General features: G+C 33.4%; 51 protein-coding genes and 2 pseudogenes (2 of these 53 cut by a window edge). 28 read left to right on the top strand and 25 right to left on the bottom strand.

The window, feature by feature from the left end:
* Positions 1–266, top strand: partial view of a hypothetical protein gene (locus ACFO3N_RS11695; RefSeq protein ID WP_379797907.1) — the 3' portion only. The gene continues 223 nt to the left of window position 1, outside the view; 266 of the gene's 489 nt are visible here — the last part of the coding sequence; its start codon lies off the left edge, out of view; its stop codon occupies positions 264–266.
* Positions 267–372: 106 nt separating this feature from the next.
* Here the strand turns inward: ACFO3N_RS11695 and ACFO3N_RS11690 are convergent, their stop codons facing one another.
* Complete coding sequence (locus ACFO3N_RS11690; RefSeq protein WP_379797905.1) at positions 373–1491, bottom strand: GTP cyclohydrolase; 1119 nt, start codon at positions 1489–1491, stop codon at positions 373–375.
* 44 nt (positions 1492–1535) lie between these two features.
* Complete coding sequence (locus ACFO3N_RS11685) at positions 1536–2504, bottom strand: transporter (protein WP_250835412.1); 969 nt, start codon at positions 2502–2504, stop codon at positions 1536–1538.
* 123 nt (positions 2505–2627) lie between these two features.
* Here ACFO3N_RS11685 and ACFO3N_RS11680 point away from each other — a divergent pair, with 123 nt between their 5' ends.
* From ACFO3N_RS11680 to ACFO3N_RS11650, 7 genes are all read left to right on the top strand, one after another.
* On the top strand, positions 2628–2921 hold the full coding sequence (locus tag ACFO3N_RS11680; protein WP_177210233.1) for a DUF4834 family protein: 294 nt from the start codon (positions 2628–2630) through the stop codon (positions 2919–2921).
* 49 nt (positions 2922–2970) lie between these two features.
* Positions 2971–5415, top strand: coding sequence for a YfhO family protein (locus ACFO3N_RS11675; protein WP_379797902.1), 2445 nt, complete (start codon positions 2971–2973; stop codon positions 5413–5415).
* Between the two features lie 264 nt (positions 5416–5679).
* On the top strand, positions 5680–5868 hold the full coding sequence (locus ACFO3N_RS11670; protein WP_379797900.1) for a hypothetical protein: 189 nt from the start codon (positions 5680–5682) through the stop codon (positions 5866–5868).
* 20 nt (positions 5869–5888) lie between these two features.
* Positions 5889–7175, top strand: coding sequence for a glycosyltransferase family 4 protein (locus ACFO3N_RS11665; RefSeq protein WP_379797898.1), 1287 nt, complete (start codon positions 5889–5891; stop codon positions 7173–7175).
* A gap of 35 nt (positions 7176–7210) precedes the next feature.
* Complete coding sequence (locus ACFO3N_RS11660) at positions 7211–8680, top strand: oligosaccharide flippase family protein (protein WP_379797896.1); 1470 nt, start codon at positions 7211–7213, stop codon at positions 8678–8680.
* A gap of 97 nt (positions 8681–8777) precedes the next feature.
* Positions 8778–10430, top strand: coding sequence for a mechanosensitive ion channel family protein (locus ACFO3N_RS11655; protein WP_379797894.1), 1653 nt, complete (start codon positions 8778–8780; stop codon positions 10428–10430).
* 228 nt (positions 10431–10658) lie between these two features.
* Positions 10659–10958, top strand: a complete 300-nt coding sequence (locus tag ACFO3N_RS11650; RefSeq protein WP_172426902.1) for a hypothetical protein — start codon at positions 10659–10661, stop codon at positions 10956–10958.
* 88 nt (positions 10959–11046) lie between these two features.
* Here the strand turns inward: ACFO3N_RS11650 and uvrA are convergent, their stop codons facing one another.
* Positions 11047–13842 (bottom strand): excinuclease ABC subunit UvrA, encoded by a 2796-nt coding sequence (uvrA, locus tag ACFO3N_RS11645; RefSeq protein WP_379797892.1) that lies wholly within the window; start codon positions 13840–13842, stop codon positions 11047–11049.
* A gap of 518 nt (positions 13843–14360) precedes the next feature.
* Between uvrA and ACFO3N_RS11640 the strand changes: the two genes are divergently transcribed.
* From ACFO3N_RS11640 to ACFO3N_RS11630, 3 genes are all read left to right on the top strand, one after another.
* A complete protein-coding gene (locus ACFO3N_RS11640; RefSeq protein ID WP_250835419.1) occupies positions 14361–14945 on the top strand; it encodes an RNA polymerase sigma factor in 585 nt (194 codons plus the stop codon).
* A gap of 50 nt (positions 14946–14995) precedes the next feature.
* Positions 14996–15139, top strand: a complete 144-nt coding sequence (locus ACFO3N_RS11635; RefSeq protein WP_248726141.1) for a hypothetical protein — start codon at positions 14996–14998, stop codon at positions 15137–15139.
* 548 nt (positions 15140–15687) lie between these two features.
* Positions 15688–16752 (top strand): tetratricopeptide repeat protein, encoded by a 1065-nt coding sequence (locus tag ACFO3N_RS11630; RefSeq protein WP_379797889.1) that lies wholly within the window; start codon positions 15688–15690, stop codon positions 16750–16752.
* A gap of 64 nt (positions 16753–16816) precedes the next feature.
* Here the strand turns inward: ACFO3N_RS11630 and nth are convergent, their stop codons facing one another.
* On the bottom strand, positions 16817–17479 hold the full coding sequence (gene nth / locus ACFO3N_RS11625; RefSeq protein WP_379797887.1) for an endonuclease III: 663 nt from the start codon (positions 17477–17479) through the stop codon (positions 16817–16819).
* 276 nt (positions 17480–17755) lie between these two features.
* On the opposite strand from nth, the gene bcp reads away from it, so the two are divergent.
* Positions 17756–18208: a thioredoxin-dependent thiol peroxidase gene (gene bcp, locus ACFO3N_RS11620; RefSeq protein WP_379797885.1), complete on the top strand. Its 453-nt coding sequence runs from the start codon at positions 17756–17758 to the stop codon at positions 18206–18208.
* A gap of 299 nt (positions 18209–18507) precedes the next feature.
* Here the strand turns inward: bcp and ACFO3N_RS11615 are convergent, their stop codons facing one another.
* Positions 18508–19968, bottom strand: a complete 1461-nt coding sequence (locus ACFO3N_RS11615; RefSeq protein ID WP_248726145.1) for a TonB-dependent receptor — start codon at positions 19966–19968, stop codon at positions 18508–18510.
* A 90-nt stretch (positions 19969–20058) separates the two neighbouring features.
* Here ACFO3N_RS11615 and ACFO3N_RS11610 point away from each other — a divergent pair, with 90 nt between their 5' ends.
* Genes ACFO3N_RS11610 through ACFO3N_RS11600 form a run of 3 tightly spaced genes read left to right on the top strand, consistent with a single transcriptional unit; the run spans position 20059 to position 21813 of the window.
* A complete protein-coding gene (locus tag ACFO3N_RS11610) occupies positions 20059–20823 on the top strand; it encodes an MBL fold metallo-hydrolase (RefSeq protein ID WP_095929975.1) in 765 nt (254 codons plus the stop codon).
* Between the two features lie 12 nt (positions 20824–20835).
* The gene (locus tag ACFO3N_RS11605; RefSeq protein WP_379797882.1) at positions 20836–21339 is read left to right on the top strand and encodes a hypothetical protein; all 504 of its coding nucleotides are present in this window, start codon (positions 20836–20838) and stop codon (positions 21337–21339) included.
* A 45-nt stretch (positions 21340–21384) separates the two neighbouring features.
* Positions 21385–21813 carry a hypothetical protein gene (locus ACFO3N_RS11600; protein ID WP_379797880.1) on the top strand — a complete coding sequence of 143 codons (429 nt, stop codon included), beginning with the start codon at positions 21385–21387 and terminating at the stop codon, positions 21811–21813.
* Between the two features lie 130 nt (positions 21814–21943).
* On the opposite strand, the gene ACFO3N_RS11595 is transcribed toward ACFO3N_RS11600, so the two are convergent.
* The 7 genes from ACFO3N_RS11595 to ACFO3N_RS11565 form a co-directional block, all read right to left on the bottom strand.
* Positions 21944–22513: a cysteine hydrolase family protein gene (locus tag ACFO3N_RS11595; RefSeq protein ID WP_379797878.1), complete on the bottom strand. Its 570-nt coding sequence runs from the start codon at positions 22511–22513 to the stop codon at positions 21944–21946.
* 29 nt (positions 22514–22542) lie between these two features.
* Positions 22543–22857 carry a helix-turn-helix transcriptional regulator gene (locus ACFO3N_RS11590; RefSeq protein WP_379797876.1) on the bottom strand — a complete coding sequence of 105 codons (315 nt, stop codon included), beginning with the start codon at positions 22855–22857 and terminating at the stop codon, positions 22543–22545.
* Between the two features lie 16 nt (positions 22858–22873).
* Positions 22874–23212: a type II toxin-antitoxin system RelE/ParE family toxin gene (locus tag ACFO3N_RS11585; protein ID WP_379797874.1), complete on the bottom strand. Its 339-nt coding sequence runs from the start codon at positions 23210–23212 to the stop codon at positions 22874–22876.
* A gap of 166 nt (positions 23213–23378) precedes the next feature.
* On the bottom strand, positions 23379–24023 hold the full coding sequence (locus ACFO3N_RS11580; RefSeq protein ID WP_379797872.1) for an alpha/beta hydrolase: 645 nt from the start codon (positions 24021–24023) through the stop codon (positions 23379–23381).
* Positions 24024–24164: 141 nt separating this feature from the next.
* Entirely contained in the window at positions 24165–24491 is a 327-nt protein-coding gene (locus ACFO3N_RS11575; protein WP_250835428.1) for a hypothetical protein, read from the bottom strand.
* Positions 24492–24496: 5 nt separating this feature from the next.
* On the bottom strand, positions 24497–25747 hold the full coding sequence (locus ACFO3N_RS11570; RefSeq protein ID WP_379797870.1) for a dihydroorotase: 1251 nt from the start codon (positions 25745–25747) through the stop codon (positions 24497–24499).
* 159 nt (positions 25748–25906) lie between these two features.
* Positions 25907–27835: a BatA domain-containing protein gene (locus tag ACFO3N_RS11565; protein WP_379797868.1), complete on the bottom strand. Its 1929-nt coding sequence runs from the start codon at positions 27833–27835 to the stop codon at positions 25907–25909.
* 230 nt (positions 27836–28065) lie between these two features.
* Here ACFO3N_RS11565 and ACFO3N_RS11560 point away from each other — a divergent pair, with 230 nt between their 5' ends.
* The gene (locus ACFO3N_RS11560) at positions 28066–29178 is read left to right on the top strand and encodes a lactonase family protein (protein ID WP_379797866.1); all 1113 of its coding nucleotides are present in this window, start codon (positions 28066–28068) and stop codon (positions 29176–29178) included.
* A 124-nt stretch (positions 29179–29302) separates the two neighbouring features.
* On the opposite strand, the gene ACFO3N_RS11555 is transcribed toward ACFO3N_RS11560, so the two are convergent.
* The 4 genes and pseudogenes from ACFO3N_RS11555 to ACFO3N_RS11540 all read right to left on the bottom strand — a co-directional run.
* Positions 29303–30649 (bottom strand): DEAD/DEAH box helicase, encoded by a 1347-nt coding sequence (locus tag ACFO3N_RS11555; RefSeq protein ID WP_379797864.1) that lies wholly within the window; start codon positions 30647–30649, stop codon positions 29303–29305.
* Between the two features lie 180 nt (positions 30650–30829).
* Positions 30830–31594, bottom strand: a complete 765-nt coding sequence (locus tag ACFO3N_RS11550) for a TIGR02757 family protein (RefSeq protein WP_379797862.1) — start codon at positions 31592–31594, stop codon at positions 30830–30832.
* Between the two features lie 120 nt (positions 31595–31714).
* Positions 31715–32164, bottom strand: a pseudogene (locus ACFO3N_RS11545) (ABC transporter ATP-binding protein); the annotation flags it as partial.
* Between the two features lie 216 nt (positions 32165–32380).
* Positions 32381–32593 (bottom strand): annotated as a pseudogene (locus ACFO3N_RS11540) (ATP-binding cassette domain-containing protein); the annotation flags it as partial.
* A gap of 244 nt (positions 32594–32837) precedes the next feature.
* Between ACFO3N_RS11540 and ACFO3N_RS11535 the strand changes: the two are divergent.
* A complete protein-coding gene (locus tag ACFO3N_RS11535) occupies positions 32838–33122 on the top strand; it encodes a hypothetical protein (protein ID WP_095931743.1) in 285 nt (94 codons plus the stop codon).
* A gap of 46 nt (positions 33123–33168) precedes the next feature.
* Here the strand turns inward: ACFO3N_RS11535 and ACFO3N_RS11530 are convergent, their stop codons facing one another.
* From ACFO3N_RS11530 to ACFO3N_RS11495, 8 genes are all read right to left on the bottom strand, one after another.
* Positions 33169–35949 (bottom strand): T9SS type A sorting domain-containing protein, encoded by a 2781-nt coding sequence (locus ACFO3N_RS11530; RefSeq protein WP_379797860.1) that lies wholly within the window; start codon positions 35947–35949, stop codon positions 33169–33171.
* Between the two features lie 353 nt (positions 35950–36302).
* Positions 36303–36605, bottom strand: a complete 303-nt coding sequence (locus ACFO3N_RS11525; protein ID WP_095931741.1) for a DUF6787 family protein — start codon at positions 36603–36605, stop codon at positions 36303–36305.
* 31 nt (positions 36606–36636) lie between these two features.
* Positions 36637–37077, bottom strand: a complete 441-nt coding sequence (locus tag ACFO3N_RS11520; RefSeq protein WP_379797858.1) for a DUF6146 family protein — start codon at positions 37075–37077, stop codon at positions 36637–36639.
* 163 nt (positions 37078–37240) lie between these two features.
* The gene (locus ACFO3N_RS11515) at positions 37241–37804 is read right to left on the bottom strand and encodes a hypothetical protein (RefSeq protein WP_379797856.1); all 564 of its coding nucleotides are present in this window, start codon (positions 37802–37804) and stop codon (positions 37241–37243) included.
* Positions 37805–37943: 139 nt separating this feature from the next.
* Complete coding sequence (locus ACFO3N_RS11510; RefSeq protein ID WP_379797854.1) at positions 37944–38324, bottom strand: hypothetical protein; 381 nt, start codon at positions 38322–38324, stop codon at positions 37944–37946.
* A gap of 95 nt (positions 38325–38419) precedes the next feature.
* On the bottom strand, positions 38420–39370 hold the full coding sequence (locus tag ACFO3N_RS11505) for a D-2-hydroxyacid dehydrogenase (RefSeq protein WP_379797852.1): 951 nt from the start codon (positions 39368–39370) through the stop codon (positions 38420–38422).
* A 108-nt stretch (positions 39371–39478) separates the two neighbouring features.
* Positions 39479–40549, bottom strand: coding sequence for a 3-phosphoserine/phosphohydroxythreonine transaminase (gene serC, locus ACFO3N_RS11500; RefSeq protein ID WP_095931736.1), 1071 nt, complete (start codon positions 40547–40549; stop codon positions 39479–39481).
* A gap of 93 nt (positions 40550–40642) precedes the next feature.
* The gene (locus ACFO3N_RS11495; protein ID WP_379797849.1) at positions 40643–41707 is read right to left on the bottom strand and encodes an acyl-CoA reductase; all 1065 of its coding nucleotides are present in this window, start codon (positions 41705–41707) and stop codon (positions 40643–40645) included.
* A gap of 149 nt (positions 41708–41856) precedes the next feature.
* On the opposite strand from ACFO3N_RS11495, the gene ACFO3N_RS11490 reads away from it, so the two are divergent.
* Both ACFO3N_RS11490 and ACFO3N_RS11485 read left to right on the top strand, forming a co-directional pair.
* The gene (locus tag ACFO3N_RS11490; protein WP_111366760.1) at positions 41857–42207 is read left to right on the top strand and encodes a 4Fe-4S dicluster domain-containing protein; all 351 of its coding nucleotides are present in this window, start codon (positions 41857–41859) and stop codon (positions 42205–42207) included.
* 176 nt (positions 42208–42383) lie between these two features.
* Positions 42384–43538 carry a peptidase associated/transthyretin-like domain-containing protein gene (locus tag ACFO3N_RS11485; RefSeq protein WP_379797847.1) on the top strand — a complete coding sequence of 385 codons (1155 nt, stop codon included), beginning with the start codon at positions 42384–42386 and terminating at the stop codon, positions 43536–43538.
* A gap of 200 nt (positions 43539–43738) precedes the next feature.
* Here ACFO3N_RS11485 and ACFO3N_RS11480 read toward each other — a convergent pair whose 3' ends face one another.
* A complete protein-coding gene (locus ACFO3N_RS11480) occupies positions 43739–46372 on the bottom strand; it encodes a TonB-dependent receptor (RefSeq protein WP_379797845.1) in 2634 nt (877 codons plus the stop codon).
* A 291-nt stretch (positions 46373–46663) separates the two neighbouring features.
* Here ACFO3N_RS11480 and ychF point away from each other — a divergent pair, with 291 nt between their 5' ends.
* From ychF to ACFO3N_RS11435, 9 genes are all read left to right on the top strand, one after another.
* On the top strand, positions 46664–47758 hold the full coding sequence (ychF, locus tag ACFO3N_RS11475; RefSeq protein ID WP_012024533.1) for a redox-regulated ATPase YchF: 1095 nt from the start codon (positions 46664–46666) through the stop codon (positions 47756–47758).
* A gap of 338 nt (positions 47759–48096) precedes the next feature.
* Positions 48097–48774 carry a TIGR02117 family protein gene (locus ACFO3N_RS11470; protein WP_379797842.1) on the top strand — a complete coding sequence of 226 codons (678 nt, stop codon included), beginning with the start codon at positions 48097–48099 and terminating at the stop codon, positions 48772–48774.
* A gap of 91 nt (positions 48775–48865) precedes the next feature.
* Positions 48866–49807, top strand: coding sequence for a YihY/virulence factor BrkB family protein (locus ACFO3N_RS11465; protein ID WP_379797840.1), 942 nt, complete (start codon positions 48866–48868; stop codon positions 49805–49807).
* A gap of 14 nt (positions 49808–49821) precedes the next feature.
* The gene (locus ACFO3N_RS11460; protein ID WP_379797838.1) at positions 49822–50346 is read left to right on the top strand and encodes an NADPH-dependent FMN reductase; all 525 of its coding nucleotides are present in this window, start codon (positions 49822–49824) and stop codon (positions 50344–50346) included.
* Positions 50347–51321, top strand: a complete 975-nt coding sequence (locus ACFO3N_RS11455) for a transglutaminase domain-containing protein (RefSeq protein WP_379797836.1) — start codon at positions 50347–50349, stop codon at positions 51319–51321.
* Between the two features lie 76 nt (positions 51322–51397).
* Positions 51398–52573: a nicotinate phosphoribosyltransferase gene (gene pncB / locus ACFO3N_RS11450; protein WP_379797834.1), complete on the top strand. Its 1176-nt coding sequence runs from the start codon at positions 51398–51400 to the stop codon at positions 52571–52573.
* Positions 52574–52735: 162 nt separating this feature from the next.
* A complete protein-coding gene (locus ACFO3N_RS11445) occupies positions 52736–54604 on the top strand; it encodes a DNA topoisomerase IV subunit B (protein WP_095931725.1) in 1869 nt (622 codons plus the stop codon).
* Between the two features lie 21 nt (positions 54605–54625).
* Positions 54626–55729 (top strand): PDDEXK nuclease domain-containing protein, encoded by a 1104-nt coding sequence (locus ACFO3N_RS11440; RefSeq protein ID WP_379797832.1) that lies wholly within the window; start codon positions 54626–54628, stop codon positions 55727–55729.
* Between the two features lie 23 nt (positions 55730–55752).
* Positions 55753–57671, top strand: partial view of a DNA gyrase/topoisomerase IV subunit A gene (locus ACFO3N_RS11435; protein WP_379797830.1) — the 5' portion only. Its footprint extends 799 nt past the window's final position; only the first 1919 of its 2718 coding nucleotides appear in the window; the start codon lies at positions 55753–55755; its stop codon lies beyond the right edge, outside the window.

Below are 57671 nucleotides of genomic sequence, written 5' to 3'. Positions count from 1 at the left end.
TAAGCTATAATTTGGTTGGAAAAGATAAAAATGAGGGAACCTTAATCGGGAACATGAAAGGCGATACTTTAATTGCTGATTATACCTTTAATTCGGAAGGAGTTTCTTCTGTAAGAGAAGTTGCTTTTCTACAAAAAGACGGAACTTTTATTGAAGGATATGGCGACGTGGTAACCGCTAATGATAAGGTTTCTTTTAAAGATAAATCAAAACTGAAATTTGATCCAAAAAATACTTTGGTAAAAGTGGATTGCAAAGTAGAGTAATGATGTGTTTTATAAAGTGAAAAATCCATTCGTTTGGGGGCGAATGGATTTTTTTTATAGTTAATTTTCTAAAACTGAAAACTGTGACCGTGACTGAAAACTAAAATTAAAGATTCTTCAAATAAGTCTTTCTCTGACAGTGAATAATAGGGTTAAAGTTTTTCCAAAGCAAATGGATGGCATTGTTTTCTAATAACTCTGGAGTTCTAATGCAAGTTTGGATTCCTTTAGCAGAAAACGTTTTATAGTATTCATCAAAAATAATAGCTGTAACCCCTTTATTTTGGTACTCAGGATGAACTCCGATAAGGTAGAAAACCACATCTTTACTGTGTTTTCTCGCCTTTAATAATTGCAGAAAACCAAAAGGAAATAACTTCCCTCTTATCTTTTGCAAAGCTTCAACAAAACTTGGCATTACAATACTGAAAGCAACCAAATTATCGTCTTTATCCACTACAAATTTGATGTATTCTGGATTAATAAAGCTGATGTATTTCTTTTTAAAATACTCTTTTTGAACATCAGAAATGGCTACAAACGAGGCAAGTTTTTCATAAGATTCGTTAAACAAATCGAACATTTTGTCCACGTGAGGCATAATGTCTTTTGTTTTGGTAAAATTAAGCGCTTTTAATCCGTAACGTTTCTTGATTAACTCTTGCGCCTTTTGAAAGAATTCTGGTTTAACATTAGAAAAAGGAAATATACTCTCAATATATTGCTTTTCAACTTGAAAGCCTAATTCCTCAAAATGTCTCACATAATATTCGTGATTATACCATGTAATCATGGTTCCCACTTGATCAAAACCTTCGGTAAGAACACCAACTTTGTCTAGATTCGAGAATCCCATTGGGCCTTCAGCATGCTCTAAGTTGTGTTTTCTTCCTAATTCATAAACTTTTTCTAGAAGTGCTTTTGTAACTTCAATATCATCAATTACATCAAACCATCCAAAACGAACTTTTCTTTTGTGCTGATTATTTACTTCAGACCAATTGATAATGGCAGTAATACGCCCAACAATTTTATTGTCTCTGTATGCTAGATAAAAATAAGCTTCGGCGTTATCAAACGCAGGGTTTTTGGTTTTATCAAAAGATTCCAATTCATCTGAAATAATAGGTGGCACCCAATACGGATTGTCCTTATATAATGAGAAAGGAAATTTGATGTATTTGGTTAATTCTTTCTTGCTTTTGGCTTCTTTAATTGTAATCATTAGGTGGTATTAATAGTCCTTAAAAAGGATCTAGTTATGTATGTTTATTCGTATTTTGCTTTACGCTTTCTTTCTTTTTCCTGATAATCAACTTTTTTCTCGTTGTCAGGATTCTTTTTAGCTCTATCTGCTGCTTTATTTTCAATTTGTTTTTCTTTGTACCATCCGTCATAACGCCATGATACACCAACGCCTCCATATACAATAGATGGTGTGTTTTTGAAATTAGTACTTATAGAAGCATCAACCTGCATATTCGAAGACAGCAAAAAAGCAGCTCCAGCACGCAGGATTGAATCGCTATAAAAATCACTTTTATGTCCTTGGTTTTCAATAAAACCAGACCATCTATCATTAAATCCGTGCGTCAAAGTTAAGATATATCCGTAACTTGGATAGTCTGTACTGATATAATCTGCAAAAATATTAGTTACAAACACCCAAGATCCGCCTCCTAACAAGTTTTGCGTGATCAACGAAACTTTAGGTGAAATTTCGCCATCTGGAGAAAAATAGTAAGGATTATTCGCTCCAACAAAATTAGCTCCCGCAAAAACCGAAACTGCTGGAATTAATTCTCGCCATTGAAAATTACGATTGGCTCTATAGCTGTAAATGTTTACTTCTCTCTTATAATTTTTGTATGGATCATAAATAAGATATTTAGCTCCTAAAACCGTTTGTCTGAAATTATTCTTTTTGTAACTAGTATACGGAGTGTCAAAGTTTTCTGTTTGATATTGTAAATCTACAACAAACTCTAGCTGTTCTAAAAAAGCTCCATATCTTAGGGTTAAATCTGTACCAAAGCCGCTAGCGTCATAATCTAATAAATCGTGTTTTTCTTTAATGCCATAAACACCAAGTTCGGCCTGAATTACAGATTTTCCGACAGCATATGCTGACATGGTTTCTCCTGGGCGGTTGGAATTAATAACATCAGTGTATTGTGCAAAAAACAGTTGTGGAATAAAAAAAAGTACCGGGGCAAGTAAGTTTTTAATTTTGGACATATAATTTTTTTTGGATTAAAAAATAATAACGCATTTCAAATGTACATATTTTATTATTTATTTAAGATTCATATTTTATTTTTAAGGAAAGGATTTATTAATTTTGGAAAAAAATATATAGTTATGCAAGAAGCATCATTTTCAGGTTTGTTTAAGACCATCATGTGGGTTATAGCTTTTTATTACATTTTTAAATTTTTAGCTAGAATCTTTTTGCCAGTATTGGTTAAAAAGGCAGTAGAAAATGCTAGTGAAAATTTTCAAAGACAGCAACAGCAGTATAATCAAAGCAATACGTATCAGAACAAACAATATACAAATAATAATGATGAAATAATCATTAATACCGCTAATGCTAAAAACCCGCGCGAAACCAAAAAAGTGGGAGAGTATGTCGATTACGAAGAAATAGATTAGATTTGTGTCCTGAAAATTTAGGATTCATTTTAACCCAAACTAGCCAAAATTGAAAATAGTAAATAAGTTCTATCCGCATGCCCTTGTTATCTTGGGCTTTATTTTTGTTTCGTTAATTTATTTTTATCCAGTTCTGCAAGGAAAGCAAATCTTCCAGTCTGATATTGCTCAATACACCGGAATGGCAAAAGAGCAAAACGATTTTAGAGCAACGGAAAATGCTGAACCTTATTGGACAAACTCTGCTTTTGGAGGTATGCCAACCTATCAGCTCGGAGCAAATTATCCGAACGATTTTATAGGCAAAGTCGATGACGTACTACGTTTTCTTCCGCGTCCTGCAGATTACTTATTTTTATATTTCCTTGGTTTTTATGGCTTATTATTGGTTTTAAAAACAGATCCTTTGAAAGCCTTTATAGGTTCAATTGCCTTTGGTTTCTCTACTTATATGATCATTATTTTAGGGGTTGGGCATAATGCTAAAGCGCATGCTATTGCCTATATGCCTTTGGTGATTGCTGGGTTTATACTCGTCTTTCAGAAGAAGTATATTAAGGGAGGTCTGCTCACCATGTTTGCCGTAGCACTAGAAATTAGTGCCAATCACTTCCAAATGACCTATTATTTATTGATTTTCTTATTGATACTTTCAGGTTATTATGCTTACAATTTTATTAGAGAAAAAGATTTTAAAGGACTTTTAATTTCTTGTGGAGTTTTACTAGTTGCAGGGATTTTTGCCTTAGGTGCCAATGCAGGTAATTTAATGGCAACCAACGAATATGCTAAATACAGTATCAGAGATAAAAGCGAGTTGACTTTTAATCCAGATGGATCTAAAAATGAAACGACTGCTTCTATGACTACAGATTATATTACAGAATATAGTTATGGTATTGCAGAAAGTTTAAATTTAATTGCACCAAGAATTTTTGGAGGTTCAAGTCACGAAAACGTGGGTACAGACAGCCGTATGTATGCATTTATGCTTGAGCAGGGAGTTCCTGCATCTCAAGCTCAGGATTTTGTTTCTGGAATGCCAACGTATTGGGGAGATCAGCCAATCGTTTCTGCACCAGCTTATATTGGAGCTGTAGTTTTCTTTTTAGCAGTTTTAGCTTTATTTATAGACGAAAGAAAAATTAAATATGTTTTTCTTACCGGAGCACTTTTTACTTTGGTGCTTTCTTGGGGGAAAAACTTCTCTTTATTGACAGACTTTTTTATAGAATATGTTCCTCTTTACGATAAATTTAGAGCTGTATCTTCAATTCAGGTTATTTTAGAATTATGTTTCCCTGTTTTAGCCGTTATGGGATTACAGTCATTCTTTAAAGCTAAAGACGAACCAAAATTACAACAGAAAGCATTAGTGCAAACAGGCGTTTTTGGTTTAGGAATACTTGTTATTTTGCTAATAGCTAAAAGTTTCTTCCATTTTACAGGAACTAGTGATCAATATTTCTTAGAGAGCTACGGGCCAGATTTCGTTGATGCTTTAAAAGAAGACAGAATGACGATGTATTATGCAGATTTATTACGATCTGGATTCTTAATTATAGTGACATTTGTTGTTCTTTGGATGTTTGTAAAAAACAAATTCTCTCAAACAACTACTTTAATTGTAGTTGGAATCGTAATGATTTTTGATCTGTTTTTTGTGGATAAAAAGTACGTTTCTGCCAAAGATTTTGTAAGTCCAGTTCAGATTGCAGCGCCTTTCCAAGAAACGCAGGCAGATTCTCAGATATTAAAAGATACTTCAGTTTATCGCGTATTTGATCTTCAGGGACAATTACAAGGAAGATCTTCTTATTTCCATAAAACAATTGGAGGTTATAGTGCTGTAAGACCTAGAAGAATGCAGCAATTGTACGATTATCAAATCGCTAAAAATAATTTAGAGATACTTAATATGTTGAATGTTAAGTATGTGATTCAAGTGGATAAAGACGGAAATCAAATTCCTGCCGTTAATCCAGATGCTAACGGTAATGCTTGGTTTGTTGGTGCGGTAAAGCTGGTAAATAAACCAGACGATGTAATGAAAGCGCTAAACACTTTAGACACTAAAAAAGTGGCAGTTTTCAATGTTCACGAACATGAAGGTAAATTTCCGAACGCTCGTTTAAAGAAACCTTGGGATACAACTGGAACTATTAAAGTAGTAGAGTACAAACCAAATTATATTAAATACAAAACCAATAATGAGAAAGATGGTTTAGCCGTTTTTTCGGAAATGTATTATAAAAATGGTTGGAATGCTTACATAGATGGTAAATTGACTGATCATTTTCCAGTTGATTATGTTTTGAGAGCAATGGAAGTTCCAGGAGGAACTAAAACAATCGAATTTAAATTTGAACCTGAGATTATTAAAACTGGAGGAACAATTACTTTAATAAGTTCAATTGGAATGTTATTGCTTTTAGCTGGAGGGATTTATTTTGAGAATCGAAAAAAAAGTTCAAAAAGCGAACTGAAAGATTAAATTTTTAGATGAAAATCCCAAAAATTATTAAAATAGTTTTTTTGGCTATTTTTGATTTATTCGTTTTCATTTTTTGTGGCATTTTCATGATGGGGTATGATGATTCTTATTCAGAAACTCAAGGAGAATATTTTAGTTTTTCAAGTATGAAAATGGAATGCAAAATTGTTTGGGGATTCTATAATTTTTGGATTGTTTTAAATTGTATACTTTTATCTTATATTATATTTAAACTTTATAAAAGATTTATTTTAAAATAATTTTATGGAGAAGAATAAAAACATTCTTTGTGAAGTAAATCTAAAAGATACAGAACAAGAAAGAATAAATGAAGTGAAGTCGTTATCTTATCTAGAAAGATTAGAAAGATTGATGATACTTATTGAAGTCTCATATACATTAAAGAAAGTAAATAGAATCCCACTTAGAAAAGCTTTTAGTTCATTTTCTTAAATATTAATCATATTATTTCCTTGGAACAAAAAAAACTTTTAATAATTACCTATTATTTTCCACCTGCGGGAGGGCCTGGAGTACAGCGTTGGCTGAAATTTGTAAAATATCTGCCTGAATTTGATGTACAACCAATAGTTTATGTTCCAGAAAACCCAACTTATCCAATTGTTGATGAAGGTTTGGTAAATGAGATATCAGATAAAGTAATTGTTTTAAAGAATAAAATATGGGAGCCTTATCAATTGGCTTCTATTTTTTCTAAAAATAAAACCAAGAAAATCAGTTCAGGAATTTTTCCTCACAAGAAAAAACAAACTTTTCTGGATAAAACATTTCTTTGGGTTAGAGGAAATCTTTTTATTCCAGATGCACGTGTGTTTTGGGTAAAACCATCCGTTTCTTATTTGGAAAAATACATTCAGGAAAATAATATTGATACGATTGTAACTTCTGGACCGCCACACAGTTTGCATTTAATTGGTTTAGAATTACAGCAGAAATTAAAAGTAAAATGGTTTGCCGATTTCCGTGATCCTTGGACAACAATTGGGTATCATAAAGCGCTTCGTTTATCTTCTTATGCCGAAAAAAAACATAAGAACTTAGAACACAAAGTGCTTAATGCTGCAGACGAAATCATTGTAACAAGTAAAACCACAAAAACTGAATTTGAGGCTATCACCAATAAACCAATTACGGTAATTACAAATGGTTACGATGTTGAAACGGTCGAAAAGCAAACTCTAGATACTAAATTCACTTTAGCGCATATTGGTTCATTCTTGTCAGATAGAAATCCGCCATTTTTATGGGAGGTTTTAGTTGAGTTGTTGCAAGAAGTTCCAGAATTTAAGACGCATTTAGAAATAAAATTAATTGGAGCAGTAAGTCAAGAAGTTCTAGATGCTATTCAAGAACATCAATTAAATGATTATTTGAATTTGGTGGGGTACGTTTCTCACAAAGAAGCCGTTTCGCATCAACGAAAATCTCAAGTTTTACTTTTAATAGAAATTAATTCTGAAGATACTAAAAGCATTATTCCAGGAAAATTGTTCGAATATATGGTCTCAAACCGTCCGATAATCGCTATCGGACCTCAAGGTTCAGACTTTGCCGATATCGTTACGCAGACCAATACTGGAGTATTTTTTGATTATTCTGAAAAAGCGAAGTTAAAAAGTGTAATTTTGGACTTTTTTAATCAGTTTTTGGAGGGGAAATTACAAGCGCATGGAATTGGTTTACAGCAATATTCGAGAAAAAACCTGACCAAACAATTAGCACAGCTGATTAGAGGATAATCATTTAAAAATAAAATACAATCTAAACTCAAGAAATGGGTATTGTCTTAAATCAGTCTTTTAAAAACACTATAATTACATACATTGGTTTTGGTATCGGAGCCATTAATACATTATACCTTTATCCTGTTTTTCTTGGAGCAACTTATTACGCATTAACCAATTATGTTACTTCTGCAGCAAACGTAATTATGCCTTTGTTTGCGATCGGAATGCAGAATACGCTTGTAAAGTTTTATTCGCAGTATGAAACAGAAGAAGAAAGAGAACAGTTTTTGTCTTTTACAGCACTGTTTCCCATTTTAATGTGTATTCCGTTAGGACTTATCGGAATCTTCTTCTATGACGATATAACCGATTTTGTTTCTAAAGAGAACCCAGTTGTTCGTGAGTTCATGCTCCTTATTCCGTTTATTGGAATCTGCATGGCCTATTTTGAGATATTTTACGCTTGGGCAAGAGTGCATATGCATTCTGTTTTTGGAAATTTTATAAAGGAGGTTGGCTTAAGATTGCTTTCTACATTTGCTTTGATCGGATTGTATTTCAATTGGATCAGTTTGGTTGAGTTTGTTTATGTAACTGCGGGTATTTATTTTCTAGCTTTTATTGTCACAATGTTTTATGCATTTTACATTAAAAAACCGAATTTCCAGATTACAATACCAGAAAATGTAAAAAGTGTAATGGAGTATACTTTTTATATTATCTTGTCAGGAAGCGTTGCCAATTTGCTTCTAGATGGAGATAAGCTGATGCTGAATCAATACATGAAGATTGAAAATATTGCTTATTATTCAGTTGCTACTTATATCGCTTTGGTTATTTCAGTGCCGAGCCGTGCCATGCATCAGATTGTGTATCCAATTACGGCAAAGTTAATGCATGAAAACAAACACGACGAATTGAATCAGCTATACAAAAAAACGTCAATTAACTTACAGATTGTCGGTGGATTTGTAATGCTGTGTATTTTTGTGAACATTCATCAATTGTATGAATTGGTTCCAAAAGAATACAGCGGAGGTATTTCAGTTGTATTTATGATTGGTCTTTCTAAGTATTTTGACTTGATTTTAGGAAATAATAATGCTATTATTTTCAATACCAAATATTACCGTATGGTATTATATTTAGGATTAATGCTTGTTGTTCTGACCGTAATTCTAAATATGATATTTATTCCTATTTTCGGGATTTTTGGTTCTGCCTTTGCAACACTTTTGTCTATTACTTTATATAGTTTGGCAAAACTGCTTTTTGTGGTGAAAAAACTTCATTTATACCCTTTTACAAAACAGACTATTCATTCGATGCTCTTAACCTTTGCATTGTTTTTATTGTTTTATTTTTGGGAATTCCCGTTTTTTCAATTAATTAGTATTGCTTTAAAATCGATATTAGTGACTATTTTATATCTGTACTTGAATTATAAGTTTAAGATTTCACCAGATATCAATAATGTTATAGATTCCATTTTTAAAAAATTAGGTTTTAAAATTTGATCTGATTTTTCTGTAAAAAAGAAAGCAATTTAAAAAATCGTAGCTTTTTTGTTTTTATATTTGTTAGGAAGGATAACTAATTTATTTCTAATAGAATATGAAAATAAAAGTACTTAGGTTATTAGCTTTCTTTTTTGTTTTGTTTTCTATTTCAGTAATGGCCCAGACCAAAAATCTGAAAAATTCTGAAAAAGAAGCAGTAACAGTAAAATTAAAAGGTTATCCTGTAAAGCCTTTTAACGATACACTTTTTCTAGTATATCATAATGTCGGTTCTTTTTCTGCAAAAGAAAGAGCGCAATATATTACCAATAAGATTAAAAGGCTTTATAATGAGTCTTTCTTCGAAAAAGATTCTATAAAAATCATTCCTTCCGATGTTTCTATGGATATTGTATATCAAAGCGATTTGGTGATAATGTCTGTTTTGGAAGCCGATGCAAAAGCCGAAAATAGCACAGTAAGCGCAATTGCCAATCGCAATTTGGATAAAATTAAAAGTGCAATAATCTATCAGAATGAAAATTATTCGCAGCTTCCTAAACGAATTGGTTATACAGTATTATTAACTCTTATAATTGGATTAGTCTTATTTTTGATATCGAAAGTTTTCAATTTCATAAAAAGATATATTGTAAAAAATAGAGCTAGGTATTTTAAAGGAGTCAGTTACAATTCAATTAATATATTATCTCCAGACAAACAGCTGTTTTTGTTCCTTCGATTTTTTGGGATTATAAAAATAATTACGCTTATTTTAATCGTGTATCTTTCGCTTCCTGTTTTGTTCAGCATATTTCCTGCTACAAAAGACTATACAACAACATTGCTCAAATGGATTTTAACGCCAGCTAAATTGGCTTTTATGGGGTTTATCAGCTTTTTGCCAAGCTTGTTTACCATAATTGTAATCATCATTATTTTTAAATATTCACTTAAAGTTATTAAGTTTTTCTTTTATGAAATAAAATCAGAAAACATTAAAATTGATGGCTTTTATAGTGATTGGGCATTACCGACATTCAATGTGATCAGACTTTTAATGTACGCTTTTATGCTGGTGATTATTTTTCCGTATTTGCCAGGTTCAGATTCACCTATTTTTAAGGGGGTTTCTGTATTTGTCGGAGTATTATTCTCGCTCGGTTCTTCTAATGCTATCGCCAATATGGTTGCAGGTTTGGTTATTACCTATATGCGTCCGTTTAAAATAGGGGACTTTATAAAAATTGGCGATGTAAGCGGAGAAGTAATTGAAAAAACTGCCTTGGTCACCAGAATCAGAACACCAAAATTTGAAGATATAACAATTCCAAATGCTACCGTTTTATCGAGCACTTCTACCAATTTTTCAGCAAATACAAATCAGTCCACAAACGGATTATTAATACATACCACAGTGACAATTGGATATGATGTTCCTTGGAAAGACATTTATGCCGCCTTGATTGATGCCGCTTTAAAAACGGAAATGACAGAAAAAGAACCTAAACCATTTGTGCTTCAAACCAGTTTAGATGATTTTTATGTTTCGTATCAAATAAATGTTTATACCAAAGAACCAACCAAACAACCTAGGATTTATTCTTCACTTCATCAAAATATTCAAGATTCTTTTAATGCTGCAGGTATAGAGATTATGTCGCCTCATTACAGTGCTTTACGAGATGGAAACACAACAACAATTCCGCCTAATTATTTAAAAGAAGATTATGAATCTCCTGTTTTTAATATTAAAAGCAAAGGTTAAATAATTGATAACGAGTAATTAAATTTAAAACTTTAACACATGAATACTTTGTAATTAATCGAATAAAAATTAACTTTATCATGAATGTTTGTCAGTACTTTGCTCAAAACTCAGTTTTTTTTCTAATAAAACGACTAAATCTAGGTGTTTAGTTATTGTTAGGAATTAAATAGTTTTGAAGGAAATTACGAATAAAGTGTAACCAGAATTAATTGTAGATTAGAAATTATGAAGTACAATCATCTCAGCCATGAACAAAGCATGCAAGTATTTTCTAATATGATATCAACCAAAGTTCATAATGGATTTACTTTAGAAGAAAGAAATGATGAATTGCTTTTCGCGGTTTTATCTAAAGGTGGTAAAGTGGTTAATCACAGTTTGAATTTTTTGATTTTTTGTTTAACTCTAGGTTTATGGTCATTTGCATGGCTGTATTTAACCTTTGAAGCTTCAAAACAAAAAAAGATTTTAGTAGCTATTGACGAAGATGGTCTTCCTTTTGAGGAAAGATGTTTGGTAGCATAAGAACGCTAAAAAACGAGAAATAAATAAAGCCATAAATGCAAATTAATCAATTGCACTTATGGCTTTGTTATTTAAAAACGAGTAAGATTTATAGTTTGTCTTTTAAGTAAACTCCCGTTACCGATTCTTTTACTTTTACAATATCTTCTGGGGTTCCAGATGCCAATAAATGACCTCCGTTTTCTCCACCTTCAGGACCTAAATCAAGTATCCAATCGGCACATTTTATGAGATCCAGATTATGTTCGATTACGATTATCGAATGTCCTTTATCTATTAAGGCATCAAACGAAGCTAAAAGCTTTTTAATATCATGAAAATGAAGTCCAGTTGTTGGTTCATCAAATACAAACAAGGCCTTATCTTTTGTTGCTCCTTTCACTAAAAAGGAAGCCAATTTAATACGCTGTGCTTCTCCACCAGAAAGTGTAGAAGAAGATTGCCCTAACTGAACATATCCTAAACCTACATCTTGAAGAGGCTGTAATTTTTGAGTGATTTTAGTCTGTTTGTTTTTTTCGAAAAAGGCAATCGCATCATCAATTGTCATGGTAAGAATATCATTGATGTTTAGATTGTCAAAAGTAACCTCTAGAATTTCCTTTTTAAATCGTTTTCCGCCACAAGTTTCACAAGGTAGCGAAACATCGGCCATAAAGACCATTTCGACATTTATAGAACCTTCACCTTTACAAGTTTCACATCGTCCCCCGTCAACATTAAAAGAGAAATGTTTGGCTTGATAACCTCTTATTTTTGATAATTTTTCTTTAGCATACAAATCACGGATATCATCATATGCTTTGATATAGGTAACCGGATTTGATCTTGAACTTCTTCCAATCGGGTTTTGATCTACATACTCAATATGTTTAATTTGCGAAAAAGATCCAGCAATTTCAGTAAATTGTCCTGCTTTTTCAGAGGCGCTTTCTAGTTTTTTCTGAACAGCTGGAAATAAAATTTTCTTAATCAAAGTACTTTTTCCACTTCCAGAAACTCCTGTAACAACAGTTAAAACGTCTAAAGGAAAAGTAACATTAATATTTTTTAAGTTATTTTCACGTGCGCCAATGATGTCAATATGATTTTTGAATTTTCTTCTCTTCTTTGGAACAGAAATTTCTAAATCGCCATTTAAATATTTTGCTGTCAAAGAATCAGATTTCAAAATTTCATCATAAGTTCCTTGCGCAACCAATTTACCTCCAAAAGTTCCAGCTTCGGGACCAATATCAATAATCATATCGGCAGCTTTCATAATATCTTCGTCATGCTCAACCACAATTACGGTGTTGCCAAGATCACGAAGAGAAAGCAATACTTTAATCAGTCTTTCAGAATCTTTAGGATGCAGACCTATACTTGGCTCATCCAAAATATACATCGATCCAACCAAACTACTTCCAAGCGAAGTCGCTAGATTAATACGCTGTGATTCTCCTCCAGAAAGCGTAGCAGAATTTCTGTTTAAAGTAAGATAATCCAATCCAACTTCGGTTAAGAAAGATAAACGATTATTAATTTCGACCATCAAACGTTTAGCAATCTGCTGTTCGTACTGATTTAATTCAATGTTTTTGAAGAAAGTAACCAAATGTTTAATTGGTAAATCTACCAAGTCAGAAACCGTTTTCCCGTTTATTTTTACGTAAGAAGCTTCTTCGCGCAGACGTTTGCCTTTACAAACATGACATTTTGTTTTTCCGCGGTAACGAGACAGCATTACACGATTTTGAATCTTATAATTTTTTTCTTCCAATTCCCTGAAGAAATCATTAAGTCCTTGAAAATACTGATTTCCAGTCCAAATTAAATCTTTCTGTTCGTCTGTTAATTGAAAATAGGGTTTGTGAATTGGGAAATCAAATTTATAAGCGTGTTTCACCAATTCATCTTTGTACCAGCTCATGCTTTCGCCGCGCCATGGATAAATAGCGCTTTCATAAATGGATAATGAGGTGTTCGGAACAACCAGATCAGCATCAATGCCAATTATATTTCCATAACCTTCACAAACAGGGCAAGCTCCATACGGATTATTGAAACTGAATAAATGCACATTTGGCTCCAGAAAAGTCATTCCGTCAAGCTCAAAATTATTAGAATAAGAAAATCTCTTTTCGGCATTTAATTCCTGCAAGTAACAAATTCCTTTTCCTTCAAAAAAAGCAGTTTGTACAGCATCAGCCAAACGGTTATAAAATTCTTCTTCCTCTTTTACAACAATACGGTCAATGATCAATAAAATATCTTTATTGTCGAGTTGATGTAAATCTGAAGCAGAAAACTCGTCCAAACGAATCATTTCGTTATCAACCAAGATACGCGCAAAACCTTGCTGTAAAAGCACTTTTAATTTATCTTCTAATTGTCTGCCTTCTTCAAGATGAATAGGAGCAAGAAGAAGCCATCTGCTATCGAGTGGAAGACTTTTAACGTCGGAAATAACATCTGTAACCGTGTTTTTTTTGACTTCCTGCCCAGAAATAGGAGAGTAGGTGCGTCCGATTCTCGCAAACAAAAGTTTGATGTAGTCGTAAATTTCAGTAGAAGTCCCGACAGTCGAACGAGCGTTGGTTGTATTTACTTTTTGCTCAATAGCAATTGCAGGCGCAATGCCTTTAATATATTCTACCTTTGGTTTGTCTAAACGGCCTAAAAACTGACGTGCATAAGAGGATAAACTTTCTACGTAACGTCTTTGCCCTTCGGCATATAAAGTATCAAAAGCTAAACTCGATTTTCCTGATCCTGAAAGACCTGTAATGACAACCAGTTTATTTCTCGGAATAACGACATCTACATTTTTTAAATTATGTACCTGCGCTCCTTTAATTATAATATTTGATTTTGGATCTATTTTAGAAAGGTCAATTTGCATAAAAAAGTCAATTTTTACAAAAGTAATCAATTTTGAATTGGATTTTGTTAAGGATTTAGTTCCAAATCTTAACTATTTTAATCTTTTAATATTCTTTTTTGAACCTATTTTTAACTTAAAAAAGGTATTTTTTTCATGAAAATAATTGTTCTGCAAAAAAAAATATTAAGCGATTGTCTGTTTATTTCGGGAAAAAATTGTAATTTGAATTTTGATTTGAATAAATAAGTAAATATTATCTCGTTAATATTGAGATGTTTAGGTGTGTTTTTTAACGCTTTTAAGCCTCTTTTGTTTTATGAATTTTTAGCTGTTTGTACGTAAATTTTATGTTTATTGTACATTAATAAAAGTTTTACTAATAATTATTAATGATTTTATTTGCTTTTTAAAACTAAAATTTGTTAAATTTGGTCACAATATTAACATAACCTATAAAAAAGAAACGCCTATATAAGAAAACTACTTTTTAGAAAATACTCCAAATTTTAAAATTAAAACTAAAAAAAGTAGTTATTATGGCTGATCTGCATACTCCAGACGCTCTATTAGTAAAAAATTATGTTGATGGTAGTGAAGCTGCACTTGCAACATTAATAAAAAGGCACGAGTCTAAGATATATGGATTTATATATTCTAAGATAGCTGATAGAGATATTTCAAATGATATTTTTCAAGATACATTTATTAAAGTAATTAAAACTTTAAAAAGTAATTCGTACAACGAAGAGGGTAAATTTTTGCCTTGGGTTATGCGTATTTCTCATAATTTAATTGTAGATCATTTTCGTAAAACAAAGAAAATGCCGATGTACAGAGAGACAGAAGAGTTTTCTATTTTCTCTATTATGTCAGACGATACCTTGACAATTGAAGGCAAAATGATTGTAGATCAAGTAGAACTTGATTTAAAAAAGCTAATAGAAGAGCTTCCAGAAGACCAAAAGGAAGTGCTTGTAATGCGTATGTATCAAGATATGAGCTTCAAAGAAATCTCTGAAGTAACAGGCGTTAGCATCAATACAGCATTAGGAAGAATGCGTTATGCGCTAATGAATTTGAGAAAAATAATAGATAAACATCAAATTATTTTAACCAACTAATACTATTTTGATAATAAGCCCGTTATATTAGTATAAAATAGTCTGATAGTATGGGGAAAATTTACTCAAAAAAAGCATTAGCTTCTAAAAATCTTAAACCTAAAAAAGAAGTTGTTTCTTTTTTATTGAATTATTCAAGAGCCTTGACTGTAGTTAAGATTGAGGATAAAAATTTTGAGATTATAGCTAACTAAACAGCCCACTGCTCCTGTCGGATGTTTATCAAAAGTAAACCAAATGGTCGTTTTGGCTTAAGAGCTCACTGTTTGTATATTTAATATACAGGTAGTGAGTTTTTTTTATTTCTACTTTTTCCTAATTTAAAAACATAAGGTTTTTACATCATTTTTCTCTTCTTTTTGTTAAAATTTAAAAATTTGATGAGAATTTATATGATTATTTGGTTTTTAATTCTATTTTAGTTAAAAAACTGATTTTTTATCCAGATAAAATGCTTTTGTGAAGTGTTATTCGTATTGAAAAGTTGTTTAAGATAAGAATTAGAAAATAAACATTAAAAATTAAATATTTAACCCCCAAAACAGATCGTTTATGAAGAAAAACTACCCTGCTTTATTTTGTTAAGTTTGATGCTCATTTGATTTTTGAGAAAATATTTGGACCAGAAAATGTTTACTCACAAATGGTAATAAAGATAATTTTAAACCAGTTTAATTATCTCTTTACTATGCCTCAAAAGAACTAAGAAAAATCATTTAATCACCAAAACTTAACCGTAAAAATGAAAGAGAACATTAAAGTGTTGTCGTGCTTATTATTGATGAGCATTGGCGCATTTGCCCAAAAAGACAAAATTAAGGAAGCGCAGTCTTTATTTGATAAAGGAAATAGTCAAGATGCTTTGGCTGTTTTAACTAAAACAGAATACCTTATTCTTAATGCTTCTGATGAAGACAAATCCGATTACTATTTCTTAAAAGGTAATGTCTTGAAAGATTTGGCTGTAAAAAACATAGACGCAGCAAACAATTTTACATTGGCATCGCAATCGTATCAAGATGTTTTTTTATATGAGAACGAATCAGGAAAATTTAAGTGGACAATTAAAGCTAGTATGGCTTTAAAAGACATGAAAGCTAGTCTTGTAAATGGTGCAATGGCAGATTTTAAAGCCGAAAAATACAAAGAAAGCGCCGAAAAAAGCTACAAGGTATATTTGTTTGATAAAAAAGACACCATAAATTTATACAATGCGGCATCTTCGTCTCTAAATGCCAAAGATTTCAATGCAGCTGTAACTTACTACGAACTTCTCAAAAAAATTAATTATTCGGGAAAAGGAGTTTTGTACTATGCGACAAATAAGAAAACAAAAGAAGAAGACCTTTTTATTTCGCCAAAAGCTAGAGAATCGGCAATACAGCAAGGTCTTTACGAAAAACCAAGAACCGAGTCTGTTCCTTCTAAAAGAACAGAAGTAAATAATAATCTTGCTTATGCGTATCTTGAAAAAAAGGACTATGCAAGAGCAGAATCTATTTATAATTATGTTCTGGAATTAGACCCGAATTATGTTGATGCCTATATTAATTTGGCTTATTTGAAATTGCAAATGAAAAAAGATTTGGCTGATGAAATAGCATCATTAGGAACTACTCCAGCCGAAATGAAGAAATATGATAAGTTGAACGCTCAGAAAGATGATATTATTCGAAGTGCAATTCCGTATTTGAAAAAAGTATTGGTTCTGGAGCCGAAAAATCCAGATGCTACCAAAACATTATTGGGCGTTTACAGATCGCTTGATATGAATGCAGAATATAATGCTTTAAAAGCAGGGATGTAGTTTTCTTAAAAAGATACAAAGTTGCAAAGTAACAAAGGTGCAGAGGTTTTTAATCTTTGTGCCTTTATTTTTTTGTCGCTGTTTTTTCCATCTCTTCAATTAGAGATTTTTTACCTACAGTTTTCGTTATAATATCTTTTTCAAGATTCCAACCTCTAGCGGGTGAATATTCTCGGCCATACCATATAATTTGCAAGTGTAAATCGTTCCATAAATCTCTAGGAAATAATCTTTTGGCATCTTTTTCGGTCTGCGCTACATTTTTGCCGTTAGATAAATTCCATCTGTGCATCAAGCGATGAATATGCGTATCTACAGGAAATGCAGGCACGCCAAAAGCTTGTGACATTACCACACTTGCCGTTTTGTGTCCAACAGCAGGTAAAGCTTCAAGTGCCTCAAAACTCTGCGGAACTTCTCCGTTATATTTTTCAATTAAAATCTCAGATAAACCATAAATTCCTTTAGATTTCATAGGAGATAAACCACACGGACGAATAATTTCTTTGATTTCTTCTACCGACATTTTAACCATATCATACGGGTTATCGGCTTTTGCAAATAATAAAGGTGTAATTTGGTTTACACGAACATCGGTACATTGTGCAGACAATAAAACAGCGATCAAAAGCGTATAAGGATCTTTATGATCAAGCGGAACAGGTATAGTAGGGTAGAGTTCTTTTAATTTATCAATAACAAATTGTACGCGAGCTTCTTTATTCATTTCCGTATTTTTAATGTTGTAAAAATAGTATAATTTTAATGATGTGCCTAATCCAGCTTTCCGTTTCAACTCCTCATTATGCTAGTCACATTTTTAAGTATTTAAAAGAGCTTCCTTCGGTCGCTTTTTAAATACAAAAAATGCAGACTATCATAATTCCGGGGTTTTCACTTCAATCTGGGGCATAAAAAAGTTATGAATTATAAGTTATGAGTTAAGAGTTGTGAGTTATATTTGTGAATAATCTAAAATCAACAATCTAAAATAAAAAAAGGTATGACAACATTAAAAGCAGGAGATAAAGCGCCAAATTTTTCAGGAATAGATCAAGACGGAAAAACACATAAGCTGGCAGATTATGCTGGAAAAAAATTAGTTGTTTTCTTTTATCCAAAAGCAAGTACCCCAGGTTGTACGGCTGAAGCTTGCGATTTAAGAGATAATTTTCACCGTTTTCAAGCAAATAATTATGAGCTTCTTGGAGTTAGTGGCGACAGTCAGAAAGCGCAGATAAAATTCAAAGAAAAATACGAATTGCCATTTCCTTTACTTGCAGACGAAGACAAATCGGTTATTAATGCATTTGGAGTTTGGGGGCCAAAGAAATTCATGGGAAAAGAATACGACGGAATTCATAGAACAACTTTCGTAATCGATGAAAAAGGAATTATAGAACAAGTAATCGAAAAAGTAAAAACAAAAGAACACGCTTCGCAGATTTTGAAATAGAGCGTTTGTTTTAAGTTTAAGGTTTCAGGTTTCAAGTTTCAAGTTGTCACCCTGAGCGAAGTCGAGGGGCACTCCAATTTGAATGCGGGGCTTCGACTTCGCTCAGCCTGACAAACAGAATAGTAAAAAATGATAATTAGTGCAAAGTTCGTAAAGCTTAAGTTATATAAACCTTTGCGAGCTTTGCGAAAAAACTTTGTGAACTTTGCGGTAAAAAAATACCCGCTCCAACAATAACCTGAAACTTGAAACAAACAAAACTTGAAACATAAAAAAAGTCCCAATAAAGGGACTTTTTATTATGTATTTTGTTCTAATTCTTTCTGCGGATGATATCCAAAAAGATGATGTTCTTTTATAATTTCAGGAATTCCAGGAGGAAGCATTGGTTCCCATCCAGGTTTGCCTTGATTGATCATTTTTAGGATTTCTCTAGAGAAAACATCCAAGATATTCGGATCGTAATCTTCAATATCAACCACTTTTCCGTTGAATTTAAAGAATTTATATAATTCTTTCATTCTAGGATGAACTTTCAAGTTGTTCGAATTCATTAATGAGCCATCTTCATCTAACATAGGATATAAGAACACTTTCATATCACGATAGAATAATTTACCGAAAGCTTCTAGTATTCCACCACTTAAATGGCGGTAATACTTCTCGTCAAAAATATCAACTAAGTTGTTTACGCCCATTGCTAATCCCATACGGGCTTTGGTGTAATTGGCGAAGTATTCTACTACTTTATAATACTCTTGAAAATTCGAAATCATAACCGTTTGGCCAAGAGAACAAAGTAATTCTGCTCTGTCCATAAAGTCACGCTCGTCAATCTCACCGTCAGAACGTAAATTGGAAAGAGTGATTTCAAAAACAACCAGAGTGTTATTTTTTTCAACTTTATTTTCTTTAAGAAACATTTCTAATGATTTCTCATACATGTCCATATTTACTTTAGTAACAGGACGGAAACTTCCTCTTAAAGCTAAAAGATTCTTTTTGTATAAGATAGCTGCTGGCAGAATGTTTTTTCCTTCAGGATTAAACATTACGGCATCTGTCATTCCGTTTTTAACCAATTGCAAACTTATTAAACGATTGTCTACATCGGCAAAACGAGGTCCAGAAAAGTTAATGGTGTCGATCTCTAATTGATCTTTGTCTAAGTGATCGTATAAATAACGAAGTAATCGTTTTGGATCGTTGTATTTGTAAAAAGCACCGTAAATTAAGTTAACTCCTAAAATTCCCAGTGTTTCTTGTTGTAATCTAGCGTCAGTTTCTTTGAAACGAATATGTAGGATAATTTCGTTATACGCTTCGTCTGGTTCAATTTGGTATCTAATTCCGACCCAGCCGTGGCCTTTAAATTGTTTGGCAAAATCTATTGTGGCAACCGTGTTTGCGTAGCTAAAAAAAAGTTTTGTAGGGTGTTTTTCACGACTTAAACGCTCTTCGATGATTTGTCCTTCATGTGTAAGCATTTTTTTCAGTCGCTCTTCAGTAACATATCTTCCGTCGCTTTCAGTCCCATAAATGGCATCACTAAAATCTTTATCATAGGCAGACATCGCTTTTGCAATAGTTCCCGACGAACCTCCTGATCTGAAAAAGTGTCTAACTGTCTCTTGTCCAGCACCAATCTCAGCAAATGTTCCGTAAATATTTTCGTTTAAATTAATGCGTAACGCTTTGTCTTTTATAGAAGGAATCTGTTCGATGACCTTGTCACCCTTGAGTTTTATTTCTGTACCCATTTTGTTTTAAATAGATTTGTTACAAAGTTAGTAAATTAGGCTTCTAATGAAAGAGAAATAATCCTATTTTTGTAAAAAAATTAAGTTCAATTGAAGGTTTATTTTTTAGGTACAGGCACTTCTCAAGGTATTCCAATTATCGGAATCGATCATCCCGTTTGCAAAAGCACTGATGCTAAGGATAAAAGGCTTCGTGTATCCATTTGGATAACATGGGGCGAGCATTCTTATGTAATAGATTGCGGCCCCGATTTCAGACAGCAAATGCTTTCTTGCGGATGCCAAAAATTGGATGCAATTCTCTTTACTCACGAACATGCAGATCATACTGCAGGTTTAGATGATATCCGCCCGTTTAATTTTAGACAGGGAGAAATTCCAATTTACGGACATGAACGCGTTTTAGATAATCTAAGACGTCGTTTTGATTATGTTTTTGAAACCGTAAACAAATATCCAGGGGCACCAAGTGTAAAAACAATCGAAGTGCAAAACAATGCACCTTTTGCAGTTGGCGATAAAGTGGCAATTCCGATAAATGCTATGCACGGTGATTTGCAGGTTTTTGGATATAGAATAGATGATTTTGCTTATCTGACAGATGTAAAAACCATCGAACAAGCTGAAATTGAAAAACTAAAAGGACTGAAAGTTTTGGTTGTAAATGCTTTGCGCGTAGAACCTCACAATACTCATTTCAATCTGCAAGAAGCACTTGATTTTATTAATCTTGTTAAGCCCGAAAAAGCGTATTTAACGCATATTAGCCACGTTTTAGGATTTCATGAAGAAGTGCAGCAAAGCCTTCCTGAAAATGTTTTCTTGGCTTACGATAATTTAGAAATTACAATTTAATTATACCACACAATGAAAAAATCCTTAATGCTTTATCTTTTTATTCTTGCTATTTTAATGAATGTCTTTACTTATTCGTTCTACAGCGGTGAAGTAAAATTTGCGCAGAATAGATATGATAAAACAACTAAGAAACTAAGAGATAGTATTAGTCTAGTAAAAACTCAATTGGCAGAAGCTGATTATTTTTCTTTAGAGCATAACGAAAATGCACAAAACTACTTTGATAATAGTGCTTCTGGCGGAAAAGTGATTTTGTATGAGAAACTAATTCCAGTAGTAACTGAAAAGCTGCTAGATTTCAATGCAAATCCAAAAGGGAATCCTTATACAGGGCAAGATCAAATAGGTCCAAACAAATTTATCATCAATAAAGTAAAAATTTTAAACCACAGATGGATCATTGCAGATTACAGCAATGGAGAATTATGGGGAGAAGTCTTGTTAAAATACTTTGTTGATAACGACGATAATATTACCTTTGAAGTAAATCAAACTTGGTTATATCAAAAATAGGATTTTATAATCCTATTTTTTTTGACCTTTAAATTAATTAGGATTATGAAAAAGATGTTTTTGTTTTTGATTGTTGCAAGCGCGTTTTCTTGCGCTAAAAAGGTTTCTCAGGAAAATGTAAATACAACTCCAAAAGAACCGAAAAAAGAAGCTGTTGTAGGCGCAGATGTTGATTCTCATGGCTGTAAAGCTTCGGCTGGTTATACTTGGTCAACGCTTAAAAAAGAGTGTATCAGGGTTTTTGAAAATAGTACAAAATTGAACCATGCTGAAGATGGAAAAACATATTCTACAGTTTCCTATGTAATTTTTGACGGAAATAAAGCAGAGCTTTTCTTAGATACTCAGAAAGAATCTATCATTCTAGAAAGAAAATCAGAAGGTGATTCTTGGGTTAACGGCGATTGGCAGTTAATTCCTTGGAAAGGGTATGTTCTGAAAAAAGCAGGGAAGATTCTTTATACAGGAGAGTAGTGTTCGGTATTTAGTATTTAGTGTTCAGTCGCAGTATTCAGTTTAGAACTTTGTCAAAGCTTCAAACTTTGACAAAGTTTTTGTTATAATTCAAGACTGAAAACTGCGACTGAACACTAAATACTAAATACTAAACAATCTCTTTAATAAACTCAGAGCTTACAACCTGAGCAAATTCTTCGTTTAAACTTGCTAAAGCAGTCTGGTGTATTAATTCGGCAGAAAATTCTTCTCCGTTTAGACCTTTTTTATTGAAAGTTGCGGTTGCATCAGAAACTAAATATACTGTATAGCCAAAATTACCAGCCATTCTAGTTGTTGTAGAAACACAGTGATCTGTAGTTAAACCTACAATCACTAGATTCTTGATTTTAGCATTGTCAATTAGTTCTTTTAAGTTCGTTCCTATAAAAGCACTATTGACATTCTTTTTAATAATGGCTTCTCCTTCAAGAGGTTTCACCACATCTTGAAATTGATTTCCAGGATTTGTTTCGTTTAAAATCGAATTTGGATTTGAAGAACAATGCTGAACATGAAAAATAGGCAGGCTTTTAGCTCTCCAAATTTCCAAAAGTTCACTCGCTTTTTCTTCTGCGTCAACATTATTTCGGTCTCCGCCCCAATAGGCAACATCGTTAAAACCTTTTTGAATATCAATTAAAATCAATGCGGGTTTATTAAGTTTTGTAGTATTCATTTATATAGTATTGTAATGATGAAAAAAGTTTATTTATCTAAACTGATTGTTAAGTCTTTTAATTCTATTTGAAATTTGACTGTAGCTTTTAGTGCTGTAAAAACTTTGATTACAGTTTCTAGTGTTACATTTCCCGCATTTTTTTCAAGTTTGGATATTTGTGCTTTTTGAACACCAATAAGTTTGCCTAACTCTTCTTGAGTTAAATTGCGTTCTTTACGAGTTTGCTTAATCGCATTTCCAATCAAATCCATTTGTAAATCATGTTCAAATCGATCTCTTGCAGGAGTTCCAGTTTTGCCAATGATTTCATCGGTTACTTGATTTAAAGTATATGTTTTCATGTTTTTAAAATTGAATTTAATCTTTATCTTTAAAATATTCTAACCTCAATTTTTGCGCTCTTGATATTTCTTTATCAGGTACTTTACCTTGTTTCTTTATAAATCCATGTGTAGAAATTACAAGAGTGTTTTGTGCATTGGTTTTATCCCAAAAAGCTAATAGCCGATAGTGATTTCCTTGATATAAAGTCCGAAATTCCCAAATTTCATCATTTAACTTTTTAAAAAGCTCAGGATCATTTTTTGTTTGCGATTTTCGAATATTATAAATTATTTTTTCTGAATGTTTGGGTTTTAAATTTTTTAGAAAATCAAAAACTTCTTCTAGAAAGATTACATCAAAATTTTTTTCCATTTTCTTGCTATACAAAAATACCCAAAAGTTTCCTTTTGGAGAAACTTTTGGGTATTTAATTACTTTACTCTCTTTTACTAAACCAAGTTAGGTTTAGTAAGGCTAAAGTACAATATATAATTTGAAAGGACGTGAAGGAATGTATGTTTTTTCTCTCTTTTTTGAATTATAACGCTAGCCAATTCTTAAAATCAAAGAAATTCTGAGGTGCTACTCCATGTCCAACTGGATATTCTTTGTAAACAACTGGAATCTCTAATTTCTCTAAAATTGCTGGAGTTTTTCTTGCCCATTCAATAGGAATAACTTGATCGACAGTTCCGTGTGAAGCGAAGAATTTTAAGTTTTTGAAATCATTGTTTTCAAACCCTTCTTTGATGATTTCTTCATTAAAATAACCACTCATTGCCACAACTCTTTGAATTTTTTCTGGATAAGAAAGTGCTGTAGCATAACTTAAAATAGATCCTTGACTGAATCCGATTAAAGTTACATTATTAGCATCAATTGGGTAATTGGCAACCAACTCGTCAATGAAATTAGCAATTATATCACGAGAAGTTTTTGCTTGTTCGTTATCAGAAAATTTATTTTGATCGGCATCGAAATTAATCGCGTACCAAGCATAAGCGCCATATTGTAAATCGTAAGGTGCTCTAGCAGAAATAATGTAATAGTTGTCTGGAAGTTCAGAAGCAAAAGAAAATAAATCGGCTTCATTGCTGCCGTATCCGTGTAATAAAAGCAATAACGGATTTTTATCTAAAATTACTTTTGGTTCTCTTATTTTATATTCTAAAGATAGATTCATTTTTTTAGTGTTCAGTGTTTAGGTTTTTAGTGTTCAGCTTGATCTTTGTCAAAGTTTCAAACTTTGACAAAGTTTTTTAAGGTTCCAAATTTCAGATTCCAGTTTTGGAATTTGGATTTTTAAAACTTGGGATTTTAAAAATTAACCAATTTTTTTAAACCATTTCTGAAATAATTCCCCAACTAGCGGAATAGGTCTCGTTTGTCCTTGAATAGCATTAAAAATACCAAAAGTCCATAGAATTGAAATACAGATCCACATTGGGAAAGTGATAAAAAAACTATCAAAATTGCTGATGATTGCTCCTAAAGAAATAAAAGTTAAAGACAAACCTAAAGCTTGACGAATGTGAAAAGAAGCAAAACTATTTTTGTTTTCAGAATTCATGCTCATGGCGATCAAAACACCAATGATTAGAATGTAACTCGTTATAGCAATTGGTTTTCCTTCTTCGACTGAATTATTCATTTGTATTATTTTGTAACTAGTTGATTTTGATTTAAAATTCCGTACACAGAACCTTTAAGTTCAGTTCCTAAAAAAGCAGAATTTTTAGATTTTGAAAGAATGTTTTCTTTCGTAAAAGTTGATTTTCCTTCTGTTGCAAACAAAGTAATATTAGCTTTTGCACCTTCTTCGATTGTATTGTTTTCCAAACCAAAAATGCTTCTTGCTGCAGTTAATTTTGCTACAATTGTTTCTACCGGTAAAACCGTCAATAAAGCTCCAAAAGCGCTTTCTAAACCTATAGTTCCGTTTTTGGCTGTATCAAATTCCATTTTTTTGAATTCAATATCAATCGGATTATGGTCTGAAGTAATCAAGTCGATAGTTCCGTCAGCAACTCCGTTAAGCAAAGCTTGTCTGTCAACTTCTGTTCTTAGTGGTGGTGTTACTTTAAATCGAGTATCGAATCCGTCCAGTTTTTCATCCGTTAAAACCAAATGATGTACAGATGCGCTGCAAGTTACTTGTAGGCCTTTTGCCTTAGCTTCTCTAATTAATTCAACCGATTTTGCTGTAGAAATAGTTGGAATGTGAAGTTTTCCGCCCGTATATTCCAACAAAAATAAATTTCTTGAAATTTGAAGTTCTTCTGCCAGATTCGGAATTCCTTTTAAACCTAATCTTGTCGAAACAATTCCTTCGTTTGCTACACCATTTCCTTTAATGTTTGGATCTTGCGAATAAGCGATTACCAACCCGTCGAAATCTTGAACATATTGTAAAGCTATTTTCAGGATATTAGCATTGTCAATACTTTTGTTGTAATCTCCAAAAGCAATTGCTCCAGAATTTTTCATATCAAAAAGTTCTGCCATATCTTTTCCTTCGCTGGCTTTAGTTAAAGCACCGATTGGGAAAATTTCTGTAGCAAAACCATTTGCTTTATTTTTTACAAAATTTACCTGAGATTGATTGTCAATAATTGGTAAAGAGTTGGGCTGTAATGCAATTGCTGTGAATCCGCTTTTGGCAGCAACATTCAATCCGTTTGCTATCGTTTCTCTGTCTTCGTAGCCTGGCTCGCCCAGCGAGACACTGCTGTCAAACCAACCTTGAGAAACATGAAGATCATCAAATCGTACTACTTCTGCATCGTCATTTGGAAGAGAAACGCCTATTTTTTCTATTACACCATCTGCAATTAAAAGATCAACGGTCTGATTGTGAAACGGACTTTTTGAGTCGATAATTTTGGCGCTTTTGATGATTAGTTTCATATTTTGAATATTTATTTTTATTAAAACATTAAATGTTTTTTTATTTACTACCATTAAGAAATTAAGTTAATAAAGAGAAGAACTTAATTTTCTAAACATTAAAAAAGTAAGTTCATAAAGTAAAAACTTAATAATCTTAATGTCTTAATGGTAAAAAAATCATTTCACAAATTTTATAATTGCCATTTCTAATGCTAAAAATAACAGTGCAAAGATAACAAACCATTTCCAAATTTGGCTGTCTGTTCGTTCTGTTTGTAGTGTATTAAAAATGGTCGAAATGGTATCGGCAGTTTTGAAATCAGAAACTACATTCGTGTTTACTTGACTCAAATCGCTTTCTGTTCTTTTGTAGTTAAAACTGATATTTTCTACCCATTCTTTTTTATCAAAAATGCTATAATTTCCAGCGGTTTCAGGAAAATCATTGAATGTTAATTTGACTTTATTGTTTAAAATCTGCTGAATTGGGATAAAAGAATCATCTGTTCCTTTAACTTCCAAAATTGCATCTTTAGTTAATAAAACATCTACAAAGTAAGGCTGATTGTTTCCAATTGTCAAAGCATTTACGCCCGTTTTCTGATTGTTCTGAGCGATTTTATAAAATAACGGAACAATTAAAGGCGATTGCTGAAAATTGGAATTGGCACTATTTATTGGCGCGGTAAAAACCGTTATTCCAGAAACCTGATTTTGAACAGCAGTTACAAAAGCAGTTTGGTCTTCAAATGAAAGTACAGCTGGATACGAACTCGAAACGGCAAACGAACTATTTACTTTTGGATATTGAAAATTGGTTATTTTGTTTTCGAAAACGCCCGAAAATAAAGGATGGTCGAAATTAATTTTAGTGATTAATTTGCTGTTAGTTTCTAAATTTCCGAATTGAATTTTTCCAAAATTCCCCAATAATGCATTTAAGCTCGAAAGAGAAGTTTTCTCGGATGGAATTACAACCAAATTTCCGCCTTTAGAAACAAAAGCTTTTAAAGTCGTCTGCAATGCCTGCGGAATATCAATTAATTCGTTTAGAATAATCGTATTTTGTTTTTCTAAACTATTATAATCTAAAGAGCCAATTGGATAATTGTTGTAATTGAATTCTGCCGAGGTATAAATTCTCGATAAGAAATTGCTTTTTTCAGGTTCACCAATGCTTATAACGTTTGTTTTTTTGTTTTTAGAAATGCTGAAAAACAATTTGTTGTCATAACTTAAACCGTTATCTTCAATTGCAACATATCCATGAAAAGCTTCTTTTGGAATGGTGAAATTGATTTTCTTTTTCTTGGTGTCAAAATTGATAATTGTTTTAGCAATCAGTTTATTTTGATTGTATAAGGCTGTAGAAACCGGTTTAAAATCTTCGCCATAAGCAGACAAATTAATGCCAATTTCGTAGAAGTTTTCTAAAGTCTGATTAATGTAAACGCTGTCAATAGAGACATTGTTTTTCTGTTCTGCTTCTGGAACTATGAAATAAGGTTTTTCTTCAAAATCTATAGTTGCAATATCTTTTTCTTTTAAACCAACGGCATCGGTAATAATGACAATATCTTTTTTATGCGCCGATTTATGTGCTTTAATTTTAGCCGTAATTGCTGAAAGATCAAAAGAAGTTGCGCTGTATTTTAGATTTTGTAAAGCGCTTTTAGATGATTTTATATCCGTATTCCAAAAGTTTTCGGTGTTTGTTAAAAGCGAAAATTGAGTGTTTTCTGGAGTGTTTTCGAGTAATTCCTGAACAGCTCTTTTTAATAATTCGCCCTTTTTACCTTTAGCCTGCATACTAAACGAATTATCTAAAACGATATACATTTCGTTTGAAGCATTTTTGCTGTCGGCAGCTTCAAAAAAAGGCTGTGCAAACGCAATAATTGCGCAAGTAAGCAATAATAAACGTGTTGCTAATAAAAGACGTTTTTTGATTTTAGAACTCTTTCGAGTCTGAATGGCAAGTTCTTTTAAGAATCGAACATTGGTGAAAAAAGAAGTTTTAAATCGTCTTAATTGAAATAAATGAACCAAAATTGGAACAATCAATAAAAACAGAAAGTATAGAATTTCGGGATGTTTAAAATGCATTCTGGCTTCGATTTACTTCACTACGTTTTGTTTTTCGCGAAGATGCTGGTCAAAAATACGAATTAAAAATTATTAAACCATATAAGTTCATTTAAGAGATTATTGGTAAAGTCTAAAGCTTATGCTTCTTATATACGTGAAAAAAATGTAACTTTTGTAATTTCTTGTAATAAAGAGACTGTTTCAAATAGATATATTGTTTATTTTAGCTAATTCAAAAAAAACAAATTATGAAAAAAATATATTTAATCTTGTTTTCCGCTTTATCTATAACAGCTGTTAAAGCTCAAAATAAGTTCAATTTATTAGTTGGAACTTACACCAATACCTGCCAAAGCAATGGTATTTATGTTTATGAGTTTGATGCTTCTACGGGAGAATATAAATTAAAAAGTTCTTCTGAGAATGTGGTAAGCCCAAGTTATTTATCTGTCTCTGCAGATAACAAGTTTATCTACGCAGTAAATGAAAATGGAACACAAAGTACAGTAAGTTCATTTTCATATGATTCAGCATCTGGAAAGACCAATCTGTTGAATAAAAATGATGCTTTAGGAGCAGATCCTTGTCATTTAATAAATGATGATAAGCATGTAATTGCAGCCAATTATTCTGGCGGTAGTATCGCGGTTTTTAAGAAAAACACAGACGGAAGTATTGCTGAAGTACAGCAGTTAATCCAGCATGAAGGAAAAGGACCAAACGCAGCGCGTCAAGAAAAAGCGCATGTTCATATGGTTGTTTTTTCTCCAGATAAAAAGTTTGTGCTTTCGAACGATTTAGGTTTAGATAAAGTATTTATTTATAAATATAATCCAGCTGCTAAAAACGAAATCTTGACATTAAAAGGAAGTGTTGATGTAAAGCCAGGAAGTGGCCCTAGACATTTGACTTTCAGTAAAGATGGAAAATTTGTGTATTTAGTTCAGGAATTGGATGGAACTTTGACAACATTAAGCTGGGATAAAACAGGAAGTCTGAAGGTCGTTGCAGAAACAAGCATTCTTCCAAAAGACTTTAAAGGAGGAACAGGAGCAGCGGCAATTAAGCTTTCGCCAGACGGAAACTTTTTATATCTTACCGATCGTGTAGACGCCAATGCAATTTCAGTTTACAAAATTCTTAAAACAGGAGCTTTAGAATTGGTTGAACAGCAAAGCACTTTAGGAAAAGGCCCAAGAGATTTTGCGATTGATCCAACAGGAAATTACCTTTTAGTAGGACATCAATATACTAATGATATCGTTATTTTTAAAAGAGATATCGCAACAGGAAAACTGACAGATACTGGAAGAAGAATCCAATTATGTTCGCCAGTAGGACTTCTATTCACGAAAATATAGTTCAACAAGGTTCAAAGTAACAAAGGCTCAAAGGTACAGAGGTTTAGTCCTATACTTTTGAGCCTTTTTTATTGCTTTGTCACTTTGTTCCTTTGAACCTTTGTAACTTAAAAAAAATAACTTGTTATTTTTTTTTCTTCTTCTCGTTTCTTGTTTTCAACATGTTTCTGTTAACAGAACCGTGAGTTTTCTTTTTGGTTTTTGAAGGACCACCAAGATTTACTTTTTGGTTCTTTTTAGATTTTTCATGGAAAGCGCCATCACCTTCTAGTTTTGGTTTTTTCATTAAAAACTTTCTTGGCAATTTGTCTTTTTCAGCTTCGATAAGTTTTGCTGAAATTTCGACTTCTTCAGGGAAATCAGCGATTTTAAGCTCCTGATCCATTAAAAGTTCCGTTTCAATTTTGAATTCTTCTTCTCTTGGAGTAACAAAACTAATTGCAGTTCCCGTTGCGTCTGCACGACCCGTACGACCAATTCTGTGCATGTACAATTCTGGCTCTTCTGGAAGTTCAAAGTTAATTACGTGCGTGATATTAGAAATATCCAAACCTCTTGCCATAACGTCGGTTGTAATTAAGCCGCGAAGATTTCCTTCTTGAAATTCGGCCATTGTGCTCAAACGGTAGTTTTGAGATTTGTTAGAGTGAATTACACCAAATTGTCCTTCAAAAAGCTCATCAATACGATTGAAAAGCATATCTGAAATCTTTTTATTATTTACGAAAACCAAAATACGACTCATACTTTCATCGTTTTCCAGTAAATGTTTTAAAAGATTTACTTTGGTATTGAAATTCGGAACATTATAAGTAAGCTGCGTAATTTTTTCAAGTGGAGTTCCTGATGGTGCCAATGTAACTTCTTCAGGAGAATCGAAATAATCATTTAATAAATCATCGACTTCATCTGTCATCGTTGCAGAGAATAGAATGTTCTGACGTTTGGTTTTCATCATCGCAAAAAGCGAAGTCAGCTGTGGTCTGAAACCTAAATTCAGCATTTCGTCAAACTCGTCGATAACTAATTTTTGTGTTTCGTCAAAACGAACGACAGCATCAAGGGCTAAGTCCATAGTACGTCCAGGCGTTCCAACTAAAATGTCAACACCTTCATAAACGGCCTTTTTCTGCGTATTGATGTTTACACCTCCGTAAATACCCAACGTTTTAACCGACATATAGGTAGTCAGTTTTTCTACTTCTTCAACTACTTGAACCACTAGCTCACGAGTTGGAACTAGAATTACAATTTTTGGCGTATTGGTATGAGTAAATTTATAAAGCTTTAAAAGAGGTAGTAAATAAGCAAATGTTTTACCGGTTCCGGTTTGTGCAATTCCCATCATATCACGTCCAGACATGATTACAGAAAAAGATTTTTCTTGAATAGGAGTAGGCGTAACAAATCCTAATTCGTCAACTGCTTTTTGTAATGATTTTGGAAGATTAAATTTTTCGAAAGTGCTCATTTGCTTTAAATTTTGTGCAAATGTACGTTAAATTCGTGGTTTTTTGTGGGATTTGTAATTTTTGATGCTGTATTGCCACTTTGAATGTCACTCTGAGCGAAGTCGAAGAGCGTTACGATTGGAGCGTGCGCTTCGACTTCGCTCAGCCTGACAATAGTATATTTTTAGATTTTAAACAATTTAAAATCCTTCAAAAACACCTAAGCCAAATAAGGCAAAGTCGTATTTTACAGGATCTTGTGCATCCATTTCTCTTAATTTTGTATCTAATTCTAATAAAGCTTTAGCATCATTTTGCTTTCGCGAAAGAATGCCAAGTTTGCGGGCAACATTACCCGAGTGAACGTCTAGCGGACAAGATAAAACGGCAGGTGAAATGCTTTTCCAGATTCCTAAATCGACACCTTTTGCATCTTGGCGAACCATCCAGCGTAGGTACATATTAATTCTTTTTGCAGCTGAATTGTTTAACGGATCTGAAATATGTTTTTGAGTTCTCGCCAAATGATCGGTTTCGAAGAATATTTTTTTGAATTCGCTGATGCTTTTCTGCAAACTGTCTTTTTCCTGATTTTTAGCAAATACATTTTCCAGTCCATTATGGTTTTGATAAATGTTTTTTAAGCCTTTTATGAAGCCAGCAAAATCATGTCCGTTGAAAGTTCTGTGCACAAAAGTTTCTAGTCTTGCCAAGTCTTCGTCAGAATGTGACATAACGAAATCGTAAGGCGTGTTGCCCATTAATTCCATCATTTTATGCGAATTCTTGATAATCATTTTACGGTTTCCCCAAGCAATAGAAGCGCTAAGAAAACCCGCAATTTCGATATCTTCTTTTTGAGTAAAGAGATGCGGAATCTGTACAGGATCACTTTCTATAAAATCCTGATTGTTATATTGAAAGACTTTTTCGTCTAGAAATTCTTTGAGTTCTTTTTGGTTCATTTTAAATGAAATATTCTTTTATGTTCGAGTGCCCTAGCCCTGATGGAAGCGGCATCCTTTTTCTGGCTTCTTTAGCCAGGAAAAGATATAGCGGACAGCAGGAAATAGCTCCTAATTAACTTAATTGCTAATTTGTCCGTCGACCATTACTAATTTTCTATCGGCCATATTGGCCAATTCTTCGTTGTGGGTTACAATGACAAAAGTCTGTCCGAACTCGTCTCGAAGCTGAAAAAATAACTGATGCAGGTTTTCGGCAGAATGTGTATCTAGATTTCCAGAAGGTTCATCGGCAAAAATGACATCTGGTTTATTGATTAAGGCTCTTGCAACTGCAACACGCTGTTGTTCTCCGCCCGAAAGTTCGCTAGGTTTATGGTTAATTCTGTGTGAAAGACCAAGATAGCTCAACAGTTTTTTTGCTTCTTCTTCGGTTTCAGCGGTTTTTTTGCCTGCAATATGAGCTGGAATACATACGTTTTCTAGCGCTGTAAACTCAGGTAAAAGCTGATGAAATTGAAAAATGAAACCAAGATTTAAGTTTCTAAAATCGGATAAAATTTTGTCTTGTCTGCTTTTCTTTTTGAAATAACGATTGTAATACCCTAATAGTAAAATAATGGGCATAAGTAATATTCCCCAATTGATATAACCCAAAATATCATTCTCTATTTTATTTCTAAAAAGCACTAAAAACACTGCAAGCAGAATAATATAAAAAGAACCTAACCAAGTAATGATTTTGAATGCTTTTTCTTGATTTGAGCTATTGTTTTTAATGTTTTGTAACTCGAGTACATTTTTACCATTAATGGTTAAAGATGAATCGGGATTATGATCTGGTTTGTCTAGTGTTCCTAAAATTTGCAATAATGTAGTTTTTCCAGCACCCGAAGCACCAACGATAGAAACAATTTCGCCTTTTTTAATATGTAAATCAACTCCTTTTAAAACTTCAAGTTTGTCGTAAAATTTATGTATGTTTTTTGCGTGTATCATTTAGTGAAACTGTTTTTACAAAGAAACGAAGATTATGGTCAAAATCAAATTCCAATATGTGAAATTCAAATTCCAAATTTCAAAATCCCAAATTCCAAAAAGGAGCGAAGCGATTTTTAGAAAATCTAAAATCTAAAATCGGTACGTAAATTGATATGGGAATAATGGAAATTAAATTTAGGAAAGAGATAATAGTATTTCGGGAATTATTTTTAATTTCGATTAACTTAAAAATGAATGTGTTATGCAAGATTTAGAAGTTGCAGAAGATAGCAGAATGTCAAAACTACTTATAGGGCTGGTTTTGGATGGAATTGGTATGATTTCTTTCTCGATTCCGTTTCTGGGTGAGTTTTCAGATGTGGTTTGGGCTCCCATTGCGGCAATAATTATGGCAAGAATGTATAAAGGAAGAGTAGGGAAGGTTGCGGGTGTTTTGACTTTTCTTGAGGAAATACTGCCTTTTACAGATGTTATTCCGTCATTTACCTTGACTTGGATTTATACTTATTTCTTTCAGAAAAAATAAAAAAAAGACGGTTTTAGGCCGTCTTTTTTAATTGCTTTAGTTTTAACTATTGAATGATTATTTTTTTTACATATTGTGTTTTCTTAGTCTGCGGATTTACTACTTTAATCAAGAAAACACCTTTTGAATGCAATTGTATTGTTTCTTGTGTGCCTCCTTTAATTTTTTGTTTTACTAATTCTTTTCCGGAAATATCGTAGATTTTAAGATCTAAAATTTCTGCTTCTTCATTATCAATAAAAACAGAGAAAGATCCGTTACTTGGAATTGGCCAGACATTAAAAGCATTGTTTTTGCTTTCTTTAATAATGTCTTCGGTTCCTAATGTTAAGCTTTGTCCGCTTATAATATTCACTTTTCTTTTCATTGTACCACCTTCAGAATCTGTTACGGTAAATTCAAAAGAGCATAATCCGTTTGAAGTTGGTGTAAATGCAACTACATCTGAATTGAGAGTTGCATTTCCGTTTAGTGCATTCGAAATGGCATAAGAAACGCCACTTGTAAATCCTCTTGACAATTTTTGAATATTAATGTCAATTTTTGTTCCGTCTGGAGATTCGTAATGTGGCAGTGACATCCATTGTAAATATTCGTCTAAATGAGTATAACCATCTAAATTAGGATCGGCATTTGCATCTGAAAAATCCCCAATTGCAGAGTTTACATTGGTTCCTATGATGTTTTCCCACCAGTTTGGCAATCCATCTTGATCGCTATCCCAATTGGCATCTCTCACTACAGTCGGATAGTTTTCGAAACCACCAACATCTGCTTCATTATCTGGAAATCCAGGTTTGCCTGTTACGCTTCCAACTGCAGAATACGTTCCGTTTAATGTCTCTGAAATAATTCTTTGGTCGTGTTCGTCAAATTCTGGCTGGGTACATCCAACATCAGAAAGAACAATTTTATAAGCATTTTTAGCTGATTGCGTCGTTACATAAGAAGGGAAAAAAGGTGTATTTACAAAGTTGTTATATGGGACCGTATTTCCTGACGCTTTTCTTCCAGCAGTCTGGTTGGTTTCGTCGAAATAACCAGGCATTACATTTCCGTTAAAATAACATTGCTGCATTCCGGTTCCAACACCTTCATTTTGCTGATTAAAAGCAACAAATATTTTTGAACCAGCGCCAGGTTTGTAATAGTTGTTTACAAAGTTAACTTCTTTGGTTCCTCCGTCTGTGGTTCTTCCTCCCCAGTTATAAACGACATTGTTGGTAATATCCATTTTTCCTGCATAAGCACCGTTTCCGTCCAATCCGCCGCCAAGACTCCAATTTCTGCCATAGCAATGGGCTAATAGATTATGATGGAAACTCCCGATATCTCCGCCAATTGTAGCAGCATATCCATGTTCTGTTCCTGCTGGGTAATTTTGATGATTTGCTGCATTTAAAGCCTCAGAAATAAGTGTTCTCTGTAGGGTTATGTTTTTTCCAGATCTAGAACTGAAAGATTCGTCAATAGTCCAGCTGATAGAGCAGTGGTCGATAATGCTATTGTCTGCGCCAGTTAATCCCATTCCGTCAAAAGTAGGTCCTGCACCAACTCTAACACGCAGATTTTGTACAACAGCGTCGTTTCCTGTTACGCCAAAAGGAGCAGAACGAATGCAGATTCCTTTTCCTGGAGCGGTTTGTCCGGCAACTGTTACGTAAGGCTGGCTTAAAACCAGACGTGATTGCAATTGAATTACACCAGAAGTATTAAAGACAATTGTTCTCGGACCAATATCGTTTGTAACGGCTTCACGAAAACTTCCTGGACCGCTGTCGTTTAGATTAGTCACGGCAACAACTTTTCCGCCACGTCCTCCACGTGCAAAACGGCCATATCCTTCAGCATCAGGAAAAGCAAGCTGTGCGGGACGAAAACGCCAAACATTTCCTTTTTCAATTCCATTTGATAAAACTTCATCAATACGCCAGTAATAAGTTGCTCCCGTATACAATCCGTTTGCTTGATAAGAATTATTGGCTAAAGTTTGATTTCCTTTATATTCTGGTGAAGCTGTCGTTGCGTTGTCAACCGCTATTGGATCTGTTCCAAAATAGACATTATGCGAAACAGCTCCTGACCCAGCAGTCCATTGCAACAATTTTCCGCCAGATACTAATTCTACATGTTCGTTGTTTTGTTTTGGATCTGGATTTATGGCTTGATGAGAAATATTGGGTGTGTTTAATTCAAAACCATTGAAAATGAAGTTTTTAACATTTTCTGTTCCCGAAGTTTCTGCAGCGATTAAAATTACGACATCGGTTCCTGCTGTAGCTTGAAATCTTAAATAAGAAGACGCTGCGTCAGCTGTTTTAGTTGCTCTTACAGTTGGAATTAAATTATTGACCACTACATTTCCATCTACAGAAATATCAATTGGACTAAAGGTATTTGTGGTTGGGCTGTCTACATTGTTGAAGAAAGCTAATAAGGTATGTTCTCCTGTGGCTAAACCGCTTATTTTGAGTTCGATTTGAGCGCCAAGATTTGCTGTTGTGCCTTTTACTGTAAGTCCATCACAGACCAATCTTGCGTAATAAGGGGCTTGAATTCCTGCTTTGTACCAATTGGTTCCTAAGTTGTCTCCATTAGTTCCGGCGCGACTAATTGTAAAAGTAACTCCATTCTCGGTATAAGAACTAGTGTTTCCAGAAGCAATTACCCAAGCGGTGTAATCGGGATCATTTACTTCGGCTTTCGGTCTTCCTGATTGGTCAAAGTCGATTTTTACAATCGGATTTTGAGCAAAAACCTTGTTTACGGGTGCAATGAGACAAATCATCGCCACGATAACGGAGAATTTAAAGTAATTTTTCAGCATGTCAAATTGTGGTTTGGTTAGTAAGTAATAATTTTTGTTAGAAACATTAATTGTTTGATTATCAAGTTTAATAAATGCTTCTAACTATTGTAAAGTTTGTTATTACTTAAAATATAACTATCCTGCACCATCCTGTTCTGTGTAGTGATTAAATAAAAAATTGGCATAAAAAAAATGTTATGTATTTTTTTTATGCCAATTTTTTAAATATGTAATGCTTGATAAATGCAGGGATTGATTAAACTGCAGTTTCAAAAATAGTAAACGGTCTAAAAAATGAAATTAAATAAAATTTTAGCTTAAGAGACGATCTTAACCAGAACGGTTTTTTTATTAAGTGGGTAAAAGCGGAGTTATTCTTTGAATAAAAACCCTAGTCCCATATTTTTAAGCATTTTCTTTTCGAAGTTCCAAAAGAATTTAAATTGCCCAAAAATAGTTCCAATCGCAACTAGTAAAACTTGATAAATGGGGAAGATAATTATAAGGCGAATGAGTGTAAACCAGCCACCAAAATCTTCTTTAGTAATACCCAGCAAAACACAGAAAGGTTTAGAAAGCCACGCAGATGCCGATCCTGTGATGGCAAAAACGATAAATATAATTATGGCTTGTAAATTTGAGGTAATTCCCCAGCGTTTTTTTAATCTGTTCATTGCTATTTGTAATGATTACAAATATAGTATATTATCTTGAGGGAACATAGCCCCAAAGCTTTTGTTTGTAAGTATTTTGAAAATAAATCATGTAATTGTAAATTAAGTAATTTACTTCGTAGCCATAATGAATGTCTGGACGATAATCAATAGACATTTCGTATAACCTTGGGCTATAACGTTGTGGCTGCAGAACACGATTATTCCATTCTGTTACATACAAATAGTTTTTGTTTTCAAGGTATTGTAAGGAGTAATAGTTTCTTGGATAGGCTCGAGAGGCAAGCCAGGTTGAGAATCCGTTATCGATTATAATGACTTCATATTCTAATGAATCGTTTGCAATCCTAACAGTATCGTTTACTTTTTTGTTTGATGCAGATGAAGTATCAGTGCTGGCAATATTCTGCGAAGCTGTAGAACATGCAACAATGGTAAGTAGAACAATTAATATGGAAATGCATTTTTTCATAGCCTAAATTTACGATTTTTTTTTTTAGGTTCAGAGAGGCAAAGGTTCAAAGTAACAAAGGTTTAACTTCTTGCTAATTAAAATAAAAAAGGATTACAATTTTGTAATCCTTTTTTATTTTAATTAAAAGTCTCTCTTACTTTGGACCTTTGTATCTAAAGAGCTATTTGCTTCCAAACAGCTTTCCAATAAATCCAGCTATTCCTCCTTTGCTTTTGGTAACTACTAATACATCTGCAACGTCAACTTTTCCGTCGTTGTTTTGGTCAAGGCCAAATTGCATTCCGTATTTAGAAATAGTATCCATTATTCCAGAAACTTGTCCGCTGTTTCCTGAAATGGAATTTATAATATCAGAAATTTGAAAACTGCTATCGTTTGGATCTTTTGCTTTATTTACTAAAGAGCCTAAAATCTGCGGAATCAAATTGGAAGCAACTCCGCTTGAATCGGCGCTGCTTAATCCGAATTTTTGACCAAGACTTCCGCTTAATTGCTGTTGAATTTGCTGTACAACAGGGTTTGAGCTGTCAATGGGTGTGTTTCCGTTAAATAATCCGGCAATCTGATCTGTATTGCCTTCGGAAACAATCTTTTTTAATCCTTCAAAAATAGAACTGCTTGTTTCGTTTATTACGGCTTCATTATGTTCGTTTGGGACAGCGTTATTGTTTACCACAGCGTCGCCTCCGTATTGCTGTACTAATTGGGTTAATTGTTCAAACATGATATTTAAGGTTTAAAATTACACGCCAAAATTAATGAAAAAAAGAAAGATATTTACTACAAATGTAGTAATAATCCATTTAAAGATACTTTATTTTTTTATTACTTGGTTCGGCAAATTCAAGAAATTCGCTAAAACCTTATTTATATAGACTTAAATTAAAGCCATTGTTAAAACTTAGTATTACTTTGCACCAGGTTGTAACATCTTTAGGATTAAATCCAGGACAACTATTAATGTTCTTTTTAGGGAAAAATAACACATCATTATCAAATGTACTCAGGTTGAAGTAATAGTTGCTGTAATCTTCTCCATATATCCACACATCGCTTGAGCCTTCATTGCCGATAGTTTCATTAAAAGTAAAAATGGAAGACTGCTCAGGTATAAAATATTCTTTTTCAATAATAAGCGAAAATATATTGCCAAAGATAGAAGTGCAGAACAAAGCAATTGCAATTGCCATTAGAATCAGTCGAATGATCCATTTACGTCTAGAGCTTTTTTTATGTGTATTCATAGTTGTACTTTAAGTGTCCGCGAAAGTATAAAAAAGAAAGGGATTTACTACAGGTAAGTAGTAAATCCCTTTAATCGAATTTAATCTATTTTTATTTAGCTCAACAAAGTAATAATTTGTGAAGCCAATTCTGTACCAATTCTATCTTGCGCTTCTCCAGTAGCTGCTCCGATGTGTGGAGTCAAAGAGATTTTAGAGTGCATTAAGATTGCCATTTCTGGTTTTGGCTCGCTTTCGAAAACGTCTAAACCAGCAAAAGCAACTTTTCCTGAATCTAAAGCTTTTACTAACGCCACTTCATCAATAACACCACCACGAGCACAGTTTACAATTCCAACACCATCTTTCAAGATTTCAAATTCTTTCTCTCCAATGATGTATCCATCTTGTGCAGGAACGTGTAGTGTAATGAAATCTGCTTCTTTAAATAAAGATTCTAAAGATTGAGAAATAATTTTAGTTGTGATAGATTGTCCGTCAAAAAACTCAACTTTTACATCTACTTCTGGGATAAAACTGTCGGCAGCGATAACTTTCATTCCTAAACCAAGAGCCATTTTTGCTGTAGCTTGTCCGATACGACCAATACCAACAATACCTAAAGTTTTTCCTCTTAATTCAGTTCCGTTAGCGTAAGCTTTTTTCAAACCATCAAAGTTTGAATCTCCTTCAAGAGGCATATTTCTGTTAGAATCATGTAAAAAACGAACACCAGAAAATAAGTGTCCAAAAACCAATTCAGCAACAGATTCTGAAGATGAAGCAGGAGTGTTAATTACATGGATTCCTTTGCTTTTTGCATAATCCACATCGATATTGTCCATACCAACACCACCACGTCCGATGATTTTGATACCAGGGCAAGCATCGATAATATCTTTACGAACTTTAGTTGCACTACGAACTAAAATTACGTCAATGTTGTTTTCATTTATATAGTTAGCTACTTGTTCTTGAGCTACTTTTGTTGTGATAACTTCAAAACCACCTTTTTCTAAGGCTAGAATTCCGCTTTTAGAAATTCCGTCATTTGCTAATACTTTCATTGTATTTATTGTTTATTTGGTTAATCGTTTAATTGTTTAATCGATAAACCAGCTATTTGATTTTTCTTTTTTGTAAACTGTGACTGAGACTGAGACTGAGACTGAGAACTAAACTTTAGATTCAAGTGCTTTCATTACATCTACTAAAACCTGAACACTTTCGATAGGCATAGCGTTGTAAATAGAAGCTCTGTAACCACCTACAGAACGGTGTCCTGGCAATCCAGAAATATTTGCCGCTTTCCATAAAGCATCAAAAGTTTCAGTGTGTTCAGGATTGTTCAATAAGAAAGTTACGTTCATGTTAGAACGATCTTCTACCGCAGCAGCACCTTTAAACAATGGGTTTCTGTCGATTTCAGCATAAAGTAATTCTGCCTTTGCGTTGTTTAATTTTTCAACAGCAGCAATTCCGCCTTTTTCTTTAATCCATTGTAAAGTTAAAAGAGAAACGTAAACAGCAAATACAGGTGGAGTATTGTACATACTTTCTCCTTTAATGTGTTTAGCATAATCTAGCATACTTGGAATAGTTTTTCCGTTTTTGCCTAAGATTTCTTCTTTAACGACTACTAAAGTAGTTCCTGCAGGTCCCATATTTTTTTGAGCACCAGCGTAGATTAAATCAAATTTAGAGAAATCTAATTCACGTGAAAAAATATCAGAACTCATATCACAAACAACAGGAACATTTGTTGCTGGGAATTCTTTCATTTGAGTTCCAAAGATGGTATTGTTACTTGTGCAGTGGAAATAATCAGCATCGGCTGGAATTTCGTAACCTTTAGGAACATAAGTATAATTGTCTTCTTTTGAAGAAGCTACGACAACAGTCTCACCGAAAAGTTTAGCTTCTTTGATCGCCGCAGTTGCCCACGTTCCTGAATCTAAATAAGCAGCTTTTCCGTTTTCTTTCATTAAGTTATAGGGTGCCATTAAGAATGCTGTACTTGCACCGCCTTGTAAAAATAAAGCCTGATAACCTTTTCCTTGAAGTCCTAATAATTCTAAAGCAAGGGAACGAGCTTCCTCCATAACTGCAACGAAATCTTTGCTTCGATGCGAGATTTCAAGGATCGATAACCCTGAATCATTAAAATTTAAAATTGCTTTTGATGCCTTCTCAAAAACTTCCTGAGGTAAAATACTTGGTCCTGCGCTGTAGTTGTGTTTTTTCATGGTTGTTGTTAATAGTCGAAAATTTTAAAGACGCAAATTTCGGTAATAAGAGCCGAAAAAGCGTTAAAATATTCGAAATAATTAAACAATTTATTACTTTGTTGTTAACAAAAACGTTATAGTATCGACATTATCTGCGTAATCCCACAATTGCGGTTTTTGGGTTTCTCCAAATGCTATACTATCTGCAGTTAGATTATTGCTAACTATGCATTGAATTTGGTCTGTGTCGTCCTGAAGGCGTTTTTTAAGTTCTTCTACACTTTCATAATATTCATAAAAAATACTCGAAATGGGAGAGGCGTAACTTGAGTCTTCCTTTAAAGTCAAGAATCCGTTGTCCAATAATTTGAAATTACTCATTAAAAATACCGCTTTATTATAGTCATAATTATTAGCGTATTTTTCGTAATGGATAACGTCTTGGTATTTGAACATTGCTTGAAAAAAAGTATCAAAAGAATAGTCTTTCGGAATAAAAAGTTTGGAAACATTTCTGCATCCTAAACCAAAATATCTAAAAATATCTTCACCAAGCGCTTCCAATTCTTCAGTGGTTTCTTTTCCGGTTAAAATAGCGGCCGAATTTCTGTTTTTACGAATAATCGAAGGCTTATCTTTAAAATAATATTCAAAATAACGAGCAGTATTATTGCTTCCAGTGGCAATTACAGCATCAAAATTTTCTAGTTTTCCTTCCACGAAAGTGATTCTGTCTTTCAGATTTTCATCAACAGCAATTAAATATTTAGCCAAAAATGGCAATAAATGCTGATCGTTTGACGATGTTTTGATTAAAGCTTTGTTTCCTGTAATTAAAACAGATAAAAAATCATGAAAGCCTACTAGCGGAATATTTCCAGCTAAAATCAAAGCAACAGTTTTTACATCGCTTTTCTGATCCATTTTGTAAGCCGAAAGCCATTTGTCAATATTTTCAGTGGTTAAAGCTTCAGCCCACGATTGTATAGAAAAATAAACCTGTTCAGGGGTATACCATCCATTATGAGATTGCGATAAATGAATCAGATTATTGAAATCATCAAAAAAGATATCATTATATAAGACATCGGATTTTTGCGCAGAAGCACCTTCAGAAAACTGACTTAAAAATTTTCCTAATTCAACAAAAACACTTTTTTTTGTTTCTAATGTCATAATGTTTGTTTATGAATTGTTTTGATTGTAATTTTGCACAAAAATAAGCATAATTAAGTCGAAAGTCAAAAGTCATAAAGTCAAAAGCTATGCTTGCCTTTATTTTGACTTTAGAACTTTAAGACTTTTAACCTTAAGACTAATAAACGATGGCAATTATTATAACTGACGAATGCATCAATTGTGGGGCTTGCGAACCAGAGTGCCCTAATACAGCAATATATGAAGGAGCAGATGATTGGAGATATAAAGACGGAACAAGTCTTTCTGGAAAAATTGTATTACCTGACGGAACTGAAGTTGACGCAGATGACGCTCAAACTCCAATTTCTGACGAAATCTACTATATAGTACCAGGAAAATGTACAGAATGTAAAGGTTTCCATGATGAGCCGCAGTGTGCTGCTGTTTGTCCTGTTGACTGTTGTGTACCAGATGATAATCATGTGGAAGACGAAGAAACTTTGTTAGAAAGACAAGCGTTTTTGCATAACGAATAATTATTTCTGAATATCTAAATAAAATAGGATCCTGATTTGTAAAACTCAGGATTTTTTTTGCCCCCTGATATCAGGTATTTTTAAAAGTTAGTTTGTTGGTAATTAATGTTTTATTTTTTCTGGGGTTGCTTTATTGTTAAAAAAACAATAATTTAGTTGAAAATATAACAACGCCTATGAAGCAACTGCTACTTTTATTTGTCGTATTATTTAATTTGAATGTTTTTGCACAAAATGATGAATATTCTATTTATGTAAAAGACATTGAAACCCTACAGCCTATTGAGAATGCTACTGTAATGGTCTTAAAAACGAAACAGGTTTTAATGACTAATGCAGATGGTAAAATAACTTTTGTTTTGAGCGGAGGATCAAACATACAGGTTTCAGAAATGAATTATGAAAATCTGACTGTTCGTTGGGCCGCTTTAAAAGAAAGCGGATTTGTAGTTTATCTTAAAAATAAAAAAGAAAACTTAGACGAAGTTGTAGTCTCAAAGGAAAATCCCCAAAAAATGCTTCAGAAAGTAGTTTCAAATTCGAAACAAAAAATAAGCGTTGCACATCGATTAAAAGTATATGTTCGTGAATTTTTCATGCTTGACAATCAATATTCTTATTATAATGATGGATTAGTTAACTTTCAATTCAATAAAAACAATACAACTACGTTATTAGTAGAACAAAATCGTTCTTATGGGTTGATAGACACAGATGTTAGTGCTGATTTGAAAGGATATGACTTGAATGATATCATGGAAAATTACTCTAACTTTAAGTATTTAGATCCGCTGTTGGATGCCAAAGCGAAAAAGGAATATGATTTTACAACAAAAGGACATTCAAAAAATAAAGATTATTATATAATGTCAATTGTTCCGCTAGATAAAGCAAAAGAAGCAATTGATAATTTTGAAATTATTTACGATCCTGAGAAAAAAATTATAATAGAATTTACAATTTCAGTTACGCCAGCAACATTGGATAAAGTGGAAGAGAAGACCAAAGAAGGCGAAAAGAATATTACAAAATCGTTTGTCAAAGTAAATTATAGATGGGACGGAACGGATTATTATTTATTGAGTTCGAATGAAGAAATTGGCTATAATGTTGTTTTGAAAGATAAAACAAAAAATGTTCAAGTACGAAATAGTTTTGTGACAACAGGTTTCAATAAACAGAATTTCACTTATAGTGAAAGTGATGTTTTTAAAGAAAAATCGCTTTTTAATAAGAAAAACAAAATCCTGACCAATTATTGGGATATTTCGGGATTTACAGCAACAGAGCAAGAAAAAGCTATTATTGCATCATTAGAGTTTAAATTGTAATTAAATAAATAGAAAAGAAAAATCCTGAGCGTTATACTCAGGATTTTTTGTTTTATTTCAGGCTGAGTGAAGTCGAAGCCCAATATGACTTGAGATGTACTTTGTGGAGTTTCTTGTGTGTCCTTCGACTTCGCTCAGGAAGACAAAAAATAACTCATTTAATTGTCAGGCTGAGCGGAGTTGAAGCCACTTGTTAATTATTAAAAAGTAAATCCAAGTCTTGCATAGTAATAAGCACCACTGAATCCCATTTGTACAGCATCCCAATATCCTCCAGCTTCTGTGTTTCCTTGCTCATCTTGTTTGGACGGATATACGTTGAATAAGTTGTTGCTTCCGATAGTTAGTTTTAGACTTTTAGTAAACTGATATCCAACAGTTAAATCGGTTACCACTCTCGGGTTGTAAACATCATCTTCGTCTGCGTAATCTACCAAAACAACTTTGCTGAAACGAGTAAAAGCTAGTCCGGCGTCAAATTTGTTTTTAGCATAGTTTAAGTTTAAACTGAATTTGTTGTCTGGAGCAGAAGCTAATAAAAAGGCTTTTTCACGTTTTCCGAAGAAAGTTGCTTCATCAAGAGTGCCGTTTTTGACTTTGTCAATTTTCATATCGTTGATGTTTCCAACCAAAGTGGCACTAAGCTGACCAAAATCGAATCCTTTTTTCCAAGAGAAAACCACATCAAGACCGTGGGTGCTCGTGTCTACACCATTGGCAAAGAATTGTGCTTCCGAAACACCAAGGTTTAAAGCACTTGCATCAAAATATCCAGTAAGTACAATACGATCTTTTACCTGAATATAGTAACCGTCGATTGTTGCAGTGAAATCTCCAAAAGATGCTGTAAAACCTAAAGACGCATTTACTGCTTTTTCTTCATTTAATTTACCAATTCCAAAAGCTCTTGTAATTTCGCTGTCATTTGGCGCCAATAAAACTTCAGTTGCACCGCTTGCATTAAAGTTGGTGAAACGTAAATTATAATAAATCTGTGCTAATGATGGAGCACGGAAACCTGTGCTTGCAGAACCTCTTAAATTAAAGTGTTCGCCGAGTTTTAATCTAGAGGCTAATTTTCCATTTACTGTACTTCCAAAATCACTGTAGTTTTCAAAACGAACGGCTGCATTTACCATTAAATCTTTAGTTATATCCAATTCGCCATCAGCATATAATGAGAAATTGGTACGGCTTTCATTTACTTCATTTGCAGGGCTGTAGCCAGGAAAACCTTGCGAGCTTCCAGGTCTAGGATTTCCTGAAATAGGATCAATTGGTGCACTCTGGGTGGTCGGATCAGTAATAGGTTGGCCATTGGTGTCGTAAGTAGTATATGATCCTTCTTCGCCAGCAAAGATTTCAAATTTTTCTACTCTAAATTCGGTTCCGAAAGCAATATTAAAGCCTTCAAGGACACTATCATAGCTTTTAGAAATATCAAAATTAGTGGTGTTTTGAAGCAAACTATGGCCTCCAGCATCAAACTCATGAGGAGATTTTTCTTCTAGGGAAGCATTTATTGTTCCTTTAATATCGTATTGAAATTTATTTTTTCCAAAAGTATTACTCAAATCAAATTTCCATCCTCCCGTAGATTCTGTTTTGATTCCGGCAGCCACAGAATTATCATTAATTTTTGATGTAATTCTTGGCGTGTAGCCTCCAGGATAAACTGATTCTACCACTCTTTCTCCATCGTTTCTGGTAAAAGCATAAGCATCTGTGTCTCTGAAATTACTTCCTCCAAAAGCGTAAAACTCTGTTTTGTCTGCAATCGGAATAGAAAGATTGGCGAATAAATTTACTCCGTGCATACTTGCATCTCCAAAACCTTTTCTAAAATCATAAGCAGGTCTTAAGGTTTTATTTTTGTTCAAAAACTCACCTGTAAAGTTTGCATAACCGCCTTTAGTTCCTAAAGCAACTCCGTAATTAGCAGCAACTCTCACAGAACCACCGTCAAAATCCTGATCTTTTCCGTATGAATTTCCGTTTCCATCTTTATCTAGTCTAAAACCTTTTGTATTTGGTGTTCCAGGAAGAAAATCGCCTTTCGCCTTTGTGTTGAAAGCACCGTAAGTTACAGATCCCGTTAATTCGTTTACATTATCGTTTGTAATGATATTGATTACTCCCGCAATGGCATCAGAACCATATTGCGCCGAAGCCCCGTCGCGTAAAATCTCGATCCTTTTAATAGAAGCAGCCGGAATTGCATTCAAATCTGTTCCTGTGTTTCCACGACCTCTTGTTCCAAATAAGTTAATTAAAGACGATTGATGCCTTCTTTTTCCGTTTATTAAAACCAAAGTCTGGTCTGGTCCCATACCTCTTAATGAAGCGGGATCTACGTGATCGGCACCATCAGACCCCGATTGTTTGTTGGCATTAAAAGACGGAGCTACATATTGAAGTAATTGATTAATTTCAATTTTACCACTTTGTGTCGTAACATCTTTTACACTAATAACGTCAATGGGAACAGCAGAATTTACAACAGTTCTCTTCGTGCTTCTGGATCCTGTAACAACAACGTCACTTAAAACTTGACCTTCACTTTCGCCTAAAACTACATTGATTTTGTCGACAGAAGCTACTTTTTCGACTGTTGCGAATCCTACATAACTGAAAATTAAAGTAGCGCCTTCTTTTACTTTTATTTTATAGCTACCTTCAAAATCGGTAGAAACACCATTTGAAGTTCCTTTTTCGACAATATTTACACCAGGAAGCGGTGCACCGGATTTGTCTTTTACAATACCCGAGACTTCTTTTTGTGCAAAAAGAAACGCTGAATTCAGCAGAAATAGTAATAATGCAATCTTTTTCATGGCATTTGGTTTTTTGGTTTGTTTTTTGTTGATTAGTTTTATAAAAGTACTTTTTTTTAACAAAAAATTAGTAAAGTGTTTAAAAATTTTTAAGATTAGGGCTAAAATTATATTATTGAACATTTTTACTTCGTGCAAGAGCTATTAAATCTTATATTTGCAAAATTTTAAAGCCAAAAAATATCATTTTGGCAGAAATAAAGAAAAACATGTAAATCATAATACATTAAATAACAGGGTTTAATGTTGCAGACCTTTTAAAGGGTCGAATAAATAAATAGAAACAAACAGATGAAAGCAGGAATTGTAGGATTGCCAAATGTTGGAAAATCAACATTATTTAATTGTTTATCTAATGCAAAAGCGCAGAGTGCTAACTTTCCGTTTTGTACAATCGAGCCAAATATTGGTGTTGTAAACGTTCCAGATCCAAGAATCAACAAATTGGAGGAATTGGTAAAACCAGAGCGCGTTCAAATGGCAACTGTAGATATCGTAGATATTGCAGGTTTGGTAAAAGGAGCAAGTAAAGGGGAAGGTCTTGGAAACCAGTTTTTAGGAAACATTAGAGAGTGTAATGCTATTATTCACGTTTTACGTTGTTTTGATAATGATAATATTGTACACGTTGATGGAAACGTAAATCCAATTCGTGATAAAGAAACTATCGATATCGAATTGCAGCTAAAAGATTTAGAAACTGTTGAAAAACGTTTAGAAAAAGTGAAACGTGCTGCAAAAACAGGAAATAAAGAAGCTCAAGCTGAAGAGGCTTTACTAAATAGAATTAGAGAGGCTTTGTTACAAGCAAAATCTGCTAGAACAATTGTACCTCAAAATAATGATGAAGAAGTTTTAATGGAAGCTTTCCAGTTAATTACAGCTAAACCAGTTTTATATGTTTGTAATGTAGACGAAAGTTCTGCAGTAAACGGAAACAAATATGTAGATCAAGTTCGCGAATTAGTAAAAGACGAAGAAGCTGAAGTTATTGTTCTTTCAGTAGGAGCGGAGGCAGATATTACAGAATTAGAAAGCTACGAAGAGCGTCAGGTTTTCCTTGAAGATATGGGATTAGAAGAGCCAGGAGCTTCAGTTTTAATTCGTGCAGCTTATAAATTGTTAAAACAGCAAACGTACTTCACAGCTGGTGTAAAAGAAGTTCGTGCTTGGACAATCAATATTGGAGCAACTGCACCACAAGCAGCGGGAGTTATTCATACTGATTTCGAAAAAGGTTTCATTCGTGCAGAGGTAATTTCATATGATGATTACGTTCAATACGGTTCTGAAGCAAAAGCAAAAGAAGCTGGAAAATTCAGAGTTGAAGGAAAAGAATATATTGTAAAAGATGGTGATGTAATGCATTTCCGTTTTAACGTTTAATCTTTTTTAGAGAAAAGAAGAAAGAACAAAGAGAATAGACTAAAACTGCTGGAGAGATTCAGCAGTTTTTTTATACCCAAAAATCAAAGTTCTGTTTTGTCAGGCTGAGCGAAGTCGAAGCCCACGCAAAGATTGTCTGATACTTTTCGGAGCTTCTTGTGTGTCCTTCGATTACGCTCAGGATGACAAAAATAAGAATAAAAAATCCGTTTAAATCTGTGCTTTCGCGAAAGCGAATCAGTAAAATCTGCGTACCATTTTCAGGAAACAAAATTTTTGGCTTAAAAATTGGTTAGAGAAAAGTTAACCAATTACTAATCTAAAATCAACCAATAAAAATGCTAAAAAAATCTTTTAAAATTCTAGGCTGGACACTTTTCGGAATTTTCAGTTTTCTTGCTCTGTACATTACTTCTGTTTTAATTATTTCTAAAATTACAGTCAACTCCGATATAGCAAAAGTCGAAGAACAAAATGCTATTCCGATTTACATTCTTTCAAACGGAGTGCATACGGATATTGTAGTTCCAATTAAAAACGAAGTTAAAGATTGGCGAAACGAAATTCAATTCAGTCAAACTCAATCAAAAGATTCGTTAATGAATTATATTGCTTTTGGCTGGGGCGATAAAGGATTTTATCTCGAAACGCCAGAATGGTCAGATTTAAAAGCCAGTACAGCCTTCAAAGCCGCTTTCGGAATCAGTTCATCTGCGGTGCATGCTACATTTTTTAAACAATTAAGAGAAGGAGACGACTGCAAGCGTATTTTGGTTTCAAAAGAAGATTATCAAAAGTTAGTCACTTATATTTCAGATAGTTTCAGCGATCCAGTTCGTCCACAATGGATTGAAGGCCACAGTTATGGTAAAAAAGATGCTTTTTATGAAGCTAAAGGAAGTTATAGCCTTTTCTATACTTGTAACACTTGGGCAAATAATGCTTTAAAAGCAGCCAATCAAAAAGCAAGTTTGTGGACGGTTTATGATAAGGGGATTTTTTGTCATTATAAATAAACATGGAAAAAATGTAAAATTCCATTAAAAAGCAAGAATTCAAGAGTTTTCATTATTGCGTAAATTTGAGAGAATATCAAATAAGCAGCACATGAAAATCAAAAATATATTCTCCAAAACTTGGTTTCTCTTAAAGAATACCTTTTTAGAATTTAACGATGATAACGCCATTAAGTTAAGCGCTGCATTGGCGTATTATACCATATTTGCGTTACCACCTTTATTAATTATTATTATCACAATTTGCGGTTTCTTTTTTGGAGAAGAAGCGGTGACTGGAGAATTGTACGGACAAATTAATGGTTTGGTAGGTAATGGCGCTGCTACTCAAATTCAGGAAGCTATTAAAAATGTGCAATTATCTGGCGATAATGTTTTTGCAACCGTTTTTGGAATCGTAATGCTATTAATTGGAGCCTCGGGAGTTTTTGCCGAAATACAAAGTTCTATTAATTTTATTTGGGGACTTCGTGCAAAACCAGATAAAGGCATTAAGAAATTTATTCAAAATCGATTAATGTCATTCTCTATGATTGCTTCAGTTGGGTTTTTAATGCTAGTCAGTCTTTTTATAAGTACAACCTTAGATTTACTTAGTGCACGTTTAAAAGTCTATTTTCCAGAAAGTACCGTCTACCTATTTTACATTGTAAACGTGGTCATTGTTTTAGCCAGTATTACACTTCTCTTTGCTATAATTTTTAGAACATTACCAGACGGAAAAATAAAATGGAAAGATGCTTTTATAGGATCAGGAGTTACGGCAATACTTTTTATGATTGGTAAATTTGCCATTGGATTTTATTTAGGTAGTTCGACAGTAGCTTCTGTATATGGTGCAGCGGGTTCTGTGATTATTATTCTGGTTTGGGTTTATTATTCGGCAATAATTCTGTATTTTGGAGCAGAATTTACTAAGGTCTATGCAAAGTCTTACGGAGGAAAAATCTATCCTAACGAATATTCTGTAGAAATTGCAAAGGAGATTTATGAAATCGACGAACCAAAAAAAGAACTAATTGAAGAAAAATAACTAAACAAGAAACCATGAAAATTATAGCCTTTGGAGGAAGTAACAGCAAACAGTCAATCAATAAGCATCTAGCAACTTATGCGTCAAGTTTGTTTGAAAATTCAGAAGTTGAAGTTTTAGATCTTAACGATTTTGCAATGCCTGTATTTAGTGTAGATCTTGAAAAAGAAATTGGTCAGCATGAAGTGGCGCAAGCATTTTTAAATAAGCTTAAAGAAGCTGATATTCTGGTTGTTTCAATGGCAGAAAATAACGGAAACTATTCTGTTGCTTTTAAAAATGTTTTCGATTGGAGTTCTAGAATTGAAAAAGATGTTTTTCAACATAAACCAATGTTATTATTAGCAACTTCTCCAGGCGGAAGAGGAGGCGCATCTGTTTTAGGAATTGCCCAGAATCTTTTCCCGCGTTATGGCGCAGAAATTAAGGGAAGTTTCTCATTGCCAGCATTTGGCTCGAATTTTGATTTACAGGAAAATAAAATTTCTAACGTTGAGTTAGATAATGAACTGAAAAACATTATTAAATCAAATTTTTAAATGCCACAAAAAAAGATTGCCCTTATTTTCCTTTTATTAAATATTTTTTCTATCAATTTCATTTTCGCTCAAAAGATTAGCGAAGTCGATAAAATAGTTGCAAAATATCCAAAAAATTTTGACAGCACCGAAAAGTTAGCCGACAGAATCGAGAAAGATTTTGATTCGGATGCTGAGCGTGCACGCGCTATTTATAGCTGGATTGCTTTTAATATAAGATATGATTACAACGCCTATTTGAATCCGCCAAGAGTGCAGGGTTTCAGTTATTCTACAGAAGCCGAAAAACAGCGAAAAATAAAACAATTGAATGATAACCTGATTCAAAAGACTTTTAACTCTAAAAAAGCGGTTTGTGAAGGCTTTACTGCTTTGTATCAGAATTTGGCTGAACAAGTTGGCTTGAAATGCGAAATTGTTAAAGGAGATTCTAAAACAAGACTGGCTGACATTGGAAGAAAAAATACTTCGTCAAACCATGCTTGGAATATGGTTTTGATTAACAAAAAATGGCGCTTGATCGATGTTACTTGGGGTCAAGGCTATTATGATAGTAATAAAGGAAGAATGGTTAATGACTTTAATCCGATTTATTTTGATACCGATCCTGACTACTTTTTTGCCAAACATTTTCCAGATTCTGGATCGTTTTTAGGAGATCGATTAAACAAAGATGATTTCTTAAACGGCCCTTTGATTTATAATAAAACGATCGAAAACGATTATAAAATCAAAACTCCAAGTTCCGGAATAATGGAAGTAAAAAATGGAGATAAAATAACTGTCGAAATTAAAAATGTTTCCAAATCCAATCAGGTTTTTTATTTAAATAAAAAGAATCAACCAGTTAAAGTTCAAAATCCAAAGGAAAAAAGAGGAAGTCTAGAGTTTCAAATTCTTATTGATAGCAATGTTGGTAATTATATCACGATTTTTGTTGACACCGATAGTATTGTGTCTTTTAAAATTGTCTAGAAAATAAGAGTTCATCAATATTTTATCTTTTCTGAAATTGCCGTATCTTAGCGGGAAATGAAAAGAATTTGATGCTATGGAAACAACTTTTTTGAAATCAATTTTAGATAATGATTTCTACAAATTTACAATGCAGCATGCTGTAATAAAGCTTTTTCCAAAGGCAAAAGTCCGTTACGGATTTATAAATCGTGGTAAACATATTTTTCCAGAAGGTTTTGCAGATTTACTTCGCGTTTCTGTAGATTCAATGTCGGATCTTCGTTTAACAAAAGAAGAAAAAAATTATCTGGCTCATTATTGCCCTTATTTAGATCCTACTTATTTAGATTTTTTGCAAGGATATAGTTTTGATCCTTCTGAGGTGCAAATCAGTCAAGAAGGTTCAGAAATCAGTGTTACCGTAGAAGGATTTTGGTATAGAACAATTTTGTGGGAAGTGCCGCTAATGGCATTGATTTCAGAATTGTTTTATAAAGCGAGCCATCTGATTCGCTTAAATGATGAAGCCATAAAGAATCTTACGAAAGAAAAAATTGAAAACTATAATAAATTAGGAGTTTCAGTTTTAGAATTTGGAACCAGACGGCGCCATTCTTATGAAGTTCACGACTTAGTAAATAAAACGTTGAGCAATTATGGTGGGCAAAGTTTTATTGGAACAAGCAATGTGCATTTTGCAATGGTCAATAATAAGCGTCCTTTAGGAACACATGCGCACGAATGGTTTATGTTTCATGCCGCGCAATATGGTTTTCAGGTCGCGAATTTTATAAGTCTCGAAAACTGGACAAAAGTTTATGGCGGTGATCTCGGAATCGCTTTAACGGATACTTATACTACAGAAATATTTTTCAACCAATTCGATAAAAAATATTCTAAGCTTTTTGATGGGGTTCGACATGACAGCGGTGATCCAATTGAGTTTGCCCAAAAAGTAATTGCTCATTATACCAAAATGGGAATTGATCCAAAATCAAAAGTTATTGTTTTTTCAGATTCTTTAAATTACGATAAAGTAAAAAAGATTGTAGATTTCTGTCAGGACAAAATAAAAATGTCATTTGGAATCGGGACAAATTTCACCAACGATGTTGGTCTACCAGCCATGAATATGGTTATAAAATTGACCGATACAAAACCTGACAACATACATTGGCAGGGAGTTGTTAAACTTTCTGACGAAAAAAACAAAAACACAGGAACGCCCGAAATGATTGCGCTGGCAAAACAAGTACTGGGAATCAAATAGTATTTTTTTGCTGAAAAAGCAGTTTTTTATAATTTTAGTGTTTGTTTTATTTTAAAATCAATTGAAATAGAATTTAAACTGTTATTATTCATAACAAAAAAGAAATACGCTTTTATTTTTTACCGATAAATGGTACATTAGCCAAAAATCCTAAATTCATTTATGCTAGAGCAAAATCAATACAACGAAGATAATATTCGTTCACTCGATTGGAAGGAACATATTCGTATGCGTCCTGGTATGTACATCGGGAAATTAGGGGACGGATCATCACCAGATGATGGTATTTATATTCTTTTAAAAGAGGTTTTAGACAACTGTATCGATGAGTTCGTTATGGGTGCCGGAAAAACTATCGAGGTAAGTATTAAAGACAAAACAGTTTCTGTTCGTGATTACGGACGTGGAATTCCATTGGGTAAAGTAGTCGATGTAGTGTCGAAAATGAATACTGGTGGAAAGTACGATTCTAAAGCTTTCCAGAAATCGGTTGGTTTGAATGGTGTCGGAACAAAGGCAGTAAATGCTTTGTCTAATTATTTCCGTGTAGAATCGGTTCGTGATGACAAACAAAAAGCAGCTGAATTCTCTGCTGGAAATTTGGTTCTAGAAGAAGACGTTATCGATACAACAAAACGTAAAGGAACAAAAGTAATTTTTACTCCAGACGAAACGATTTTCAAAAACTATAAATTCCGTTTAGAATATGTAATCAAAATGGTTAAAAACTATTGTTATTTGAACAATGGTTTGACTATTATTTTCAACGGAGAAAAATACTATTCAGAGAACGGACTTCGTGATTTATTAGAAGAAACGATCAATGAAGACGATTTGGAATACCCAATTATTCATTTAAAAGAGCATGATATCGAGGTTGCGCTTACACACAGTAAAACGCAATACAGCGAAGAATATCACTCTTTTGTAAACGGTCAGAACACAACACAAGGAGGAACGCACTTAGCGGCTTACCGTGAAGCGGTTGTAAAAACAATTCGTGAGTTTTACAATAAGAATTTCGAAGCATCAGATGTTCGTAAATCTATTGTAAGTGCGATTAGTATTAAAGTGATGGAACCAGTTTTTGAGTCTCAGACCAAAACAAAATTAGGTTCTACAGATATGGGTTCTGATGATGGAACTCCAGCAGTTTCTGTTCGTACTTTCGTTAACGATTTCATCAAAACCAAACTGGATAATTACCTTCATAAAAATCCAACAACTGCCGAAGCTTTGTTGCGAAAAATTCTGCAGGCAGAACGTGAGCGTAAAGAATTATCTGGAATTAGAAAACTGGCGACAGATCGTGCTAAAAAGGCAAATCTTCACAATAAAAAATTAAGAGATTGTCGTGCGCATCTTCCAGATACCAAAAACCCAAGAAACTTAGAAAGCACACTTTTTATTACCGAGGGAGATTCGGCTTCTGGATCGATTACAAAGTCGCGTGACGTTAATACACAAGCGGTTTTCAGTTTGCGTGGTAAGCCTTTGAATTCATACGGAATGACGAAAAAGATTGTGTATGAAAACGAAGAATTCAATTTACTGCAAGCAGCGCTTGATATTGAGGACGGATTAGAAAAGTTACGTTACAACAACATCGTAATCGCAACCGATGCCGATGTCGACGGAATGCACATTCGTTTGCTTTTGATTACGTTCTTTTTGCAATTTTTTCCAGAATTAATCAAAGAAGGGCATTTGTATATTTTGCAAACACCTCTTTTTAGGGTTCGTAATAAAAAAGAAACTATTTATTGTTACTCTGAAGAAGAAAGAAAAGACGCCATTGAGAAACTGAAACCAAAACCAGAAATCACCCGATTTAAAGGTTTGGGAGAGATTTCGCCAGATGAGTTCAAAAACTTCATTGGAGACACCATTCGCCTTGATCCGGTTATGATGGATAAACACACTTCGATTGAGCAATTATTGTCTTTTTATATGGGTAAAAATACACCAGACAGACAAGAGTTTATCATCAAGAATTTGAAGGTGGAGATTGATGAGTTGGAGGAGGTATAAGAATTTTTAGAATAACAAATAGTGTCAGACGGTCTTCAAAATAAAGTTATTTTCCAGCAAGTTGCCGAGCTACTGCAAAATGCCCGACAACAGGTTTTGCGTACCGTAAATTCAACAATGACAATTACCTATTTTGAAATTGGAAGAATTATTGTTGAAGAAGAGCAAAATGGAAAAGATAGGGCTAAATATGGGAAACAGCTCTTACAAACTCTTTCTCAGCAGTTGACAAAAGAGTTTGGTAAAGGTTTTTCAGTTGATAATTTAAGTAATATGAGAAAGTTTTATTTGACTTTCTCAATTTCCGAGTCACTGACTCGGATTTTACAAATTCAAAAAACGCAGTCGCTGACCGCGGAATTCAAATCTGAAAAAACGCAGACAGTGTCTGCGGAATTTAATAAAGTAGATTATCAAACTTTGGCTTCATTTTTTAAATTGACATTTACCCATTATGTCTTTTTAATGCGAATTGAAGATGAAAAAGAAAGACGCTTTTATAAAATAGAATCTGAAAAAAATAATTGGAGTGTTCGGGAGTTAAAACGTCAATATGATACGGCACTTTACACAAGATTGGCTTTAAGCAGAGATAAAGAAGGAATTTTAAAGCTTTCAGAGGAAGGTCAGATTATCGAGAAACCAAAAGATATTATTAAAGATCCTTATATTCTTGAATTTTTGGGATTACCAGAATTACATCAATATTCAGAATCGCAGTTAGAAGAAGAAATCATTAGTAAACTGGAGCATTTCTTATTAGAATTAGGCCATGGTTTCACTTTTGTAGCTAGACAGGAAAGAATTACTTTTGATGATAAACATTTTAGAATTGATTTAGTTTTTTACAATAGAATACTGCGATGTTTTGTTCTCATAGATTTAAAAATAGGCGAATTAAAACATCAGGATTTAGGCCAGATGCAAATGTATGTCAATTATTACGATAGAGAAATGCGATTGGAAGATGAAAACAAAACTATCGGAATTGTGCTTTGCCAGACTAAAAGCGAAGCAGTGGTAAAATATACTTTGCCAGAAAACAATGAGCAGATATTTGCAAGTAAATATAAGACCGTTTTACCAAGTGTTGAAGCTTTAAAAGAACTACTCGAAAAGAAATAGAATTATAATTAGAATATAATTAAATGAAAGACGAAGAAGACGATAACATAATTCCAAACGACGAGGAGAATAATCAGGATGAAAACCAAATTGATGACAATCAAAATGGAGATGATGAGATTATCGACGTAGATGCTAGACATTTTGAAGGGCAGCATTTTTACGAAAATCAGGAAGAAGAAGGCGAAGACGTTATTACGAAAGTAACCGGAATGTACAAAGACTGGTTCTTGGATTACGCTTCGTATGTAATTTTGGAACGTGCAGTTCCTGCTATCGAGGACGGATTTAAACCTGTTCAGCGTCGTATTATGCACTCTTTAAAAGAGTTAGATGATGGTCGTTATAATAAAGTTGCCAATGTTGTTGGTCACACCATGCAGTATCACCCACACGGAGATGCAAGTATTGGTGATGCAATGGTGCAAATTGGTCAGAAAGATTTATTAATTGACTGTCAAGGAAACTGGGGTAATATTTTAACGGGCGATGGAGCAGCAGCTTCGCGTTATATTGAGGCACGTTTATCTAAATTTGCTTTGGAGGTTTTATATTCTCCAAAAATTACCGATTGGGGAGTTTCGTATGATGGTCGTCGTGCAGAACCCAACAATCTTCCGGTAAAATTCCCATTGCTTTTAGCGCAGGGGGCAGAAGGTATTGCAGTTGGTTTATCAACAAAAGTTTTACCGCATAACTTCAACGAGTTAATTGATGCTTCAATAAAAATCTTAAAAGGAAAACCGTTTACGCTTTATCCTGATTTTATGACGCAAGGTATTGCCGACGTTTCCAATTACAACGACGGAATGCGTGGCGGGCGTGTGCGTGTGCGTGCTAAAATTTCGCAATTAGACAAAAATACATTGGTGATTACGCAGATTCCGTTTTCGACCAATACCTCGAGTTTAATTGATAGTATTTTGAAAGCCAATGAAAAAGGTAAAATCAAAATCAAGAAAATCGAAGACAATACCGCTGCCGATGTTGAAATTTTAATTCATCTTTTCCCTGGCGTTTCTCCAGATAAAACTATTGATGCTTTATTTGCTTTTACCGCTTGTGAAACATCTGTAGCGCCTTTAGGATGTGTTATCGAAGATAATAAACCGTTGTTTATCGGTGTTTCTCAAATGTTGAAAATTTCAACAGAAAGAACAGTCGATTTACTTCGTCAGGAATTAGAAATTCAGTTAGAAGAATTAAAAAATAAGTGGCACTTTTCTACTTTGGAGAAAATCTTCATTCGTGAAGAAATGTATATTGACTTCAAATTGTATGGAGACAGAGAATCACTTTACAAATATTTATACGATCGTTTTGAGCCTTTCAAAAAATCATTCGTTAGAGAAATAAATGACGACGATTTACAAAGACTGACTCAAATCCCGATGATTCGTATTACGCGTTTCGACTCTGATAAAGCGGATGATTTAATTGCTAAGTTGGAAGACGAAATGAAAGAAGTAGAGCATAATCTGGAACATTTAACAGATTTTGCCATTGCTTATTTTACGAAATTAAAAGAGAAATACGGAAAAGGCCGTGAACGCCAAACAGAACTTCGTGTTTTTGATAACGTTGAAGCTACAAAAGTGGTTTTAAGAAACACAAAACTTTACGTAAATCGTGAAGAAGGGTTTGTTGGAACAAGTTTAAAGAAAGACGAATATGTAGGCGATTGTTCTGATATTGATGATGTTATCGTGTTTTTAAGAGACGGAACATTGATGATCACAAAAGTAGATGCCAAAACATTTATCGGAAAAGACATTATACACGCTGCAGTTTTTGATAAAAACGATAAACGCACCATTTATAATATGATGTACCGCGATGGTAAATCGGGACCTTCTTATATAAAACGTTTTAATGTTACAGGTGTAACACGTGATAAAGCTTACGATTTAACTAATGGAACAAACGGTTCTCAGGTCGTTTA

It is taken from the genome of Flavobacterium chungangensis (assembly GCF_042654045.1).
Classification (GTDB): Bacteria; Bacteroidota; Bacteroidia; order Flavobacteriales; family Flavobacteriaceae; genus Flavobacterium; species Flavobacterium chungangensis.
The sequence above is the reverse complement of the archived record's forward strand: the minus strand, read 5'-3'. Positions and strand labels throughout refer to the sequence as shown.

Bases quoted from the DNA above. Each gene is read 5' to 3' on its own strand.
- ACFO3N_RS11455 (WP_379797836.1), top strand. From the start codon at position 50,347: ATGCCACAAAAAAAGATTGCCCTTATTTTCCTTTTATTAAATATTTTT.
- ACFO3N_RS11630 (WP_379797889.1), top strand. From the start codon at position 15,688: ATGAAAGAGAACATTAAAGTGTTGTCGTGCTTATTATTGATGAGCATT.
- ACFO3N_RS11670 (WP_379797900.1), top strand. From the start codon at position 5,680: ATGGAGAAGAATAAAAACATTCTTTGTGAAGTAAATCTAAAAGATACA.
- ACFO3N_RS11640 (WP_250835419.1), top strand. From the start codon at position 14,361: ATGGCTGATCTGCATACTCCAGACGCTCTATTAGTAAAAAATTATGTT.
- ACFO3N_RS11555 (WP_379797864.1), bottom strand. From the start codon at position 30,649: ATGAGCACTTTCGAAAAATTTAATCTTCCAAAATCATTACAAAAAGCA.
- ACFO3N_RS11480 (WP_379797845.1), bottom strand. From the start codon at position 46,372: ATGAAAAAGATTGCATTATTACTATTTCTGCTGAATTCAGCGTTTCTT.
- ACFO3N_RS11590 (WP_379797876.1), bottom strand. From the start codon at position 22,857: ATGAAAACATATACTTTAAATCAAGTAACCGATGAAATCATTGGCAAA.
- ACFO3N_RS11485 (WP_379797847.1), top strand. From the start codon at position 42,384: ATGAAGCAACTGCTACTTTTATTTGTCGTATTATTTAATTTGAATGTT.
- ACFO3N_RS11635 (WP_248726141.1), top strand. From the start codon at position 14,996: ATGGGGAAAATTTACTCAAAAAAAGCATTAGCTTCTAAAAATCTTAAA.
- ACFO3N_RS11680 (WP_177210233.1), top strand. From the start codon at position 2,628: ATGCAAGAAGCATCATTTTCAGGTTTGTTTAAGACCATCATGTGGGTT.
- ACFO3N_RS11585 (WP_379797874.1), bottom strand. From the start codon at position 23,212: ATGGAAAAAAATTTTGATGTAATCTTTCTAGAAGAAGTTTTTGATTTT.
- ACFO3N_RS11650 (WP_172426902.1), top strand. From the start codon at position 10,659: ATGAAGTACAATCATCTCAGCCATGAACAAAGCATGCAAGTATTTTCT.
- serC (WP_095931736.1), bottom strand. From the start codon at position 40,549: ATGAAAAAACACAACTACAGCGCAGGACCAAGTATTTTACCTCAGGAA.
- ACFO3N_RS11490 (WP_111366760.1), top strand. From the start codon at position 41,857: ATGGCAATTATTATAACTGACGAATGCATCAATTGTGGGGCTTGCGAA.
- ACFO3N_RS11505 (WP_379797852.1), bottom strand. From the start codon at position 39,370: ATGAAAGTATTAGCAAATGACGGAATTTCTAAAAGCGGAATTCTAGCC.
- ACFO3N_RS11685 (WP_250835412.1), bottom strand. From the start codon at position 2,504: ATGTCCAAAATTAAAAACTTACTTGCCCCGGTACTTTTTTTTATTCCA.
- ACFO3N_RS11660 (WP_379797896.1), top strand. From the start codon at position 7,211: ATGGGTATTGTCTTAAATCAGTCTTTTAAAAACACTATAATTACATAC.
- ACFO3N_RS11520 (WP_379797858.1), bottom strand. From the start codon at position 37,077: ATGAAAAAATGCATTTCCATATTAATTGTTCTACTTACCATTGTTGCA.
- ACFO3N_RS11690 (WP_379797905.1), bottom strand. From the start codon at position 1,491: ATGATTACAATTAAAGAAGCCAAAAGCAAGAAAGAATTAACCAAATAC.
- ACFO3N_RS11510 (WP_379797854.1), bottom strand. From the start codon at position 38,324: ATGAATACACATAAAAAAAGCTCTAGACGTAAATGGATCATTCGACTG.
- ACFO3N_RS11600 (WP_379797880.1), top strand. From the start codon at position 21,385: ATGAAAAAGATGTTTTTGTTTTTGATTGTTGCAAGCGCGTTTTCTTGC.
- ACFO3N_RS11605 (WP_379797882.1), top strand. From the start codon at position 20,836: ATGAAAAAATCCTTAATGCTTTATCTTTTTATTCTTGCTATTTTAATG.
- bcp (WP_379797885.1), top strand. From the start codon at position 17,756: ATGACAACATTAAAAGCAGGAGATAAAGCGCCAAATTTTTCAGGAATA.
- ACFO3N_RS11465 (WP_379797840.1), top strand. From the start codon at position 48,866: ATGAAAATCAAAAATATATTCTCCAAAACTTGGTTTCTCTTAAAGAAT.
- ACFO3N_RS11460 (WP_379797838.1), top strand. From the start codon at position 49,822: ATGAAAATTATAGCCTTTGGAGGAAGTAACAGCAAACAGTCAATCAAT.
- ACFO3N_RS11570 (WP_379797870.1), bottom strand. From the start codon at position 25,747: ATGAAACTAATCATCAAAAGCGCCAAAATTATCGACTCAAAAAGTCCG.
- ACFO3N_RS11530 (WP_379797860.1), bottom strand. From the start codon at position 35,949: ATGCTGAAAAATTACTTTAAATTCTCCGTTATCGTGGCGATGATTTGT.
- ACFO3N_RS11565 (WP_379797868.1), bottom strand. From the start codon at position 27,835: ATGCATTTTAAACATCCCGAAATTCTATACTTTCTGTTTTTATTGATT.
- ACFO3N_RS11525 (WP_095931741.1), bottom strand. From the start codon at position 36,605: ATGAACAGATTAAAAAAACGCTGGGGAATTACCTCAAATTTACAAGCC.
- uvrA (WP_379797892.1), bottom strand. From the start codon at position 13,842: ATGCAAATTGACCTTTCTAAAATAGATCCAAAATCAAATATTATAATT.
- ACFO3N_RS11515 (WP_379797856.1), bottom strand. From the start codon at position 37,804: ATGTTTGAACAATTAACCCAATTAGTACAGCAATACGGAGGCGACGCT.
- ACFO3N_RS11575 (WP_250835428.1), bottom strand. From the start codon at position 24,491: ATGAATAATTCAGTCGAAGAAGGAAAACCAATTGCTATAACGAGTTAC.
- ACFO3N_RS11580 (WP_379797872.1), bottom strand. From the start codon at position 24,023: ATGAATCTATCTTTAGAATATAAAATAAGAGAACCAAAAGTAATTTTA.
- ACFO3N_RS11495 (WP_379797849.1), bottom strand. From the start codon at position 41,707: ATGACATTAGAAACAAAAAAAAGTGTTTTTGTTGAATTAGGAAAATTT.
- ACFO3N_RS11445 (WP_095931725.1), top strand. From the start codon at position 52,736: ATGCTAGAGCAAAATCAATACAACGAAGATAATATTCGTTCACTCGAT.
- nth (WP_379797887.1), bottom strand. From the start codon at position 17,479: ATGAATAAAGAAGCTCGCGTACAATTTGTTATTGATAAATTAAAAGAA.
- pncB (WP_379797834.1), top strand. From the start codon at position 51,398: ATGGAAACAACTTTTTTGAAATCAATTTTAGATAATGATTTCTACAAA.
- ACFO3N_RS11595 (WP_379797878.1), bottom strand. From the start codon at position 22,513: ATGAATACTACAAAACTTAATAAACCCGCATTGATTTTAATTGATATT.
- ACFO3N_RS11560 (WP_379797866.1), top strand. From the start codon at position 28,066: ATGAAAAAAATATATTTAATCTTGTTTTCCGCTTTATCTATAACAGCT.
- ACFO3N_RS11615 (WP_248726145.1), bottom strand. From the start codon at position 19,968: ATGGGTACAGAAATAAAACTCAAGGGTGACAAGGTCATCGAACAGATT.
- ACFO3N_RS11535 (WP_095931743.1), top strand. From the start codon at position 32,838: ATGCAAGATTTAGAAGTTGCAGAAGATAGCAGAATGTCAAAACTACTT.
- ychF (WP_012024533.1), top strand. From the start codon at position 46,664: ATGAAAGCAGGAATTGTAGGATTGCCAAATGTTGGAAAATCAACATTA.
- ACFO3N_RS11550 (WP_379797862.1), bottom strand. From the start codon at position 31,594: ATGAACCAAAAAGAACTCAAAGAATTTCTAGACGAAAAAGTCTTTCAA.
- ACFO3N_RS11470 (WP_379797842.1), top strand. From the start codon at position 48,097: ATGCTAAAAAAATCTTTTAAAATTCTAGGCTGGACACTTTTCGGAATT.
- ACFO3N_RS11655 (WP_379797894.1), top strand. From the start codon at position 8,778: ATGAAAATAAAAGTACTTAGGTTATTAGCTTTCTTTTTTGTTTTGTTT.